Raw genomic sequence first — 55698 nt, 5'->3', positions numbered from 1 at the left:
TAACCTGCGTCAACGAAGATGGCATGGGTCGAAGGGGTCTTCGCGACCTCGGCGAGCATCCGCTGCAGGAGCTCATTCGTACGCTCCAGGCGGGCGCCGATCTCGGGGATGTCTGCGTCGTTCATACGAGCCTCATTCTGCGTGGCCGAGGCTCTACCCGCCAGTAGTTAGGCATCCGAAAAATTTCCTTAGCGTACGGAATATTTGCAGGATGCACCGCGTTGTGGAGCTAAGTACCCAGACGGAGAATTCCGTCTGTCAGCAGTTCTCCTCAGGAGGATCAGACGAAGGGAGAAGCCGTGCGCTTCGAGATCATGCGACTGGACGACGTCGACGGCACCGCCGTGGACAGCACCGTCGTGGACGCCGCCTCCGTCAACCGGATCGTGCAGCAGGCCGCCTCGACCGGCCAGCGCATCTACATCCGGCCCGCCGAAACCACGGCTTCATAGCCCTGACACGTGTGTGCGATGCAAACGCCCCCGTACGGATGGTCCGTACGGGGGCGCGGTGCGTTCCGGGACCGGTCGGCCGCAGTCCGCCCGGTCAGGCGCCCTGGATGACCTGGGTGACGCCGTTGATGATCTGCTGCACGGCGATCGCGGACAGCATCATGCCCGCAAGCCTGGTCACCAGCACCACACCGCCGTCCTTGATCAGGCGGATGATCATCAGCGAGTAGCGCATCGTCAGCCACAGCACGATGTGCATCGCGACAATCGCGACCCACACCGAGATCTGCTGTCCGACGCCCTGCGCGTGCTGCACGGCCAGGATCACCGAGACGATCGCGCCGGGACCGGCCAGCAGGGGCATACCCAGCGGCACCAGCGCGACATTGACGTCTTTGGTCTGCTGCGGCTCGTCGGTCTTGCCGGTCAGCAGGTCGAGCGCGATGAGCAGCAGGAGCAGCCCGCCCGCGATCATCAGCGCGGGGACGGAGACATGCAGATACGCCAGGATCTGCTGGCCGAGGATGCCGAAGACGGTGATCACGCCGAACGCGACCGCCACCGCCTGCCAGGCCATCCGGCGCTGCACCTTGGCGGGGCGCCCGGAGGTCAGGGCGAGGAAGATCGGGGTGATCCCGGGGGGATCCATGATCACGAAAAGGGTGAGGAACAGGGAGCCGAAAACGGCAGCGTCGAACACAGTGAGGGCCTTGCGGGAGAAGGGGTGTAAAAGGGGCGTGGCAGAGTCGCGGGCGGAACTCTTTCCAGAGCTACGCCTGGGAGGTGCCCCCAGCGCCCGGCACCGGGAACGCGCCCGTGGCGCGCCGCGTGATCTCGCCGTAGATCTCCGGGTCGGTGGTGTAATCGCCGAGCCGGCAGGTCTTGCGGCTGCCGTGGTAGTCGCTGGAGCCCGTGGGCAGCAGCCCGAGGTCGCCTGCGAGTCCGCGCAGCCGCGCGCGCACGTCCTCGTCGTGGTCCATGTGGTCGACCTCTATGCCGTCGAGGCCGCAGGCGGCCAGCTCGGCGATCGCGCTCTCGGGCACCGTGCGGCCGCGTTTGACCGCGAGGGGGTGCGCGAAGACGGTGACCCCGCCGGCGGCCTTGACCAGGCGGATCGCCGTGAAGGGGTCGAGCTCGTGCTTCTCGACGTACGCCCGGCCGCCGTCCGCCAGCCAGTCCGGTGTGAAGGCGTCGGAGACGCTGGGCACGACACCGAGCCCGACCAGCGCCTCGGCGATGTGCGGGCGGCCGACCGAGCCGTCGCCCGCGATCCGGGACACCTGTTCCCAGTCGATGGGGACGCCCAGCTCCTGGAGCTTGCCGATCATCGCCCTGGCACGCGGCACCCGGTCGTCCCGTACGAGCTCTCGCTCACGCAGCAGTTCGGGCTCTTCGGGGTCGAAGAGATACGCCAGCAGGTGCAGCCCGATGCCGTCGAGACGGCAGGAGAGCTCGGCGCCGGTGACAAGGGTCAGCCCCTCGGGGACGGCAGCGGTCGCCTCGGCGTACCCGCGGGTAGTGTCGTGGTCGGTGAGGGCGACGACGTCCAGCCCGGCAGCGGCGGCGTTTCGCACCAGCTCGGCAGGGGTGTCCGTACCGTCCGAGGCCGTGGAGTGGGTGTGCAGATCGATGCGCACGACGCGTGACTCCAGGGTTCGGGGCGGACAGGGGGACGGTCAAGGATAACCGCCCCACGCGTCCGCCCGCGGCACGCGCCGGACCACGCCCTGCGCGGGGCACTCCTGTCGTGCTCGCGACGACAGCCACGACGGCCGGAACCAGCGACGCCGGCTCACGTGCCGTCGCCCCGGTCGTCGGAGCCCGCCCCGGTTCGGGGACATCCCGGACAGCGCTCAGGACAACAGACGTGGCGACAGCGCGCCGCACGGCAGCAGTTCGACCTCCGCACCCGCGTCCCGCAGATCGGTCAGCACCAGTTCGTCGTACATCAACAGACCCGACTGCTCGGGCCAGACAACCGCCCACAGCCACAGTCCGCGGGCCTCGCCCGCGAAGACCGCACGGTCGTCCGGGGCACCCGCCACGTGCCACAGCGGTGTCGGGCGGCCGGCGGCCAGCACCTTGGCCTGCGGCGCATGGTCGACGCGGATGTGCCGACCGGGGTCCGGGCCGTCCATCCCCGCGTAGCGGGCGCCCAGCCCGACCCCCAGTTCCTCGGCGATCAACAGCAGTTCACCGATACCGCCGAGCGGTCCGGGACCCGAGCAGGCGACCGCGGTCGCCCGGCCTCCACTGCGGTCGTCGCCGGCGTAGGCGACACCGGTGAAGAGCCAGCCGACGGGCAGGGGCCAGGGCATCCACACCGGGACCTGGGCGCGGTGCACGACGACACCGAGGGCTTCGACACTGGGCGGGATCACCGGCTGCAGCGGATACACAGCACCGTGCACATCGCACTGCCAGGAGTCGGCAAAGAGACCGGGCGCCCTGACCCGGCCACCGCACTTCGGGCAACTGGGTTCGCCCCTCATAGGGGTCAACGGTCCTCCCCGGCCGACGCCGCGTCAAGGACGATCACCCGTCCGGCCAAGGCTCGCGCCGTGACACCGCCCTCACCCGATCGCTCGTTCGAGTGGCCGGGTGGGAACGCGACACCCCTTCGAGGACGCAGACGCCCCATGAGCGGTACGAGGACGAAGCGTGGCCGGCACAGGATCCGCGCCCCCCGTCGGGCCCGCCCCAACCGGGTTGTTCCGGCCGACCGTTGGGGCCGGCCGTCGGGGCCGGTGACCGGCCATGAACGAGGGCCGTTGAACGTTGCCGGCAGCGTCAGCCGAGGTCCACGGACCTTCGCAACGGATCGCGCAGGTCCGTGCCGTGTGCCAACCACCGCTCCTGGAGCTCCTGCCCGCCGTGCACCCGCTTCCAGGCAGCCTCGTTCGCCGTCATCGGCAGCAGGGGAAGGAAATGCACCGGATCCATCGGCTCACCCAGCTCCAGGTCGGCCACGAGCCCACCCGGCTCCGCCACCAGCACCGAGCTGAACGGCGCCGACGGCCAAAGCGGTTCACCCACGTCGAGCGAAGCACCGGGAGCCACGATCACACCCTCGACCTGCGGGGACGCGGCCAGTACGGCGAGCGGGCGCAGCACCTTGTCGGTGTCGGCGAGCCCGGCCCGTACGGTGAACACCAGCTCCGCGCGCGGACCCTTCACCGGGTCGGCAAGGGCCGCGGCGGGGTCGGTCATCGGGTGGGCGGACATGCCGAGGGTGGCGTACCGGACGATGTCCCCGTCACCGTCGCGGTCCGTGAAGCGGAGCACCTCGATGCGGTCCGTGCCGAGGAAGGTCACCGCGGCGCGCGCGTCCGGTTCACCAAGTGCCGTACGCAGCCGGGCCTCGACCAGTGCAAGAACATCTTCCATGTCGCGAGCATAAAGTGCGTAAGCAGCGGGCAAAACAAGGGATTGGCCCTCTGTCGGCTGATAGGCTCGGCCGCTGGTCGGGCCGGCACGCAGAGGGGGCACTGCCCAGCGGTAGCTGCGGGAGTTGCCTCGAGTCCCGACAACACGTCATCCCCCACGGGGGACCGGCCGGAGGAGGTGGGGCTGCGATGGGTCGAAGTCGATCGGGCAGTACCAGCAGCTCTTCCGCGCCGCACCGGTCCTGCTTCCGTTCCTCCCCGGGAACCTGAGGACCTGTGGGCTGAGGCCTCTTGGCACGAGGCCGACGGCATTTCGCACGACGGAAGAGCACTTCGTTTTTTGCCTGTCTGTAGCGAACGCCGTCACCGCGACCCCCGCGGTGCCGCCCGCTTTGCGGACGTATCTCTCACGTCCTCATTCCGGGCTGTGCCACGCCACTCGCCGACGGCCTCTCCGTGAAGGAGCCAGCCATGTCGATGATCCGTGACCTGCGCGCAGTCGTCCGCCCCTCCCTGCGCAAGAGCAGTGCCCCGTACAACAGCTACGACACCACCCGTGACCCCTCCGCCTCGAGCGCGGTCGTCGACTGCGCGGTCTACCGCGACGGGAAGCGGCTGGAGAGCAACGCCTGCCAGACGCCGCGCGAGGCGATGCTGCGGGTACGGGAGGGCGGCGGCTTCGCCTGGATCGGGCTGCACGAGCCGACAGAGGAGGAATTCGCCGGAATCGCCGCCGAGTTCGGACTGCACCCGCTGGCAGTCGAGGACGCGGTCCACGCCCACCAGCGTCCCAAGCTGGAGCGGTACGACGACACCCTGTTCACCGTCTTCAAGACGATCCACTACGTGGAGCACGCCGAGCTGACGGCGACCAGCGAGGTCGTCGAGACCGGCGAGGTGATGTGTTTCACGGGGCGGGACTTCGTCATCACCGTCCGGCATGGCGGCAAGGGCTCGCTCCGGGCTCTGCGGCACGGGCTGCAGAAGGACGCCGAGCTGCTGGCGAAGGGCCCCTCCGCGGTGCTGCACGCCATCGCCGACCATGTCGTCGACGGGTACATCGCGGTGGCGGCGGCCGTGCAGGACGACATCGACGAGGTCGAGATCGATGTGTTCTCGGCGCCCGCCAAGGGAAGCCCGCGCGGCGGTGACGCCGGGCGGATCTACCAGCTCAAGCGCGAGGTGCTGGAGTTCAAGCGAGCGGTCTCGCCGCTGCTGCGCCCCATGCAGCTGCTGAGTGAGCGCCCGATGCGGCTGGTGGACCCGGACATCCAGAAGTACTTCCGCGATGTCGCGGACCACCTCGCCCGGGTGCAGGAGGAGGTCATCGGCTTCGACGAGCTGCTGAACTCGATCCTCCAGGCCAATCTGGCGCAGGCGACGGTCGCGCAGAACGAGGACATGCGCAAGATCACCTCGTGGGCGGCGATCATCGCCGTCCCCACGGCGGTCTGCGGGATCTACGGCATGAACTTCACGTACATGCCGGAGCTCGAGTGGAAGTACGGCTATCCCATGGTGCTCGTCGGCATCCTGGGCGTCTGCTTCGCCATCCACCGCACCCTCAAGCGCAACGGCTGGCTGTAGGGCGGCCCGCTGTCGATAGGCTGCTCGCATGACAGATCAGCTGCTCGGCAAGGCGCTCGTCGAGGAGGCCACCAAGAAGTCCGGCCTCATCTGGGTCCGCGGCGACGGCGCGGCGCGTGCCCTGTGGCACGTATGGCACGAGGGCGCGGCGCACATCGTCGGCGACGGTCCCGGCGAGCAGCCGCTGCCCGGTCTGACGGACGGAGGCACCGCGGAGGTCACCGTCCGCAGCAAGGACAAGGGCGGCCGGCTGGTCTCCTGGACAGCTCGGGTGAGCGAACTCGCCCCGCTCTCACCGGCGTGGGAGTCGGCCGTCGCCGAGCTCAAGGGCAAGCGCCTGAACGCCCCCGACGCGGACGAGCTGACCGAGCGCTGGGCCCGCGAATGCCGGGTCCTGCGGCTGGACCCCGAGGACGTGGTGACGGATCTGCCGGACGGCTCGCTCGCCGCCCCGCCGCTGCCCACGCCCGCGACGACCCGCGGGCCGGTGCCCCCGGCACTGCCGCGCCTGCTGCTGAAGCGCCGAAAGAAGCACTAGCGGCGTGGCGGCCGGTGTCCGCGGGATGCCGTGGGCTGGCCGGATCGCTCCGGGCTTTCCAGCATGGAAGGTGACACGCCGCCCGGGCGAGGAGGCAGCATGGCAACGCTCCATATCGAGCACGCGATCACCGACCTCGACAGCTGGAAAGCCGCGTTCGACCAGTTCGCCGACTTCCGCCGGCACGCGGGCGTGCGCGGGTACCGGATCCTGCAGCCCCTCGACGATCCCCAGTACATCGTCGTCGACCTGGAATTCGACACCGCCGCGGCCGCGGAGAACTTCCGCGACGCCCTCGTGGAGAAGATCTGGCCGTCGCGCGAGGCCGCGCCCGCGCTGGTCGGCACGCCGCAGACCATGATCCTCGAAGTGGTCGAGGAGCGCGGGGCGCGAGGGACCTAACCCTCGGAGGTCCTCGGGAGCTGGCGCCCGTAGTCGAGCGTCTCGTCCTTCGACGGCTCCTCCAGCGCGAAGTCCTCGTCCCAGTCGCCCAGCGTGAGCACACCCGCGCCGCCGGCCCGCGCGAACTGCAGCGGATACGGCTCACCCTCCAGCGACACATCGAGGATGCCGCCCTCGCCGTTGCCGCCGGTCACCTTGATGGTGCGGACTCCGCCCACCTGTGTCCGGTCGCCCTTGGTGAGCTCGCCCTGCATCCCGAGCAGCCCGTCCAGCAGCACGTCCATGTCCGTGAAGCCGCGGAACTGCTTGTACGCGGGATCTCCCTCGGGCACCTTCACGTACTTGTCGTCCAGCTTGTCCGCGACCTCGGCGTCCGTCCTGCTGGGCTCGTCGCCGTCCTTGCCGTCCGAGCGGCTCCAGAAGCCGGCGTCGGCCTTCAGAAAGAGCGTGTCACCCACGCGCAGCAGTTCGAAGGTGTTGCCCTTCGACGTGACCGACCCGGTGCCGCCCTCGTGCTTGAGGCGCATGTTCAGCTTGTAGGTGCCACCCTTGCTCACCAGAGTCCCGGACAGCCGTACCGAGTCCGCGGCGTCCACCGCCTCGCGGGCCTTCGACTCGATCTCGGCCGCGGTGAGTTTGCCGACACCGTTGGTCCCCGCGTCCGGATCCTCGCCGCACGCCGTGAGCACGACGGTCAGCCCGGCGCACAGCGCCACCGGGAGCGCAGCCCGGCGAGCCCAGGAGGCAGGAGGGAGGGGAGTCACAAGCGCACTGCCTCTCATCTGTGGGGGGATGGCAGACCGCAGCGTACCTGTGCCGACCGTCGCTCCCCCCAGGGAGCCGTACGGACGCCAGCCAGGGCGGCCCGGAACGGTACGGGCTAGCCTGAATCCGTCGAATACCGGCACTTGTCGGGCAAAACCTCGCACGGAGGAGGCGCGAGCATGGTCGCAGGCGCGCCTCGGGTCTTCGTCTCGCACCTTGCGGGCGTCCCCGTCTTCGACCCCAACGGTGACCAGGTGGGTCGCGTACGCGACCTGGTGGCGATGCTGCGCGTCGGCCGCCGTCCGCCCCGGCTGCTGGGCCTGGTCGTCGAGGTGATCAGCCGCCGACGGATCTTTCTGCCCATGACCCGGGTGACCGGCGTCGAGTCGGGCCAGGTCGTCACCACGGGCGTGCTGAACATGCGCAGGTTCGAGCAGCGCCCCACCGAACGGCTGGTGCTGGGCGAACTGCTCGACCGGCGGGTGCGGCTGGTGGAGACCGGTGAGGAGGTCACCGTTCTCGATGTGTCGATCCAGCAGCTGCCGGCCCGCCGCGACTGGGAGATCGACAAGGTCTTCGTCCGCAAGGGCAAGGGCGGGGCGCTGCGCCGCAGGGGCGAGACGCTGACCGTGAAGTGGTCGGCCGTCACCGGATTCTCGCTGGAGGAACACGGACAGGGCGCGGAGAGCCTGCTCGCCACCTTCGAGCAGTTGCGCCCGGCCGACCTCGCCAATGTGCTGCACCATCTGTCGCCGAAGCGCCGGGCCGAGGTGGCCGCCGCCCTCGACGACGACCGGCTCGCCGATGTGATGGAGGAGCTGCCGGACGACGACCAGGTGGAGATCCTCGGCAAGCTGAAGGAGGAGCGGGCGGCCGACGTGCTGGAGGCCATGGACCCGGACGACGCCGCCGACCTTCTGTCCGAGCTGCCCGAGGAGGACAAGGAGCGGCTGCTGACGCTGATGCGGCCGGACGAGGCCGCGGATGTGCGGCGGCTGCTGTCGTACGAGGAGCGCACGGCGGGCGGCCTGATGACCACCGAACCGATCGTGCTGCGCCCGGACGCGACGGTCGCCGACGCACTGGCCCGGGTGCGCCAGCAGGACCTGTCCCCCGCGCTCGCCGCGCAGGTGTACGTGTGCCGGCCCCCGGACGAGACGCCGACCGGCAAGTACCTGGGGACGGTGCACTTCCAGCGGCTGCTGCGCGATCCGCCGTTCACCCTGGTCAGCTCGATCGTCGACAACGATCTGCCGCCGCTGGCGCCGAACACCGGACTGGCCGCCGTGACCAGCTATCTCGCCGCCTACAACATGGTCGCGGCGCCGGTCGTCGACGAGAGCGGTTCGCTGCTGGGAGCCGTCACCGTCGACGACGTACTGGACCATCTGCTCCCGGAGGACTGGCGCGAGACGGAGTTCGAGGAGTTCGGCGCGGGCGAGGAGTCCGTCCATGGGTAGTGGCGACCAGGGCCCGCCCGAGCGTGGCGAGGCGAGGGACCGGGTGCCCTCCGGGTCGAGCGCCGCGACGCGGCCGCGGGTGCGCCTGGACGTGCCCCGCACGCCGCGGCGCAGTCTGCTGCCCGAGTACGACCCGGAGGCGTTCGGCCGGCTCTCGGAGAAGATCGCGCGGTTCCTCGGGACCGGACGGTTCATCGTCTGGATGACGGTGACGATCATCGCGTGGGTGGCGTGGAACCTCGGCGCACCGCCTCATCTGCGCTTCGATCAGTATCCGTTCATCTTCCTCACCTTCGCCCTGTCGCTGCAGGCGTCGTACGCGGCGCCGCTGATCCTGCTGGCGCAGAACCGGCAGGACGACCGGGACCGGGTCACCCACGAGCAGGACCGCAAGCAGAACGAGCGGTCGATCGCGGACACCGAGTATCTGACCCGGGAGATCGCGGCCCTGCGGATGGGACTGGGCGAGGTCGCGACAAGAGACTGGATCCGCTCCGAATTCCAGGATCTGATCAAGCAGCTGGAGGATCAGCGCGTTCTATTCCCTCCCGAGGCGTCCCGCACGAGTGATGAAGGCGACCGCTGAGAGGGCTTTCCGCAGGCGGCGGTGAGCGCCGTACCATCGTCGGTATGGCTACGGAAGACGCGGTGCTTGAGGCACTGGCGACGGTGAACGACCCCGAGATCAACCGACCGATCACTGACCTGGGCATGGTGAAGTCGGTGGACATCGGGGACGACGGGACGGTCGCCGTCACGGTGTACCTCACCGTGTCGGGCTGCCCGATGCGCGAGACGATCACCAAGAACGTGACCGAGGCGGTCGCCCGCGTCGACGGCGTCGCACGGGTCGACGTCACCCTCGACGTGATGAGCGACGAGCAGCGGCGCGAGCTGGCGTCCTCGCTGCGCGGCACGACCGCCGAGCGTGAGGTGCCGTTCGCCAAGCCGGGCTCGCTGACCCGCGTGTACGCGGTGGCCTCCGGCAAGGGCGGCGTCGGCAAGTCCTCCGTGACCGTCAACCTGGCCGCGGCCATGGCGGCCGACGGGCTGAAGGTCGGTGTCGTCGACGCGGACATCTACGGGCACAGCGTGCCGCGCATGCTGGGTGCGGACGGCCGTCCCACCCAGGTCGAGAACATGATCATGCCGCCGTCGGCGCACGGCGTGAAGGTGATCTCCATCGGAATGTTCACCCCGGGCAACGCCCCTGTGGTCTGGCGCGGCCCGATGCTGCACCGCGCACTGCAGCAGTTCCTCGCGGACGTGTACTGGGGCGACCTGGACGTCCTGCTCCTCGACCTGCCGCCGGGCACGGGCGACATCGCCATCTCGGTCGCGCAGCTGGTGCCGAACGCCGAGATCCTCGTCGTCACCACCCCGCAGCAGGCCGCGGCCGAGGTCGCCGAGCGCGCCGGGGCGATCGCCGTGCAGACACACCAGAAGATCGTGGGCGTCGTCGAGAACATGGCGGGCCTGCCGTGCCCGCACTGCGACGAGATGGTCGACGTCTTCGGCACCGGCGGCGGCCAGAGGGTCGCCGAGGGGCTGACGAAGACGACCGGCGCGCATGTGCCGGTGCTGGGCTCGATCCCGATCGACGTGCGGCTGCGCGAAGGCGGCGACGAGGGCAAGCCGGTGGTGCTGAGCGACCCGGACTCGCCCGCGGGCTCGGCGCTGCGCGCGATCGCGGGCAAGCTGGGCGGCCGCCAGCGCGGCCTGTCGGGCATGTCACTGGGCATCACCCCGCGCAACAAGTTCTGACGCCCGCCCCCGGTGCGGGCATCCGCACCGGCCGTGCGTGAGCGAAGGGGGCGCTGCTTCGATCGAGCAGCGCCCCCTTCGTCGTACCTGCGCGCAGGTCGTACCTACATGTAGGCGGACAGGTCCTCGACCACCGAGAACCCGAGACCGTACGCGCTCATCCCCCGGCCGTAGGCCCCGATGTGCACGCCGCTGCCCGTCGGGCCCGCCAGCACCCAGCCGAACTCGGACTCGCGGTAGTGGAAGGGCGTCGGCACCCCGTCCACCGGCAGCGAGAGCATCGACCAGGCCGGACCGGTCAGATCGTCGGCGAGGTCGAAGGCCGTCTCGGTCTGCTGGTCGAGCCAGTCGTCACGCAGCGAGTGGTCCAGCTGCGGGGGCCAGGTATGGGCCAGCAGCCCCGAACCGGCCAGCCAGGCCGCGGAGGAGACGGTGGTGGCGTCGAGCACGCCCGTACCGTCCCCGCTGTGTCTGACGGGGCTCGCGGCGATCGTGACGACCACAGCGAAACGCTCCTTCTCGGCGCCTTTCGCCTCCGACCGTATTGCCGGCTCGTCGCCGTGACCCATCGCACCGTACTGGACCGTGCCGTCGGCAGCGGTGCCGACCTGCATCAGCCTGCGGGGGCCCGTGAAGGCCTCGTCCAGGCCGTACCAGGGGAAGGTCGCGCTCAGGTATGCACCGGCCGTACCCTGCGCGGTCACCCGACTCGTCGTCACCATCTGCTCGGCCGCCTCCTCTGTCTTCCAGGCTTGGAGCGGACCCGCCCCCCTCGGGCGTCCTCACTCCCGGACAGATGGAGAGAATAGCCACCCCGCAGCCGGTCGCAGGGACCGACAGGACTCAGGTGGCGTCTGCGTCGAACGGCGGGCGCTCGTCCCGATCAAGGTTTTCGCGCTTCCTGAGCAGGTCGGGGGTGCCGGAGGAGGCGCTTGAGACGGCAGCGGGAACGGAGGTGCCGGGCGCGGCGGCCTGCTCCGTGCCGTTGACGGCGTCCGCGACCTCGTTGATCTCCTTCTTGAGATCGAAGCTGCTGCGCAGGTCCTTGAGATCCTTCAGGTCCTCGTTCTCCGCGAGCTGCTTGCGGATGAACGCCTTGGGGTTGAGGTCCTCGAACTCGAAGTCCTTGAACTCCGGACCCAGCTCGCTGCGGATGTCGTCCTTCGCGCTCTCGGAGAAGGCGCGGATCTTCCGGATGGTGCGCGTGATGTCCTGAATGACCTTCGGCAGCTTCTCCGGGCCGAAGATGAGCACGCCGAGAACCACGAGCGCCACCAGCTCCAGTGCGCCTATGTCGTTGAACACCCTGCTGCTCCTCGTGTTCTCTGCTTCTCTGCTGCCCGCGGGCCGGTCCGGGCCCGATCCACGGTACCCGGCGAAACTGTCCGCGCGGTACCTTCCCGCGGCCGGGCCGATGACCGCCGGATGGCCCCGGCCTGCCGCCGGGGCCGACCGTCGTTCAGGAGCTGTCCGCGGAGCCGAGGGTCAGTGTCAGCGTCCGTTCCTTGCCGCCGCGTTCCAGGGTCAGCTCCAGCCGGTCGCCCGGCCGGTGTGAGCGGATCTTGACGATCAGCTCCTCACCGCTGTGCACCAGTTGGCCGTCCACCTTGGTGATGACGTCGCCGGCCCTGATCCCGGCCTTGTCGGCGGGCCCGCCGGGTGTGACGGCCGCGGCGTCGTCCTTGCCCTTGTCGCCGACGCGCGCTCCGTCGCCGGTGAACTTCATGTCGAGGCTCACGCCGATCACCGGGTGGGTGGCCCTTCCGGTGTTGATCAGCTCCTCGGCGACACGCTTGCCCTGGTTGATGGGAATGGCGAACCCGAGGCCGATGGAGCCGGCCTGGCCCCCCTCGGATCCGGTGCCGCTGTCTGCGGCGCGGATAGCGCTGTTGATGCCGATGACCCGGGCCTTGGTGTCCACCAGCGGGCCGCCGGAGTTGCCGGGGTTTATCGGGGCATCGGTCTGCAGCGCGTCGACGTAGCTGATGTCGCTGCCGTCGCCCTTCTCACCGCCCGCCGTGATGGGGCGCTCCTTGGCGCTGATGATCCCGGAGGTCACGGTGTTCTGGAGGTCGAAGGGCGCACCGATGGCGACGACCGGGTCGCCGACCCGGACGTTGTCGGAGTTGCCGAGCGGGAGCGGCTTGAGGCCGGCGACCCCGGTGACCTTGACGACGGCGAGGTCGTAACCGCTGTCCTTCCCCACCAGGGTGGCGTCGGCCGTCTCGCCTCCGCTGAAGGTGATCGTGATGTCCCCGGAGGCGCCCGCCGGATCGACGACATGGTTGTTGGTGAGGATGTGGCCCTGCCGGTCGAGTACGAAGCCGGTGCCGGTGCCCTGCTCACCTCCGCCGCTGACATGGAGGGTGACCACGCTCGGCAGGGCGCTCGCGGCGATGCCCGCGACGCTCTCGGGCGCCCGGTCGCCGCTCTCGCGCCCGGCCTGCGGCAGCTCGATCCGGGTGATGCCGCCGTTGCGCTCGATGTACGCGCCTATCGCGCCTCCCGTGCCGCCCGCGACCAGGGCCAGCACGACTGCCCCGATCAGCAGCGGGCCGCGTCTGCGCTTCCTGGCGACGGGCTCACCGGGGTGGGTGAGCGGCTGCCCGGGCGCGCTCCACGGGTCGTACTGCAGCCACACCGACGACAGCGGCTGCGGCCGCTCCTGCGGGGGCAGTTGCTCGGCCGTCCCGGGCGCCTGGAGATGGGGCTGGGGTGCCGGCGGCAGGGGCTGCGGCGGGGCCTGATGGGCGGGCGGCAGCGGGGGCGGCGTCCGGAGCGCCGGCTGCGGCGCCGTGTACTGCGGTGGCACATGCGTGCCGTGCGCGGGCGTCGGCACCGGTCGCTGTACGGGGGGTGCGGGCGCCCACGGCCCGGGCCCGCCGTACGGCGGGGTGCTGTACGGGTCGGGCTCGTGCAGCGGCTGGGGGCGGCCCACCGGCTCGGGGGCCGCCGTCGCCAACTCCGTGGGCGCGACCGGCACGTCCTGCGCGGCCGACGCCACGTCTGTGTCCTCGGTTCCCTGTGCGTCCTGGGGTGCGGGCGCCTGCGGTCCGGAGGCGCTTGCGCTTCCCGCGCTGGGGCGGCTCCACCACTTCGCCTTCGCTCCGGTGGGCTTCCCGTCGTCCATGTTCTCCCCGCAACTGCCGGCCACTGCGGTACCCCCACGGGGCACCCCCAGGATTCAACCAGGTTTGCGAATCCGTTCGCAGGGTCCTGGTCAGCGCAGTTGGGAGAGGGAAGGCCGCTTCGGGTGGGCGAGATGCGTCGGGACAGGGCTGGAGCTCGGGGTGGGTCCCGGTGCCCTCGCCGCCTGGAACGCCGATCCCGTGGGCCGTATCAGCGGCGACAGCGAGGCGGTGGGGTTGTTCAGCAGCGAGGCCGCGAAGGGATGGCTCAGCGGCTGCGTGGCCGGCTCACCCGGTACGGCAGCGGAAACCGTCCGGGTCTCCGGTCTGGACACGCCGTTTCCTGCGGTGCGACGGCGCTCGGCGTCCGTGCCCCGCACGACGGCGACCCCGCTCTGGGCGCCGGTGGCCGCGCTCGGACCTGCCGTGCGCAGCGGAGTCACCTTGCCCGCCCCCTGGCCCCTGGCGCTGCTGTCCGCCGACATGTCCAGCGGGATGGTGCCACCCAGGGCGATCGCGGCGAAGGACACCGCGCTGGCCGCCGCGAAGGCGAACCTGCGGCCGAGCCACGGCGAACGCTCAGCCTCCGAACGGCCCACGTCGTGGATCCGGAAGCCGCTGCCGCCGCCGGGCAGGACGGCCGCGTGGGCGCCCTCGGGGACGTAGCCGAACGTCTCCGGGCGGGGTCCGCGCGGATGTCCCGCGGACGGATTCAGCGCTCCGAACACTCCGTCGGCAGGACCCCTTCGGCCGAAGGGTCCTGCTGCCGGGTCGTCGTCATCGCTGCCCGCGGGGCCCGCGGGCAGCGATTGAAGCCGCGCGAGGAGCCCCTCGGAGGGCGGCGGCAGCGCGGCCTGCGCGAACACGCTCTTCAGCCGGCGCTGGGCGTCGGCCTCGGCCTTGCACTTGGGACAGGTGGCCAGATGGGCCAGCACCCGGTCCCGGGCGTCATGGGTGAGCTCACCGTCGACCAGGGCGGCGAGCCGGTCCCCCAAGTGCTGTTCCGCGGGGGTCGGACCTGTGCCACTCACGCCGGCCCGACCTCCCCCGCCAGACCGACCACGCCCGCCAGCGAGCGCTGCTGCTCCGCACGAGCCTGGGGGGAGCGGTGCTGCAGGGCCTTGCGCAGATGGGAGCGGCCACGGTGGATACGGCTGCGGACGGTGCCGAGCTTCACGCCCAGGGTCGCGGCGATCTCCTCGTACGACAGCCCCTCGATGTCACAGAGCACCACGGCGGCACGGAACTCGGGTGCGAGGGTGTCCAGCGCCTGCTGGACGTCGGCGTCGAAGTGGCTGTCGTTGAAGACCTGCTGCGGGGACGGCTCGCGGCTGGGCAGCCGCTCGGCCGCGTCGTCGCCGAGCGCGTCGAACCGGATCCGCTGCTTGCGACGGACCATGTCCAGGAAGAGATTGGTGGTGATCCGGTGCAGCCAGCCCTCGAAGGTGCCGGGCGTGTACGTCGACAGCGATCGGAAGACGCGGACGAAGACCTCCTGGGTGAGGTCCTCCGCGTCGTGCTGGTTTCCGGTCAGACGGTAGGCCAGGCGATAGACCCGGGCACTGTGCGTGCTGACGATCTCCTCCCAGGTGGGAGGAGTCCATGCCTGCGATTCCGCATCCGATGCGAACGTCGCGGTGGCTACGGGTTCGGTCGGCAGAGAACGGTCAGCGGTGTTGGTCACGGATTTCGGCTCACCCGCCGACCTGAGAAGGCGCCGAAGCATTCCTCCTCGATCCACAGGTGCAGCCGCACCTCCCCTGTCGGCTCTGGTGGTGTCCAGCGGAGCCCCTACCATAGCCACCTCGCCCGTTAGCTCCGGATAAGAATCTTTACGCGGATTTGAGTCCAGCTTCTGGCCTTGATCCATGCGCTTCCCCCTGCCTTCCATAACGCCTGGTCCCATCTGCGGGTTCCCGGGCGCAGCGGATACAGTCAGCGTCGCGCCATCTACGGGGACAGGAGAGGGTCATTACCGGCAACCGGCAGACGAGCTGGGCGTTCGCCGACGCCTTTGTCGCCGAGGACGACGCTCTGCGCTGGGCCCGTGAGCGGGCCCGGGAGTCAGGGCTGGCCTCGGTGTCGCCAGGCACCGGCGCAGCGCTGCGACTGCTTGCTGCCTCGGCGGATGCCAAGGCGGTGGCCGAGATCGGGACCGGCACGGGTGTCTCGGGGATCTACCTGCTCCAGGGCATGCGCCCGGACGGCGTGCTGACGACGGTGGACCTCGAGCCGGAGCGCCAGCAGTTCGCCCGGGAGGCCTTCCGTACGGCGGGCTTCGCCGGGAACCGGGCGCGCTTCATCCCCGGCCGCGCGCTGGATGTGCTGCCCCGGCTCGCGGACGGCGGATACGACCTCGTGTTCTGCGACGGGGACCGTACGGAGTCGCTGGACTACCTCGCTGAATCGTTGCGCCTGCTGCGCCCGGGCGGGCTCGTCTGCTTCGAGGGCGTCTTCGCCGAGGGCCGCACGGTCGACTCCGCGGCCCAGCCGGCGGAGGTACTGCGGCTGCGTGAACTGCTGCGGACGGTACGGGAGAGCCATGAGCTGCTGTCCACGCTGCTGCCGGTGGGCGACGGCCTGCTCTGCGCGGTCCGCCGCGGCTGACCTGCCGTAGCGAGCGGGCCCCCGCGGCTGACGTGCCCTGACGCGGGCCGCAGACCGGCTCCCGGGCGTGACCCGGACCGTGCACGCGACGCCGGACCGCCGGGGCCCGTGTCCGGGACTGCTCTCCCGTGACCTGTCCGGCTCACGGCTTACGACCCTCTACGGCCGCACGACCCCTGCGCGTCCCTGCCGTGGGGCGGCGACACCGCTCGAGGCACTCACCCTCCGTCGTCGACCGGTCCGGCCCCCGAAACGGCACTGCCCCGGCACATCACGTGCCGGGGCAGTGCAAACTCAGGGCGCGCGTCTAGCCGACGACCTTCTTCAGAGCGTCACCGAGTGCGTCGGCTTCGTCCGGAGTCAGCTCGACGACAAGCCGACCGCCGCCTTCGAGCGGAACGCGCATGACGATGCCCCGCCCCTCCTTTGTCACCTCGAGCGGGCCGTCGCCCGTCCGCGGCTTCATGGCCGCCATGCTCGTTCCCCTTCCTGAAACCAGCTCATCATCAGCCGACGGTCCCTGGATAGGCACGCGTCACCGGCATCGAACACATTGCTTCCAGGTCATTATCCCGCATGGCGGACCCCAATGACCAACATCGGTCGGCATCGCTTAGACAACGCGCTCACGCAAAACCACCCAATTCGGCGCTCCGCCTGCGATACTTCGCCCCCGCCCACGCCCTCCGCGCCGACCGATGTTTGACGCAGGTCACATGTCCGGCGCGGTTGATCTCCGCCATGCTGGCCTCGACACCGCTGTCCGAACCGCAAAGGGGACCTGACATGGCCGACTCCGTGCTGTACGACGTGAGCGACGGACTTGCAACGATCACGATCAATCGGCCCGAGGCCATGAACGCGATGAACGTGGAAGCCAAGGTCGCGCTGCGCGATGCCGTCCGGGCCGCCGCGGCCGATCCCGCCGTACGCGCCGTTCTGCTCACCGCGTCCGGGCGCGCCTTCTGCGTGGGCCAGGACCTCAAGGAGCATGTGGGGCTGCTGATCGCGGCCCACGAGTCCGGCTCCGGCGAGGTGATGAACACCGTGAAGGAGCACTACAACCCGATCGTCCGGGCCCTGACCGAAATGCCGAAGCCGGTCGTGGCCGGCGTCAACGGCGTCGCCGCCGGTGCCGGGTTCGGCTTCGCGCTCGCCGCCGACTACCGCGTCGTCGCCGACACCGCCAAGTTCAACACCTCGTTCGCGGGCGTGGCGCTGACCGCCGACTCGGGGATGTCGTGGACGCTGCCCCGGCTGATCGGCCACAGCCGCGCCGCCGACCTGCTGCTGTTCCCGCGGTCGATCTCCGCGCAGGAGGCGTACGAGCTGGGCATCGTCAACAAGCTGGTCCCCGCGGACGACCTGGCCGCCGAGGCCCACGCGGTCGCCCGGGCGCTGGCCGACGGTCCGACCGTCTCCTACGCGTCGCTCAAGGAGTCCCTCGCGTACGGCGCCGACCACTCGCTGAGCGAGGCGCTCGACAAGGAGGAAGAGCTCCAGGCGAAGGCGGGCGCGTCCGAGGATCACACGATCGCCGTCCAGGCCTTCCTGGCCAAGGAGCCGCCGAAGTACGTCGGCCGCTAGACCCTGTCCGAGCCGGGCCGGGCCCCGCGGGCGGCGCAGTCGGCGAGGTGGTCGTCGACCAGGCCGCAGGCCTGCATCAGCGCGTAGGCCGTCGTCGGGCCGATGAAGCGCAGGCCCCGCTTCTTGAGCGCCTTCGACAGCGCCGTCGACTCGTCCGTGACGGCAGGCACGTCGGCGAGGGTACGTGGGGCCGAGCGCCGCGCGGCATCGGGGGCGTACGACCAGATCAGCGTGTCGAGCTCGCCGGCGGGCCAGTCGGCGAGCACGCGCGCGTTGGCGAGCGTCGCCTCGATCTTGGCGCGGTTGCGGATGATTCCCTCGTCGGCGAGCAGACGTTCCTTGTCGGCATCGGTGAACGCGGCCACCGAGGTGATCTTGAAACCGTCGAAGGCGCTGCGGAAGCCTTCGCGGCGGCGCAGGATCGTGATCCAGGACAGCCCGGACTGGAAGGCCTCCAGGCAGAGCCGTTCGAACAGGGCGTCGTCGCCGTGGACCGGTCGGCCCCACTCCTCGTCGTGGTAGGCGATGTAGTCGTCGGTGGACAGGCCCCAGGGACAGCGCAGTCTGCCGTCAGGACCGGCCACGGCCCCGCCGGTCACTGTCCGGACTCCTCGCCCGGCTTGGTGAACAGGTCCCGGCGGCCGTCCTGGGTGGCCTGCGCGCCGGCCAGCGCCGACTCGAGCTCCGCGATCCGCGCGTCCCGCTCGGCGAGCTCAGCGCCCAGGCGCAGGAGGACCTCGTCCACGTCCCCCATGCGGTAGCCGCGCAGGCCCACGGGCAGCCGTACGGCGTCGACGTCCGCGCGGGCCAGGGGGCGGCCCGCCGGCAGCGGGTCCACCAGCTGCTCGGGCGCCGACTCGGGCAGAGCCGCGCTGTCGCCGCCGCCGACCACGGCGAGCGTGACCGCGGCGACCACCACGACCATCGCGATCAGCAAGAACAAGAACACGAGCGACCCTCTCCCCGAACACCCCGACCGGAAACCGTCAGGTGCTGATCGTGCCACGGGACGGTGACGGTTAGGGTCGCAGGCGGACGACCTGAGGAGGAAACAGCAGATGCTGCGGCTGGGACGGCGTGAATTCGAGGCGCACGAGCCTGTGATCATGGCAATCGTGAACCGGACGCCGGATTCCTTCTACGACCAGGGGGCGACGTTCCGCGACGAGCCCGCGCTCTCGCGCGTCGAGCAGGTGATCGCCGAGGGCGCCGCGATCGTCGACATCGGCGGTGTGAAGGCGGGCCCCGGTGAAAACGTGACGGCCGAGGAGGAGGCGCGGCGCACGGTCGGTTTCGTGGCAGAGGTCCGCCGGCGCCACCCGGACGTGGTGATCAGCGTGGACACCTGGCGGCACGATGTCGGCGAGGCCGTCTGCGAGGCGGGCGCCGATGTGCTGAACGACGCCTGGGGCGGGGTGGACCCGAAACTGGCGGAGGTCGCCGCGAGGTACGGCGCCGGGCTGGTGTGCACGCACGCGGGCGGCGCCGAGCCGCGCACCCGCCCGCACCGGACCGTGTACGACGACGTGATGGCGGACATTCTGCGGGTGACGCTCGGCCTCGCCGAGCGGGCCGTCGCGCTGGGGGTCCGCCGGGACGCGATCATGATCGACCCCGGTCATGACTTCGGGAAGAACACCCGGCACAGCCTGGAGGCGACCCGCCGCCTCGACGAGATGACGGCGACGGGCTGGCCGGTGCTGGTCTCCCTGTCCAACAAGGACTTCGTCGGCGAGTCCCTCGACAAGCCGGTCAAGGAGCGGGTGATCGGCACGCTGGCGACGACCGCGGTCTCGGCGTGGCTGGGGGCGCAGGTCTACCGGGTCCACGAGGTGGCGGAGACCAGGCAGGTTCTGGACATGGTGGCGTCCATCGCGGGCCACCGTCCCCCGGCGGTCGCGCGCCGGGGGCTGGCCTGACGGTTCGTACGAGGCGGGTTCGGCCGTTCCCGGGGCGGATTCGGCCGTCCACCTGAGCCGGCCCGGCCGTGCTCTTCACCTGAGCCACCGACCACGCCGGGCACCTGGGCCGACCGGACCTTCCATGCGGGCCGGCCGGACCGGGAGCCGTGGAGCAACCGGAGCGGCCGGACCCTGGTCAGTGGCCCGTCTCCTTGGTGACCATCGCCACCGCCTCCTCCACGTCGTCCGTGATGTGGAAGAGCAGCAGGTCACGCTCGGACGCCTTGCCCTGGGCCACCACGGTGTTGCGCAGCCAGTCGACCAGGCCGCTCCAGTACTCCGTCCCGAAGAGCACGATCGGGAAGCGGGTGACCTTGCGGGTCTGGACGAGGGTCAGCGCCTCGAACAGCTCGTCCAGCGTGCCCAGCCCGCCCGGCAGCACCACGAAGCCCTGCGCGTACTTCACGAACATCGTCTTGCGGACGAAGAAGTAGCGGAAGTTCACCCCGATGTCGACATGCGGGTTGAGGCCCTGCTCGAAGGGCAGCTCGATACCGAGGCCGACCGAGATGCCCCGGGCCTCGCGCGCTCCCTTGTTCGCGGCCTCCATCGAGCCGGGACCGCCGCCCGTGATCACCGCGAAACCGGCTTCGACCAGCGCCTTTCCGATGGTCACGCCCGCTTCGTACTCGGGTGATCCGGCGACGGTGCGGGCGGACCCGAAGACGCTGATGGCGCTGGGCAGTTCGGCGAGCGCACCGAAGCCTTCCACGAACTCCGACTGGATGCGCATGACCCGCCAGGGATCGGTGTGCACCCATTCGGAATCGCCCTCGGTGTCCAGCAGCCGCTGGTCGGTGGTGCCCGGCTGCACCTGTTCCCTGCGGCGCAGCACCGGTCCCAGCCGCTGCTCCTCCAGCGCCCGCAATCCCTCGGGGTTGCCCATGGCCTGCTCCCTCCGCCGAACCTCTTTGCTTTGAGTCAGGGTAGGTCGGCCCACGTGACGAATGGTGAAATCCCGGTTTTCAGGCAGTGAGCCAGTTGCGGAGCCGCTCCTCGCAGTGCGTGATCCTGTCGACGGCGACATGCTCGTCCCTCTTGTGGGCGAAGAGCGCATCCCCGGGCCCGTAATTGACCGCGGGCACGCCCAGGGCGCTGAAGCGCGACACGTCCGTCCAGCCGAACTTGGGCTGCGCGCTGCCGCCGACGGCCGCCATGAACGCGGCCGCGGCCGGGTGCGAGAGACCGGGCAGCGCCCCGCCGGTGTGGTCGTCCACCACGAACGAGCTCACCCCGCAGTCCGCGAAGACCTCACGTACATGGGCCTCGGCCTCGGCCATGCTGCGGTCGGGCGCATAGCGGTAGTTGACCACCACAGTGCACTCGTCGGGGATGACATTGGTGGCCACACCGCCCTCGATGCCGACCGCGTTCAGGCCCTCCCGGTACTCCAGCCCGTCGATCACCGGCCGGCGCGGCTCGTACTCCGCGAGCCGGGCCAGGATCGGCGCGGCCGCATGGATGGCGTTGGACCCCATCCAGCTGCGCGCGGAGTGGGCCCGCTCCCCCGTCGTGCGCAGGTGCATCCGCAACGTGCCCTGGCAGCCGCCCTCGACCTGGGCGTCGGACGGCTCCAAAAGGACGGCGAAGTCTCCCTCCAGCCAGTCGGGGTGGGCTTCGGCCACATGCCCCAGCCCGTTGAGGTGTGCGGCGACTTCCTCGTTGTCGTAGAAGACGAAGGTGAGGTCACGGTTGGGCTCGGGGACGGTGGCCGCGATCCGCAGCTGGACGGCGACGCCCGACTTCATGTCACTGGTGCCGCAGCCCCACAGGATGCCGTTCTCGTCCAGGCGCGAGGGCACGTTGTCGGCGATCGGCACGGTGTCGATGTGCCCGGCCAGGAGCACGCGCTCGGCCCGGCCCAGGTGGGTGCGCGCCACGATGTTGTTGCCGTGCCGGTCGACGGTGACATGCGGCAGGTCGCGCAGCGCCCGCTCGATGGCGTCGGCGAGGGGCTTCTCCTGGCCGCTGACCGATCGGAAGTCGACCAGCGCGGCAGTCAGCGCGGGGCCGTCGAGGGTGAGGTCAAGCACGGTTTCGAGCATGGCTGAGACCTTAACGCGGGCTCCAGTACCGTGGGCGTCGTGTCCGAGACCGCCTCTCCCCTCCGGCGCGGCCGCCTGGTGCGCATCGCGGCCGCGTTCGTCATGCTGCTGGCACTGATCGGCTATGTGGTGGTGCAGTACGAGACCGTCGGCGGCGCCCCCCGCTGCACGGTGCGTACCGCGGAGGGCGACGGCCCGTCGTACGAGCTCACCCCCGAGCAGGCCGGGAACGCGGCGACGATCTCGGCCGTCGGCACCTCCCGCGGAATGCCCGAGCGGGCGGTCACCATCGCACTGGCGACGGCTCTGCAGGAGTCGGCGCTGCGCAACATCAGGCACGGCGACCGGGACTCGCTCGGACTGTTCCAGCAGCGTCCGTCCCAGGGGTGGGGCACCCCGCGGCAGATCCTCGACCCCGTTTACGCGTCCGGGAAGTTCTACGAGCACCTCGCACAGGTTCCCGGCTACTCACGGCTGCCGCTGACCGCGGCCGCCCAGATCGTCCAGCGCAGTGGCTTCCCGCAGGCGTACGCGAAGCACGAGCCGGACGCCACGCTGCTTGCGGCGTCCCTGACCGGCCGGGCCTCGGCGACCCTGACCTGTGAGACGCGGCAGAGCGGCGGCCGGGGCACGGGGAGCCCGGCGAAGGTGCGGGCAGAGCTGGTGCGCGCGTTCGGGCCCGAGGTGCTGCCCGACGCCGCGCACGGGGGTGGGACCGGCGGAGGGCGGACCAGCGCTCCCGCTGCGAGTCAGGTGTCGGTCCCGGTCCCCGCGGCGGCCGGAGCGTCGGCCGGCGGGCCGGGGTCCAGGCGCGGCTGGGAGCTGGCGCACTGGGCGGTCGCCCGGGCGGAGGGGCTGCGTATCGAGGAGGTCTCGTACGGGGGCCGGGTGTGGAGTGCGGAGGCTCCCGGGAAGGGCTGGCGTACGGCGGACGCGGGCCATCGGGGCACCGAAATCGTACTGATCCGGGTCGCTCGCTAGTCCAGCCCTTCCCCCGAAGGGGGCACTCCGGTCCGGTCCGGAACAACGGGTTCGCAGATCTTCACAGCCCCTTCCGCCGCATCGCGAAATCCCTTGCACGCCAAGGGAAGTGACGGTTCGCCAGGCGCTTGCGCAATGCAATGTTTGCCCGATTTTATCCGAGACCGATAATGCGATGCATTACCAACTCTTTACCTCGGTCCACCGCAACTTCTCCCGGCCTCCCGGCGGTTGTCAGGACGTCCGTACGCCGGACACCACCAACAGTCCGAACGTCCTTCTCGTCCCAAGGAGCATCATGTCCCTCCCCCTGACCCGTCGGATCGCCCGTGCCGCGCTGCTCATCGCGGCGGGAGCAGCTCCCGTGGTCGGTGCGGCCGGCTCCGCAGGCGCCGCGGAACTGCCGCACAACCTCGGCAGCATGAGCGCCCTCGACACGGACGGTGTCGACAGCACGGACGGCGTCGACGACACAGTCGACGGTGTCTCCAAGGAGACCGCCAAGGTGGCGGGCAAGGCCGGTGGGCAGATGGCCAAGAAGGCCGTCCCGGCCGCGACCAAGGCCGTCGGCAAGGCGGCGAAGACAGCGGCCCCGGTCGCCCGGAAGGCCACCGGCGAGACCGCGAAGCAGGCGGGCGGTGTGATCGGCGGCGCGGCCAAGGGCGGCCTGCCGACCGGCGCCGCCGGCGGTGGCCAGCTGCCCACCGGCTCGCTCGGCGGTCTTCCGGTCGGCCGCTGACCGCACCCACCCCCGGTGATACGGAGGGGCCCCGGGATCAGCGCCCGGGGCCCTCGGTATCCCTGCCACGTTGTCAGCCCAGGCGCTTGACCGCGGCCTCGACCCGCTCGTCGGTCGCCGTGAACGCCACCCGTACGAAGCGCTCGCCGGCCGTCCCGTAGAAGTCGCCCGGCGCGACCAGAATGCCCAGCTCGGCCAGGTGCGCGACCGTGTCCCAGCACGGCTCGTCGCGTGTCGCCCACAGATACAGGCTGGCCTCGCTGTGCTCGATCCTGAACCCGTGCGCCTCGAGCGCCGCACGCAGCGCGGCGCGCCGGGACGCGTACCTGGCCCGCTGTTCACCGACATGCGCGTCGTCGCCGAGCGCCACCACGGTGGCGGCCTGCACCGGCGCCGGCGTCATCATGCCGCCGTGCTTGCGGATCTGGAGCAGCTCGCCGAGCACCGCCGCGTCACCGGCGATGAATGCGGCGCGGTAGCCGGCCAGGTTGGAGCGCTTGGAGAGCGAGTGGACGGCGACGACACCCTCGTACGTACCGCCGCACACGTCCGGGTGCAGGACGGAGACCGGCTCCGCCTCCCAGCCCAGCTCCAGGTAGCACTCGTCGCTGAAGACGAGCACCCCGTGCTCGCGCGCCCAGGCGACGATCCGGGTCAGCTCGTCCTTGGCCAGCACCTTGCCCGTCGGGTTGGACGGGGAGTTGAGCCACAGCAGCTTGAGACCGGCCGGAGCGAGATCGGTGGGGTCGTCGTAGACGACGGCCTCCGCGCGGGCCAGGCGGGCGCCCACCTCGTACGTGGGGTAGGCCAGGCGCGGGTAGGCGACCTTGTCGCCGGGGCCGAGTCCCAGCTGGGTGGGCAGCCAGGCCACCAGCTCCTTGGAGCCGACGACCGGCAACACGTTGGTGTGGGCCACGTTCGCCGCGCCGAGCCGGCGCTCGGCCCACCCGGCGAGCGCGTCGCGCAGCGCGGCCGTGCCCCACACCGTCGGGTAGCCGGGCGAGTCCGCGGCCTCGACGAGAGCCTTCTGGATCAGCTCGGGCACCGGGTCGACGGGCGTGCCGACCGAGAGGTCCACGATGCCGTCCGGGTGGGCCGCGGCCGTCGCCTTGTACGGCTCGAGCTTGTCCCAGGGGAAGACGGGAAGGCGCGAAGAGACTGAGGCCACGACGGCGCTCACTTTCTGGTACGTGGGGCGTCGGACAGCGCGGCCCCGTGCGGGACCGGCGTCAAACGCCTCGGTCCCGTACGGACGACGAACCGTACGGGACCGGGGACATGCGGATCGGATCAGCCGTTCTGCGGCGGCAGAGCGGCGATGAAGGGGTGGTCGCGCTCGATGAGGCCCAGCTTGGAAGCACCACCGGGAGAACCGAGCTCGTCGAAGAACTCGACGTTCGCCTTGTAGTAGTCCTTCCACTCCTCCGGGGTGTCGTCCTCGTAGAAGATCGCCTCGACCGGGCAGACCGGCTCACAAGCACCACAGTCGACGCATTCGTCCGGGTGGATGTACAAGGACCGGGCGCCCTCGTAGATGCAGTCGACGGGGCACTCCTCGATGCACGCCTTGTCCTTCACGTCGACACAAGGCTGCGCGATGACGTAGGTCACGCTGTCGTTCCTCCTCGGTAAGGGCTGGCATTGCGCGGGAGCGCGGCGTCGTCGATGCCCGCCCCTAGTATCTCCGTTCTTGGGGACGATCCGAACAGGAGGGGCACACAGACCTGTGGAATTCACTGCCGGCGGACGGCTCGAGGTCCGTATCACACCTTCTGACGTGGGCAAACGCGTATCAGTGCGGCGCTTGAGCGAGGCTGAGGCAGGTGCCGAGAAGTTCACCGACACGATTGGTGTTCTCACATCCTGGAACGAGGGTGTGCTGGTGATCACACGAAGGTCCGGTGAGAGCGTCCGTATGGCGGAATCCTCGCTGGTCGCGGGAAAGGTGGTGCCCCCGGCGCCGGTCCGCAGAAAGGGCCCCGCGGCGGACTTCGAGGAGCTTGCCCGGGCCGCCGCGCGTGCCTGGCAGCCGGTGGAGAGCGAACGGCTGGGCGAGTGGGAACTGCGGGCATCGGGCGGGTTCACCCGGCGCGCCAACTCGGTGCTGCCGCTCGGGGACCCCGGCGTGCCGCTGGACGAGGCACTGGAGCGGGTGCGCGCCTGGTACGCGGAACGTGATCTGCCCGCGTACCTGCAGACGGCGACCGGCGCGGCCGGGACGCAGGAGCAGCTGTGTGCGGAGCTGGAGGCACGTGGGTGGGTGCGTGAGGTCTCGGCCCAGATGCGGGTGGGGGCGCTCGCGCCGATCGGCGACCTGGGCGCGGAGGTGGCGCGGGTCCGGCTCGCGCGGTCCTTCGACGAGGCGTGGCTGCGGCGCTACAAACGGTTCGGTGTGCCGGGACCCCATGTGCTGCAGGTCCTGGGCAGCGGCCCATCGGTGTGGTTCGCCTCCGTGCCTGGCGAAGAGGGTGCCCCCGCCGCCATCGGCCGGTGTGTGGTCGACGGTCGCTGGGCGGGATTCATGGCGGTCGAGGTGGACCCGGCGTACCGCCGTCAGGGCCACGCGACCGCGGTGATGACCGCGCTGGCGCGCCGCGCCCTGGAGGAGGGCGCATCGGCGGCGTGGCTGCAGGTGGAGTCGGACAATGACGGGGCGCGGGCCCTGTACGAGGGCATGGGCTTTCAGATTCACCACCACTACCATCATTACCGGTCGGCCTAGACGGGGTACGAGTCGCATATGTACGACGCATCCTGGCGGCAGCGGTTCGCGGGCGAGGCCCGCTCCGGGCGGCCCGACCTGGCGCTGATGTGCCTGGTGATCGGCACGGAGGCGGACTCCGCTCTGGACGAGGCCGGCGTGGACGAGGCCCAGATCGAGCTGGACCGCCTGGCCGGGCTGCTCCCGTACGGTCTGAGCACCCCGCACGCCTGGGCGACGGCCGTCGCCGACCTGCTCGGCGCACGCCACGGCTTCCATGGCGTCCCCGCGGACTATCAGCGCCTGGAGTCCTCCCTGCTCCACGAGGTCCTGCGCCGCCGCCGCGGCCTGCCGATCCTCCTCTCGGTCCTGTGGACGGAGGTCGCCCGCCGCGCGGGAGCACCGGTGTACGGGGTGGCCCTGCCGGGCCACTTCGTGGTCGGTTTCGGCGACCCCGATGCGCAGGTGCTGGCCGACCCGTTCGCGGGCGGCCGGGTCCTGACGGGCACGGACGCGGAACTGCTGGTCGCAGGCGCGACGGGAACGCCCCTGATCCCGTCGATGCTGACGCCGGCCCCGCCGCTCGAGGTGGTGCTGCGCATCCTGAACAACATCCGCGCCTGGGCGGCCGCGCGCCCGGAACGCTCCGACGTCGCCCTGTGGGCCCTGGAGCTGTCCCTGCTGCTCCCGGCCCACCCGGCGCGGCTGCGCTACGAACGGGCCCAGCTGCTGGTCCAACGAGGTGAGTTTCTGACGGGGGCAGCGGAGATGGACGCCTACGCGGACGTCGTCTCGGCGGTCGAACCGACGATGGCGGAGACGATCAGGGGACGGGCGCGGGCGGCGCGGGCGATGCTGAACTGAGCCTGCCCGCACAAGGCGGTGGACCTGATCGCCGCCGGCCGGCCATCGACGGCACCGCGCACGACCTGTACTAGCGAAGGGCCTCGGCCTTGAGGGCGGTGACGAATGAGGACCAGGCGGACGGGGCGAACCGGACCGCCGGGCCCGTGGCGTGCTTGCTGTCGCGGACCGGGACCGCCGTCGGGTGGGCGGCGTCGACTTCGAGGCACTCGCCGCTGCTGCCGCCGCTGTAGCTGGACTTGCGCCAAGCCGGAGCGTGCTCACTGCGCTTCATGCTCGTACTCCTCCGCGACGGATCTGATCAGGGCCAAGGACTCGCGATGCGACAGCGCGTCGCCCAGGGCATGATCGTAGACCTCCTGGCACTGCCGCACCACGGACGGCACTTCCCAGACCCGGCCCGACTTCAAGCCTTCCACATAGGCGATGGGCGGGAGGTCGTCGAACCACATCAGGGAGACGAAGCCCTCCAACATGGCGTGCGCCCCAACCGAAAAGGGGAGTACGTGCACGCGGATGCGGCGGCTCTCTCCCAGAGCCAGGATGTGGCGAAGCTGTTCGCACATCACCGCCGAGCCGCCGACGGGGCGTCTCAGAACCGCCTCGTCCAGCATCGTCCACACCACCGGTGAGTCGAAGTTGTCGAGTATGTGGGCCCTTTCCAGGCGCGTGACAAGCAGCCTGTCACGTTCCTCTTCGTTCTTCGGCGGGTGGCCCGAGCCCAGGACCTCCCTGGCGTACGCCTGGGTCTGGAGGATGCCGGGCACCAACTTGGGCGCGTACTCGCGGATCACCGTCGCCTGCTGCTCGAACTCCAGCGCCTCCGCGAAGTGTTCCGCCACCGCCCTGCCGTCCAGCGTCGGCAGGAAGCGCTCGAAGAAGCCGCCCGTCTTCAGGACCTGGTCGAGGCGGCGGGCGTCCGCCACGTCCGGGCGGCGGCGACCCGCCTCGATGTGGGCGATGTGGGTGCGGGACATCACCGCATGCTCGCTCAACTCCTCCTGGGTGAGGTCCGCTGCCTCACGCCGCCGCTTCAGTTCCTCGCCGTACTTCGTACGGGACTGCGGGTTGTCCTCGATCGCCATCGGCAACAACTCCCCCTTGTGACGCTCGCGTTGTCACGTGCAAACCCCTACCGAGCGTAACTCCGACCGCTCCAGACTGTGAGGGATTCGACACAGAGAGCAAGGGGAATGGCGGAACCATGGGTGCGCCACACGCAGTCGGAGCCTTCGTCGCTCACACGGGCACGGACGTCTACGGTCCCGGCAAGGTCATTGGTGTGGACGGAGAACACAGACGCGTCAGGTTTGTGTACTTCGTCGCCACCATCCACGCGTCCGACCTTCGTGCCGCCTCTTCAACCGAAAGCGCGCAGGTCAGGTTATGGCTGCGGCAGAAGCAGGAGCGGTACGGAGGCCGGTGGTGATGACCTTGCGCGTCTCGCGCGACGGTGGGCGGACCTGGGGGCCGGCCGTCTCGTACCGGCCCAAGCCAGGCGGGGCACCGGCCAGTTCGGCCCTCCGATGGCCGCCGTGTGCGTGCCCTCGCTGCACTCACCCGAAGTGACCGTGCGTACACGTATGTTGATGTACGGTGAGCGCAAGACGGCCCCGCGCTGGTTGCACCCGGCGCCCGCCGTGGGGGTGCCGGCGGCCGTACGCGGGGCTGCCGCCGCCCGGGCCGCGCTGCGAGGCGGTGCGTAGCACGTCTCGTGTACCTGGAGTCCGGTCCGACCGGACTCCGCGTACACGACTCTTCGCCGGGTCCCTCTGCGCGGCGCGCGCCTCGAGCACCACCGAGCCGTCTCCCGACGACAGAGCCCCCGCCCGGACGACCGGGCAGGGGCTCCACCGAGGAACGGGATCAGCTGGGGTCGAGCGCGATCACTGCCGTCCGGTCCGCCGGGGTCTTCCCGCGCAGGGCCGGACCCATGGCCTGGGCGACGTCGTCCGCCGAGACCTGGTGCTGCTTGCCGTCGCCCTTGGTGATCGTGATGCCGTCGAAGACGCCGTCGAGGAGTTCGTCGATGGCCTTCTTGTTGTAGACCTCGACCAGCCTGCCGTCGATCGCCTTCATCGAAAGGATCTTCGGAAGGGACTTCGCCGGGCCGAACTGGATCTCCTTGGTGCCCGCCTTGACGGTGATCAGGTCGGACATCGCCGGCTCGGCGAATTCCTTCATCGCCCGGTTCAGCTCCGCCTGCGTGATCGTCGGCTGGCGGGTGGCGACCGGCAGCTGCACGACGTTCGGCTTTCCGGTCTCGACCTGCGCGCGATACGCGTCCTTGACCGTGATCATCGAGCGGCCGACGTCCAGCCCTGCCCCCGACTTGCCGGGTACGGGGACGGCCTTGCCCGGTACGAACTTGATCGTGCCCTCGGTCGCCGTACCCGATGCGCCGCCGAGGTCGGCGAGCGCGACGCTCAGCTTCTCCTCGTCCACGAGGATGACGGGTTCGGCGACACGCTCGCCGCCGAAGAGGGAGCCGATCACCGAGACGGGGTTGTAGTCGCTGCCCGCGGCGCCGCGGACGGTGGCCTGGCTGTCCAGGGACAGTCCGGCCTTGTCCGGGCTGAGCTGCGCCTCCTTGCCCGCCACCGAGAGCTTGAGCGGAGCCGTGGCCCTCTTGCCGAAGGCGGCGTCGAGCTTGTTGACCGCCTCGTCACGGGTTCCGCCGCCGATGTCGACGCCGAGGACCGTCGTGGACTTCGGCACGTCGGAGTGGTTGAGCAGCAGGCCGGCGCCATAGGCGATGCCGATCAGAACGAGTACGCCGACGCCGGCGAGGACCATCTTGGAGCGGCCCTGCCTGGCCGGCGCCGCCGCGGGCCTGGGGGCGGGACGGGCCGAGGGGCCGGGTCCCGGCATGACGGGTCCGCCCGTACTGCCGGGTCCTTCGGGGAACTCCGGTGCGGAGAAGTCCGCGAAGTCCGCTCCTGGGCCCTGCGGGCCGCCCTGGGACAGGATCGGGTTCGGGCCGGTACCGGGGCCGGACTGCAGACCGCCGAGCGATGGAGCGAACGGGGAGCGGTGCTGGTCGGACGACGGGACCACGGGGATGCCGCTGGTGAGCGTGTCGCCGGAGACATGGCCGACGGGGCCCGGCTCGGGCGCGGGAATCTGCGGGGTGAGTACGGCGGTGTCGTCGGACATCCGCGGCGCGCCACCAGGACCGCCGGGGCCACCAGGACGGCCCGGGCCGCCCGCGCCGGGCCCACCGGGGCCGGGAACGGCCGGGCCGCCGGGCCGCGGGCCGAGCGGCATGCTGCCGGTGGCCGGTCCACCCGTCGGACCGGCCGGCCCTTCGGGGCGGTCCGGGGCGCCGGGCGTGCGTACGCCCAGCGGAGGCGTTCCGTGTCCGGTGCCCGGAGCAAAGCCGTTGCCGCCGGGAGGCGGGGTCGCGCCGGGGCGCGGGGCACCCGGTTGGCCGGGGACGCCGCCCTGAGCGGGGCGGCGGGGAAGGTCGGGTCCTGTCCGGGCCGGGCCCGCCGGTGCGCCGGCCTGCTCGGCCAGGGCAGCCAGACCCGATACGCCCGCTCCCGAACCGTTCGTACCGGAACCCGGGCCGCCGCCCGAACCGTCCTGCGCGGGCGGCGCCGAGGCGGCCGGCTTGCGCGGCGCGAACCAGTCGCTGGGCGCAGGCTTCTCCTCCGGCTGCGGCTCGGCAGCCTGGGCGGGAACCTCCGGCCTCGCCGCGGGCCGCGGTGTGCTGCCCGTGCGCTCGCTGTCCTGACTGCCCGCGCCGGCGCCCTTGCCGCCGGTTCCGGCGGCGCCACCAGGGCCCGTTCCGGCTCTGGCGGCCGTGCCGGCGTTGATGTCGCTCATGGGCGTACGCATCACGACGGGCGGGATCGGCCGCGAACCCGGAATGTTGATCCGGATCCGCGTCGTCAGCGTGGTCTCGGTCCTGGGCTCGTCCGGCTGCGGCTCGGGGGCGGCGTCGGCGTCGTCCGGAGCGTCCTGCGTGGGATGCAGCGACGGATACTGCCGGGTTCCGTACGGCGGTGTCCCCGAGGGGTACGCGGCTCCACCGCGCCCCTGGGGGCCGGAGGACGAACTGTCAGTTTCACGACTCAAAGCAGGTTCTCCCGGTTGGCGTCGCCGCCCGTTCTTACTGGACAGCTACTGCTGCGGGCGGCTCGGCGGCGCGCACCACCATACTGTCCGTCGCCGACGGACACCCCGGGACTGCGGGAAGCGACCCGGCGCCGACCGTACGGCCACGGTCAGTTCAACGGTTCCCCACCCGTTGGGGTGACCGTCGGGGCGACCCACCATAGGGGTCGGCCACACCCGCCGCGCGCTGGGGGTCCTTCCACCCGCTAGCGGCCAAGTCCTTCCGGCCCGCCGCCCGGTGGCAGCGACCGCGACATGGTGGCACACATCACAGCCAGCGCCATGCCCCCGAGCAAGAAGACGAGCGGTCCGATACCGGCGGCGAACAGTCCGTCGCCCTCCGGGCGTCCGAGGCTGAGCACGATGATCGCCACCAGCCAGCCGAGGGCCGAGGAGACCACCGCGAGCTGGGTGCCGATCGCCCGCAGTGAGCCGTAGAACAGCGCTGCCGTGGCGAGCAGGGAGAACAGCAACCCGCCCGGGAACCAGGCGCCTTGGACCAGCGTGCCCGCGATGCCGACGGTCGCGCCGAGCACGGCGAGCGCAAGGTAGGCGACGACCCTGCCGGGGTGGGGCGCAGCCGTCGGCCGGGTGAGCCACCCGGCCGGAGAACCCGGAGAACCCGGAGAACCCGAAGCGCCCCGGCCGCCCGAAGAGCCCGAAGTATTCGGGTTTTTCTGAGCGCTCATGCCGCCGTCACCCCTGTCGGTCCTGTCGACCCCTCCAGTCCCGCGAAGAGGTCGTACTCGCGCTCCCCTGGCGGCGCGCCCGCCTCCCCGCTCACCAACTGGTAGTACTCGGTCGCGAAGAGAGGTTGCCCCAGATCGTTGGAGAGTGCGAAGAAGCGCCCTTCCACGGCGATTTGAGTGGCATGGGCACGCATGGCCGCCGTCTTCCGATCCGCGTACCCGGCGCCGTCGATCTCCGTGGTGATCCCGGAATCGTCCACCACACCCGGAATATCCGTGATCTCGGCGATGCCCGGGAAGTCCGCTCCCCCCAGGTCCCGCAGCCGGGCGAAGCCCTCCTCGGCCACCGATCTCGGGACACGGTTCCAGTAGATCTTCGCGATGGTGTGGGCATCGCCCAGGTCGCGGCGGAAGGCGTGCTCGGCGGCCAGCTCCGCCGCCCGCATCGCCACCCGGTGCGCCTGGATGTGGTCCGGATGTCCGTATCCCCCGTCGGGGTCGTACGTCACCATCACCTGGGGGCGCACCGAGCGGATCACCTCGACGAGATACGCGGCCGCCTCGTCCACGTCGGCGTTCCAGAAGGCGCCGTCCCGGTGGTTCTGCTCGAGGCCCATCATCCCGGAGTCCCGGAACCGCCCCTGGCCGCCGAGAAAGCGGTGGTCGCTCACGCCCAGCTCCTTCATCGCGGCGGCCAGTTCGCCGACGCGATGGGGACCCAGCCGGTCCTCCCGGTCGGGTGCGAGATGGGCGAGCTCGGCCGGAATGACCTCGCCCTCCTCGCCGAGGGTGCAGGTCACCAGGGTGACCTGGGCGCCGGTGGCCGCATACCTGGCCATCGTCGCGCCGTTGTTGATCGACTCGTCGTCGGGGTGCGCATGCACCAGGAGCAGACGACGGGCGGGAAGATCCTTCATACAGGACAGCCTAGAACCCACAGCCCGGATGTCGGCCTAGAACTTGATGCCGCCGATCATCCCCGCCACGTTGGTGGTCAGTTCGGTGATGGTGGGAGCCACCGACGAACTCGCGAGGTAGAACCCGAGCAACACGCAGACCACCGCATGCCCGCCCTTCAGTCCGGCTTTCCGGATCAGCAGGAAGACGACGATCGCCAGCAGCACCACCGCCGAAATCGAGAGTGCCACGGCGGTTCACCTCCACAGATATTCGGTCGGGACGGTCAGGTCGCATGTGCCGGAGCAGATGTCAGGGGGTTCATACCCACCTTGCGCTACGGATCATAACTATCCGCACCTTCGCATCGATCGGTGCACGGCAGCACATGGGGGCGCACGACCGCTAGGTTCGGTCGCATGACCTCGAGGCAGCAGCTCTCCTTCCCGCGTCAGTACGCCAGGACCCAGCGCTTCACGCTGGGCGCCCCCCGCGCCTTCACCGTCTCCCCGGACGGTTCGCGCGTGGTGTTCCTGCGATCGGCCTCCGGCACCGACCGGTCCGGCCGGCTGTGGGTGCTCGATCTCGACGGGGACGGCGGCCCGCCGCACGAGCGCGTGGCCGCCGATCCGCAGGAACTGCTGGGCGGGACCGCGGAGAAGCTGTCGGCTCAGGAGCGGGCCCGGCGGGAACGCAGCCGCGAGGGGTCGGCCGGGATCGTCGGCTACGCGGTGGACCGGGCAGTCGAAATGGCCGCTTTCGCACTGTCCGGGCGACTGTTCACAGCGGAGCTGCGGGCCGGGACCGCCCGCGAACTGCCCGCGGCCGGCCCGGTCCTCGATCCGCGGCCGTCCCCGGACGGCCGCCACATCGCGTATCTCGCCCAGGGCGCGCTGCGGGTGACGGGTGCGGAGGGCGAGGCGGACCGTGCCCTTGCCGAGCCGGAGGACGAGCACACGTCCTACGGTCTGGCGGAGTTCATCGCGGCCGAGGAGATGGGCCGCTCCCGTGGCTTCTGGTGGGGGCCGGATTCGGACCGGCTGCTGGTGGCCCGGGTCGATGAGCGCGAGGTGCAGCGCTGGTGGATCTCGGACCCGGCGCACCCGGACCGGGAGCCGGCGCCGGTCGCGTATCCGGCGGCCGGGACGGCCAACGCCGACGTGCGGCTCTCCTTCGTGGCGCTGGAAGGCGGGGAGGAGCGTACGGAGGTGACCTGGGACCGGGCCCGCTATCCGTATCTGGCCAGGGTCCACTGGTCGGGCGACGGCCCTCCGCTGCTGCTGGTGCAGTCGCGCGACCAGCGGATCCAGCTGTATCTGGCGGTCGATCCCGAGTCGGGTGCGACCCGGACGGTGCATGTCGACGAGGATCAGGCGTGGCTGGAACTGTGCCCGGGGGTCCCGGCGTGGGCACCGGGCTCCTCCTCGGCGCGAGGCTTCGGCGGCGGCCGGCTGGTGCGGATCGCGGACGAGGGCGGGGCGCGGGTGCTCGGGGTCGGCGACCGGGTGCTGACCGGGGCGCAGCTGCAGCTGCGGGCGGTGCTGGACATCGGCGAGAACGACATCCTGGTGTCGGCGGCGGCCGGCGAGGAGGCCAAGGACCCGGAAGTCGGCGAGATCCATGTGTACCGGGTCAACGAGCTGGGAACCGAGCGCGTCTCACAGGGCCCCGGGGTGCATGGCGCGGTGCGTTCGGGCGGGGTGACGGTGCTGTCGTCCTCCCGTACGGACCCCGGCGGCGCGGTCGTGCAGGTGCTGCGGGACGGGAAGCGGATCGCGCAGGTGGCCTCGTACGCCGAGCAGCCGGTGCTCACGGCCGGGCCGCGGCTGGTCGAGGCGGGCGGGCGCCGCATTCCGGCCGCGGTGCTGCTGCCCACGGGCTACGCGGACTCCGACGGCGCCCTGCCCGTGCTGCTGGATCCGTACGGCGGGCCGCACGGTCAGCGTGTGCTCGCCGCACACCATCCGTATCTGACCTCGCAGTGGTTCGCGGACCAGGGATTCGCGGTGATCGTCGCGGACGGGCGGGGCGCCCCCGGCCGCTCGCCCGCGTGGGAGAAGGCGGTCAAGGACAACTTCCCGCTCACCCTGGACGACCAGGTCGAGGCGCTGCACGCGCTGGCCGGATCCTTTCCGCTGGACCTGGGTCGGGTGGCGATCCGGGGCTGGTCGTACGGCGGCTATCTGGCGGCCATGGCGGTGCTGCGCCGACCGGATGTGTTCCACGCGGCGGTCGCGGGCGCGCCGGTGACCGATCTGCGGCTGTACGACACGCACTACACCGAGCGCTATCTCGGCGATCCGGCCGAGCGGCCGGAGGTGTACGCGGCCAACTCACTGGTCGGCGACGACGGGTTGACGGTCGCGGAGACTCCCCATCGACCACTGATGATCATCCATGGTCTGGCTGACGACAATGTGGTGATGGCACACACACTGAGGCTGTCGTCGGCGCTGCTGGCCGCGGGCCGTCCGCATGAGGTGCTGCCGTTGAGCGGAGTGACACATATGACGCCGCAGGAGCAGATCGCCGAGAATCTGCTCCTGCTCCAGGTGGACTTCCTGAAGAGGTCGCTGGGGCTGGAGCAGGGCTGAGGCCGCCGGCTACCAGCCGGGCGGCGGGGACGACGGCGGAGGCGGCCCGTGGCTTCCGCCGTTGCCGCCCGGAGGGCCGGACCACGGACCGGGCGGCGGACGGCCGTAACCCGAGCGCCCGGAGAACCCGGCCGGGGGCCGCGGCCCGCCGGTCGCGGGGCCGTACACGCCGTCCGCCGGTGTGCTCCCGCCGCGCCGGGCCATGACCACCAGCAGTACGGCCCCGGCAGCCAGCTCGAACAGCCAGGTGGCGACCAGTAGTTGCTCCTCGAGCTGCAGATCCCCGAAGTTCCTCAGCAGTTCGCGCCTGATCGTGAAGTCGAGGCCGACCGCGCCGTCCGCGACGAGGAAGGCCGCGACCACCGCCCCGAACGGACGCGTGAGGACCGCCCGGCCGAGTGCGCCGACAGCCGTGGTCAGCCCGAGGAGGGCGATCACCGCGGCCAGCCACGCGGACGGGATCTGCAGCAGCTTCAGCGGGGCCCGCTCGCTGCCCGTGAGCAGGTCGAGGTACCCCTCGGTCCCCGCGAGGTACGCCAAGCGGATCTGCCAGGCGACCGTCACCGCCGCCGCGGCCCCGAGCAGGGTGAACACGAGCAGGGACACCCGCCGGGTGGGCCGGTCCGGTGTCCGCCGGTGCCCCGCGGACGGATCGTCGCGCGGCGAGTAGGAGTGCTCGTACGCGTCGGCGCCGGGCGGGCGGCGTCCGGCCACGACGGTGACGATCAGCCCGACGCCCAGGCCCAGGACCGCGAAGGTGCTGTACAGGGCCCGGGTACGCAGGGAGTCGGTGGCCTGGAGGTCCATCCAGGAGGCGGTGAGCACCCACAGGGACGGCAGCCGCAGGGAGAGTGTGATCACAGCGGCGGCCGTGAGTGCCGCGGCCGCGACCGACGAGCGCAACGCGGCGACACCGACGGCGACGTACACCGCGAGCAGTGCCGCGTCGGCGATGGAGGTGGTCAGCGGTGCGAGGGCCGGGCCGCGGACGCCCGTCCAGAACCGCCAGACGTCGAGCGGATCGTCGGCCGTCGCCAGGTCCCGTACGATCCATGCCCCCACGATCAGCGCGAGCACGGCGCACAGCGCCGCTCCGGTGGTCCGGGCCGCCCGCGTAAGAGTCACACCGACGATCGTGCATCGCGCCGGATACGCCAACAAGGGCGCGACGGGCCAACTCCCCGGCAACGGCGGGCGCCGGACAGGCGACCGGCCGGAGCCCCGAGGCGGCGCTCCGGCCGGTCTACGGCACCCGCACGGCCGTACGCGATTCAGCGTGACGCGTTCGTATATCGGAATCGAGACGTCCAAGTTGCCTGCATGTTAAGGAATGTGAGCGGCATTCATCACACTTTGCCCGTTGATTCCCCGGACTCCCCGTACCTCTTGGGCTCCGTGCCCGGCACCACATGCCGCTCCTCGGCGAAGTGGCACGCCGAATCATGACGGACAGACCCCTCCACCGGCCGCAGATGGGCCGGCACCGCGAGCGGCGGCACCTCCAGCTCGCAGCGCTCCCGTGCCTTCCAGCAACGGGTGCGGAACCGGCAGCCGGAGGGGATGTTCGTGGGCGAGGGTACGTCCCCGGTGAGGATGATGCGGTCCCGGTGCTCGCGCGCCTCGGGATCCGGCACCGGCACGGCCGACAGCAGCGCCTGGGTGTACGGGTGCGTGGGGTGGTCGTAGATCTCGGCGTCCTTGCCGATCTCCACGATGCGGCCCAGATACATCACACCGACGCGGTCGGAGATGTGCCGCACGATGGACAGGTCGTGTGCGATGAACACATAGCTGAGCGAGAACTCGCTCTGCAGCTGATCCAGCAGGTTGATGACCTGTGCCTGCACCGAGACGTCCAGCGCGGAGACCGGCTCGTCGGCGACGATGATCTCGGGCTGGAGCGCAAGGCCCCGGGCGATGCCGATGCGCTGGCGCTGACCACCCGAGAACTGGTGCGGATAGCGGTTGATGTACTCCGGGTTGAGCCCGACGACATCGAGCAGATCCTGCACCTTGCGGCGACGCTCGCCCTTGGGCGCGACCTCGGGATGGATCTCGTACGGCTCCCCGATGATGTCTCCGACGGTCATCCGCGGGTTGAGCGAGGTGTACGGGTCCTGGAACACCATCTGGATGTTGCGGCGCACGGCCTTCAGCGCCCGCCCCGACAGTCTGGTGATGTCCTCGCCCTTGTAGCGGATCGCGCCTGCCGTGGGCTGCTCCAGATGGACGAGCATCTTGGCGAGGGTGGACTTGCCGCAGCCCGACTCGCCCACGATGCCCAGCGTTTCGCCCGCGACCAGGTCGAGATCGACGCCGTCCACCGCCCTGACCGCGCCGACCTGCTTCTTGAAGAGAATGCCCCGGGTGAGCGGATAGTGCTTGACCAGGTCGCGTACTTCCAGGATCGCTTCAGCCATTCAGTGTCTCCTCCCAGAAGTGGCAGGCGCTCCCGCGGTCCTCGGACACCTCGTACAGGGGCGGTTCGTCGGTGCGGCACACCTCCTGGGCCATCGGGCAGCGCGGGTGGAAGGCACAGCCGGGCGGGATGCGCATCAGATTGGGCGGCAGGCCCTTGATCGCGTACAGCTCCTGGCCCTTCTGGTCCAGGCGCGGGATCGACTCCAGCAGACCCTTCGTGTACGGGTGGGCGGGTGCCTTGTAGATGTCGTGGACGGGCGCGGACTCCACGATCCGGCCCGCGTACATGACGGAGATTTTGTCCGCGACGTCCGCGACGACGCCGAGGTCATGGGTGATCAGGATCAGCCCCATGTCCAGTTCGCGCTGGAGCTCGGCCAGCAGGTCCATGACCTGGGCCTGGACGGTCACGTCGAGGGCGGTGGTGGGCTCGTCCGCGATGATCAGGTCGGGCTCGAGCGACAGCGCCATCGCGATCATGATGCGCTGGCGCATACCGCCGGAGAACTGGTGCGGATACTGCCCGACGCGTTCCTTGGCCGCGGGGATGCGTACGCGGTCCATCAGCTCGACGGCCCTGGCCTTCGCGTCCTTGCGGGACATACCGCGGTGGACGGTGAACATCTCGCCGAGCTGGTCGCCCACGCTCAGCACCGGATTCAGGGACGAGAGAGCGTCCTGGAAGATCATGGCCATTCCGGCACCGCGGATCTTCCGCCGCTCGTCCTCCTTGAGCCTCAGCACGTCCTGGCCCCGGAAGAGAATCTCACCGCCGGTGATGCGGCCGGGTGGCATGTCCAGGATTCCCATGATCGCCTGCGCGGTGACCGACTTGCCGGACCCGGACTCGCCCAGCACGGCGAGGGTCTGTCCCTCGTCCACCCTGTAGCTGACGCCGTTGACGGCCTTGGCGACCCCGTCGCGGGTACGGAACTCCACGTACAGATCACGCACGTCGAGCAACATGGCGGGCTCCTCAGCGCAGCTTGGGGTCGAGGGCGTCGCGCACCGCGTCGCCGAGCATGATGAACGCGAGCACCGTGATCGCCAGTGCACCGGCCGGCCACAGCACCATGTGCGGGGCATTTCGGATGTACGGGGAGGCCGAGGAGATGTCGATGCCCCAGGACACGGTCGGCGGCTTGAGCCCGACACCGAGGAAGGAGAGCGTCGCCTCCAGCGCGATGTACGTACCGAGCGCGATGGTCGCCACGACGATCACCGGCGCGACGGCATTGGGCGCGATGTGCCGCAGCAGCAGCCGTGAGCTGGACGCGCCGAGTGCCCGCGCCGCCTGGACGTAGTCGTTGTGCTTCGCGGTGATCACCGAGCCGCGGGCGATCCGGGCGACCTGCGGCCAGCCCAGCAGGATCATGAAGCCGATCACCGGCCACACCGTGGAACTGGTCACCACCGACAGGAAGACCAGACCGCCCAGCACCACCGGGATGCCGAAGAAGATGTCGGTGATCCGGGACAGGACCGCGTCCCCCGACCCGCCGAAGAAGCCGGCGAGCCCGCCCAGCACGGAGCCGAGCAGGGCCACTCCGACAGTCGCGCAGACGCCCACCGTCACCGAGGCGCGCGCACCGTAGACGACACGGGTGTAGACGTCGCAGCCCTGGACGTTGAAGCCGAACGGGTGGCCGGGCTGAGAACCCTGTTGTGCCTTGGCGAGGTCGCACTGCAGCGGGTCGCCGCTCGCGATCAGGGAAGGCCAGAGGGAGATGACGACCAGGAAGAGGATCACCAGTGAGGAGATGATGAAGACGGGGTTGCGGTGCAGATCGCGCCAGGCGTCGGTCCACAGACTGCGCGGCTTGTCGGCGGGCCCCTGGTCACCCTCCGGGCTGTCCAGCAGCTTCTCCAGGCTCTCGCCCTCGTCCATCGCCAGATCCATCGTGCCGCCCTCGCCGGTGGGGGCGATGGCATTGTCCCCGGCGCGGTCGGGCTGCTGCGGGTCAGGCATAGCGGATCCTCGGGTCGAGTACGGCGTACAGCAGATCGACGAGCAGATTCGCCAGCAGGAAGACCATGACGAGGACGGTCACGAAGCCGACCACGGTCTGGCTGTTCTGCCGCAGAATGCCCTGGTAGAGGTAGTAACCGACGCCATGGATGTTGAAGATCCGCTCGGTGACGATGGCTCCGCCCATCAGCGCACCGATGTCCGTGCCGATGAAGGTGACCACCGGGATCAGCGAGTTGCGCAGCAGATGCTTCGTCACCACCCGGCGCCGTGGCAGGCCCTTGGCCACCGCCGTACGGACGTAGTCGGCGCGTGCGTTCTCGGCGATCGACGTACGGCTGAGCCGGGTGACGTACGCGAGTGACACCGAGGCGAGCACCAGGCCGGGCACGATCAGCTCGCCGAGCATCACGTCGGAGGAGACCGAGGGGTCGATGACGGCCCATTCGTAGCCGAGCAGCAGCTGCAGCAGCAGACCGGTGACGAAGGTCGGCACGGAGATGACCACCAGGGTCAGCATCAGCACTCCGGTGTCGATCGGGCGGCCGCGCCGCAGTCCGGTGACCACGCCGAGGGTGATGCCGATGACGATCTCGAAGAAGATCGCCACCAGGGTCAGCCGGATGGTGACCGGGAAGGCCTCCCCCATCAGCTCGGTGACCTCCTGGCCGTTGAAGGCCGTGCCGAAGTCCCCGGTGAACACATTGCCCATATAGGTCAGGTACTGCTGCCACCAGGGCTTGTCGAGCCCGAACTCCTGGCGCAGCCGGGCGGCGGTCGCGGGGTCGCACTGCCGGTCGCCGCACAGGCCCGCGACGGGGTCGCCCATGACGTTGACCATCAGGAAGATCAGCAGGGTGGTGCCGATGAAGACCGGGATCATCTGCAGCAGACGCCGGATCACATAACGTCCCATGAAGGGCTCCGGGGGTCGTGGGAAGGGTGACGGCCCGGCGCTGCGGGCCGCCGGGCCGGTGTCCTTCGCCGTCAGTTGACCTTGATCTCTTCGTAGACCGGGACGCTGAAGGGGTTGAGGGCGACATGGGACAGCCGTTCCGAGTAGCCGGCGCTGCCGTTCTGGTACCAGAGGGGGATGGCCGCCATCTCGTCCCGTACGACTTCCTCGGCCTGCTTGAACGTGTCCACCGCCTTGGCCGTGTCGGTCTCGGCGTTGGCCCGGTCGACGAGCCGGTCGAACTCCTTGTTGCTCCACTTGCCGTCGTTGGACGAGGCGTTGGTGTAGTAGAGCGGCTGAAGGAAGTTCTGGATCAGGGGGTAGTCCATCTGCCAGCCCGCCCGGAAGGGGCCGCTCATCTTCGACTCGGTGATCTGGCCGCGGAAGTCGGCGAAGGTGCCGTAGGGGTTGCCGACGCAGGCCTTGTTGTTGCCGAGCGTGTTGTTGATGGAGTTGCAGACGGCGTCGACCCAGTCCTTGTGGGAGCCGGTGTCGGAGTTGTACGAGATCTTCACCTGGCCGCCGGGGAGACCGCCGCCCTCCTTGATCAGCTTCTTCGCCTCGGCAGGGTCGTACTCGCACGCGGCGCCGCACAGGGTGTCGTCGAAGCCGCCGTCCTCGCCGAGTACGGGTGAGGTCCAGTCCTTCGCGGGCGTGCGGGTCTTCTGGAAGATGGTGTCGGTGATCTGCTCACGGTCGATCGCCCGGGACAGACCGGTGCGGACCTTGGCTCCGTCGGGCGTGTTCCAGGCCTTGTCGTAGTACGGGAACGCGAGGGTCTGGAGGATGCCGGCGGGGGTGTTGATGTACCGGTCGCCCAGGTCCGCCTGCACATTCCTGAGCTGCGCCGCCGGTACGTCGTCGACAAGGTCGAGGTCGCCCGCGATCAGACTGGTGTAGGCGGTGTTGTTGTCCGTGTAGACGATGAGGTCGATGCCGCCGTTCTGCGCCTTGTCCGGGCCGTTGTAGCCGTCCCATCGGCGCAGGGCCATCTTCGAGCCCTTGGCGTACGAGTCGACGGAGTACGGGCCGTTGCCGATGGGTTTGGCGAGCCAGCTGTCGTGGCTGTCGAAGAACGCCTTGGGCAGCGGCGCGAAGGCGGCGTAGCCGAGGGTGTCGGGCCAGGTGGAGAACTTCTGGGTGAGCTTGACCGTGAAGTTGAGGTCGTCGACGACCTTGAGCCCGGACAGGGTCTGGGCGGTCGGCTGCCCTTCGTCGGGGTGGACCTGGTCGTATCCCTCGATATAGCCGAAGAAGTAGGCGTTCCTCTGGTTGTTCTTCAGATGGGCGGCGTAGTTCCAGGCGTTCACGAACGACTCCGCGGTGACCTTCTCGCCGTTGCTGAAGGTCCAGCCGTCCTTGATCGCGATCTTGAAGTTGACCGAGTCGGTGGTCTCGATCTTCTCGGCGATCATGTCGGTGGCCGCGCCGGTCTTCGGGTCGTACCGCTTGAGACCGCGGAAGATCATGTCGAGGACCTTGCCGCCCTGCACCTCATTGGTGTTGGCGGGCTCCAGAGGGTTCTGCGGGTCTCCCCAGGAGGACGACACGATGCCGTCGGCGCCACCGGCGCCACCGCCATCGCCTCCGCAGCCTGCCCCTGCCAGGGCTACGGCGACCGCACACGCGGCCCACTTGGCATGCGTGGCTCCACGCATGGGGTGCCTCCTTGGTCCCGAGTGCTTCCCCCAGCTGCCGCTGGGCGGTGCCCCCGGGCCCAATATCACCACAAAGGGAATCTAACTCACTTTCATGACACCCGAGTGGACTCCAGGGCCGCCGGAAGGACCACCTCCCAGGTGTCGACGGCGTAATGCAGTGTCATGCCGTGCGCCTCGTAAAGCCCCAGTGCCCCCGAGGCGTTCCCGGTGTCCACACCGAGCCCGATCGTGTCCCGGCCGCGCGCCGCGTACGTGCCGAAGGCATGGCGCAGCAGATGGCCGCCGACCCCGCGGCCGCGGGCCGCCTTGCGTACCCCGATGGTGCGGATCCAGCCCATGGCTGCGCGGTCGTCGCGGCTCAGCAGCACGGCCACGTCGCCCTCGCCCGCGATCGAGGCGATCCACACCAGCGACCAGTCGATCCGGGCTGCGTCCATGTCCTCCAGCCACTGTTCGTAGCTGCGCTCGTGGTGGTCGAAGTGCTCGGCGAAGGTCTCCTGCGCCAAGGCGTGTGCGATGCGCCGATCGGCCTCGTCGCGGCAGTGACGCAGGGTCAGTCCGGCGGGCGGCCCCGGCACGACGTCGACGTCCGGCGACAGCGGACGGGTCATCACCTGGTAGCGGCGTACCGTCCGCCACCCGCGGCGCTCAAGCAGCGCGGTGTCGAGCGCGGGGCGGGTGTTGAGATGCAGATGGACCACGGCCCGGGCGGCTCCACTCGCCGCCGCCTTCACTGCGGCCCTGGCCTCCATGCACTCCAGAACATCGGCGGCGGCCTCGTCCCGGTCCGGCAGCGCGTACAGGTCGGCGCCGATGTCCTCGCCCTCGGACTCGCTCCACACGATCCCGTACGCCACCGGTCCGTTGTCGTCGCACGCCAGCCAGGAGTCGTGGGCGAGGTCGGTGTCTCCGTGGGCCATGTCGGCCTCGACCGTGTGCAGATCGGTCTCCGGGCGGCCGATCTCGACCACATCGACGGCGTTCATCAGCGCGCAGACGGCGGGCGCGTCCTCGAGGACGGCCGGCCGGACAGTGAGGGACATGCGGCCACTGTCCGGGCGAGATCTCGGCCTCGCAACGGAATTTCCCCCGTCGGGCCGACGCCGTTCCAGGCGCCCCGCGGCTTCCGGCGCACGCCCGGACACGGCGAGGCCCCGTCCACCGATGCGGCGGACGGGGCCTCACTCACGTGCTCAGGGCAGGACTACGCCGCGTGGACGACGTTCTTCTCCTCGGCGAAGTGGCACGCCGACTCGTGCGCGGCCGGGGTGTCCGAGCCCTTGAAGCGCTCGGGCACCGCGAGCAGCGGGACCTCGGTGGCGCACTTGTCCTCGGCCTTCCAGCACCGGGTGCGGAAGCGGCAGCCCGACGGCGGGTTGGCCGGCGAGGGGACGTCTCCGGTGAGGATGATCCGCTCGCGGCCCTCACGGGCGTCGGGGTCCGGAACCGGGACCGCCGACAGCAGCGCCTGGGTGTAGGGGTGCGTCGGGTGGTCGTAGATCTGCTGGTCGGTGCCGATCTCGGCCATCTTGCCGAGGTACATCACGCCGACACGGTCGGAGATGTGCCGGACGATCGACAGGTCGTGCGCGATGAAGAGGTAGGAGAGGTTGAACTCGTCCTGCAGCTTCTCCATCAGGTTGATGACCTGAGCCTGGACCGACACGTCCAGCGCGGAGACCGGTTCGTCGCAGATGATGATCTCGGGGTTGAGCGCGAGACCACGTGCGATGCCGATGCGCTGGCGCTGGCCGCCCGAGAACTGGTGCGGATAGCGGTTGATGTACTCGGGGTTGAGCCCCACCACGTCCAGCAGATCCTGCACCCGGCGGCGGCGGTCGCCCTTCGGAGCCACCTCGGGGTGGATGTCGAAAGGCTCGCCGATGATGTCGCCGACCGTCATGCGCGGGTTCAGCGAGGTGTACGGGTCCTGGAACACCATCTGGATGTTGCGGCGCACGGCCTTCAGCGCGCGGCCCGACAGCCTGGTGATGTCCTGGCCCTTGTAGAAGACCTCGCCGGAGGTCGCCGTCTCCAGCGTCATCAGCAGCTTGGCGACCGTGGACTTGCCACAGCCGGACTCGCCGACGATGCCGAGCGTCTCGCCCTGGTAGAGATCGAAGGAGATCCCGTCCACGGCCTTGACCGCGCCGACCTTCCTCTTGAAGAGGATGCCCTGGGTCAGCGGGAAGTGCTTGACCAGATTGCGCACCTGGAGGATCGGCTCACCCCGCTCGACCTTGGCTTCGAGCGCCGCGACGGCCGCCTCCTCGGTGGGCGCCTCGACGGTCTCCACCTCGGTCACGTTCGGAGTCGCGTCCACGGCGTCGGCGGCGTCCACGGCCTCGTTCGTCTTCTTGAGCTCAGCCATGGATCGTCTCCTTCCAGAAGTGGCACGCGCTGCCGCGGCCGGGCAGCTCGCTGCCGTCCTGCTCGGTCACCGGCGCCAGCGCCGGGATCTCCGTACGGCAGATGTCGTCCGCCTTGGGGCAGCGCGGGTTGAAGGCGCAACCGGTCGGGACCTTCAGCAGGTTGGGCGGCAGACCCTTGATCGCATACAGCTCCTGGCCCTTCTGGTCCAGGCGCGGGATCGACGCCAGCAGGCCCCGCGTGTACGGGTGGGCCGGCCGCTTGTACAGCTCGTGCACCGGCGCGGTCTCGACGATCCGGCCCGCGTACATCACGGCGATCTTGTCCGCGACGTCGGCGACCACGCCGAGGTCGTGGGTGATCAGGATCAGACCCATGTTGTACTCGCGCTGCAGCTCCGCGAGCAGGTCCATGACCTGGGCCTGGACGGTCACGTCGAGGGCGGTGGTCGGCTCGTCCGCGATGATCAGGTCCGGCTCCAGGGCCAGCGCCATGGCGATCATGATGCGCTGGCGCATACCGCCGGAGAACTGGTGCGGGTAGTCGCCCACCCGGGCCTTGGCCGCCGGGATCTTGACCTTGTCCATCAGCTCGATGGACTTGGTCTTGGCGTCCTTCTTGGACAGCCCCTGGTGGACGCGGAACATCTCACCGAGCTGGTAACCCACGGAGAGCACGGGGTTGAGGGAGGACAGCGCGTCCTGGAAGATCATCGCGATCTTCCGGCCGCGGATCTTCCGCCGCTCCTCGTTGCTCATGGTCAGCATGTCCTGGCCACGGAAGAAGATCTGGCCCTGCGGAATCCTGCCGGGCGGCATGTCGAGGATGCCCATGATGGCCTGTGCGGTCACGGACTTGCCGGAACCGGACTCACCCAGCACCGCCAGGGTCTCGCCCGAGTCGACGCTGTAGTTGACGCCGTTGACGGCCTTGGCGACACCGTCACGGGTGTGGAACTCGACGTGCAGGTCGCGCACTTCGAGCAGCGGGCCGGAGCCCTCGCTGCCCGCACGGGGCGCCGGGACGTTTGCGGTTTCTTCGATGATGGTCACGTACGCCCTCCTCAGCGCAGCTTGGGGTCGAGGGCGTTGCGCACTGCATCGCCGAACATAAGGAACGAGAGCACCGTGACCGAGACCATCACCGACGGGATGATCAGGACATGGGGTGCGTTGCGCAGCTGCTCACGTCCACTGGAGACGTCGACACCCCACGAAACGGTCGGCTCGGCGAGTCCGACACCGAGGAAGGACAGCGTGGCCTCGGCCGCGATGTAGCCGCCGAGTGCGATGGTCGCGACGACGATGATCGGCGCGAGCGCGTTGGGCAGGACGTGCTTGGTCAGGATGCGGGTGGTCGAGGCGCCGAGCGCCTTGGCGGCCACCACGTAGTCGGCCTGCTTGATGGTGATCACCGAGCCGCGGGCGACTCGGGCGATCTGGGTCCAGCCGAGGAACGCCAGCGCCAGGATGACGACCCAGACGGACCGCTTCTCGAAGCTGGTGAGGACCACCAGGGCGCCGAGCATGAACGGGATGCCCATGAAGACGTCGGTGATCCGGGACAGCAGGTTGTCGAGCCAGCCGCCGAAGTAGCCGGCGATCATGCCCACGAAGGTGCCGAGGACGGTGACCAGGATGGTCACGCCGACGCCGACGAGGATGGACGCACGCGCACCGTAGAGGACGCGGGCGTAGATCGAGCGGCCCTGACCGTCGTACCCGAGCCAGTCGGCCGCGAAGAAGTGGCTCCAGTTCGGCCCCTGGAGGAAGTGGTTGGCCAGGTCGCCGTCGCGCGGCGACGCGCTGGTGAACAGGCCGGGCCAGGCCGATATGACGATCAGCGCCAGGATCAGGACACCCGAGATCAGGAACAGCGGGTTGCGGCGCAGATCGTGCCAGGCGTCGGACCAGAGGCTGCGCGCCTTCGCCGGAGCCGGGCCTGCCTCGGCCACGAGGGCGGTGTCGGGAGCGCTCGCGGTGATGACCTGCTCGGAGGTCTTCGCGGTCTCTGCGATCTTCTCAGGCATACCGGATCCTCGGGTCCAGGACCGCGTACAGCAGGTCGACGAGCAGGCTGGCGAGCAGGTAGACGAGGACGATCAGCGAGGCGATGCCCACGACCGTGGCACCTTCACGGCGGATCAGCGCCTGGAAGATGGCGTATCCGACGCCCTGCACGTTGAAGATGCCCTCGGTGACGATGGCGCCCGTCATCAGGTTGCCGATGTCGGTGCCGAGGAAAGTGACCACCGGGACAAGGGAGTTGCGCATCAGGTGGACGCCGACGATCCGGCGGCGCGGCAGGCCCTTGGCCACCGCCGTACGCATGTAGTCGGCGCGCAGGTTCTCCGCCATCGACGTACGGGTCAGCCGGGCCACGTACGCGAGGGAGAGCGAGCCGAGGACGATGGCCGGCAGGAACAGATCCCCGAAGCTCTCGGAGTCCTGCACGGTCGGCGTGGTGAGCCCCCACTGGAAGGCGAACAGGTACTGCATCAGGTAACCCAGCACGAAGGAGGGCATCGAGATGAGCACGAGGGTGAGGGTCAGCAGGCCCCGGTCCCGGACGGACTCGGGCTTGAGACCTGCGATGATCCCGAGACCGATGCCGACGATCACCGTGAAGGTGAACGCGAAGAGCGTCAGCCGGATGGTGACCGGGAACGCCTGCGCGATGACGTCGGCGATGGGGCGCTGGCTGGCGATCTCCGTGCCGAAGTCACCGGTCACCAGATTGCCCAGATAGTGCAGATACTGCTGCCAGAGCGGCAGATCGAGACCGAGATCGTGCCTGATGGACGCGACGACGGTCGGGTCGAACGCCTGGTCTCCCATGAGCGCTCTGACGGGGTCGCCGGGCAGCGCGAACATCATGGCAAAGATCAACAAAGTAGACCCGATGAACACCGGGATCATCTGGAGCAGTCGTCGTGCGACGTAGCGCCCCATGGGTGCCTCCGTGAGGGGTTAACAGCGGTACGGAGGCTGCCTGTGACGACAGCCTCCGGACCACCGCCGCCGCCGGATCATGACCGACGGCGGCGGATGACGGCCGAGTGGGGGATGAGGCCCGCAGGCGCTACTTGACGGTGACGCCGGTCAGCTCGAGGTCGCCGTGGAAGTCCACCGCGACGTTGCTGACGGACTTACCGTGGCCACCGTTGATGCGGTAGTACCACAGCGGGATCGCCGGCATCTTCTCGAGCAGCTTCTTCTCGACCTCCTGGTAGGCCTTCACAGACTCTTCCAGGGACGCCGCCTTGTCGCCCTTCGCCATCGCCGCATCGATCTCCTTGTCGGAGAAACGACCGTTGTTGGACTCGGCGCTGGAGTGGTACAGCTCCTTGAGGAAGTTCACGTTGACCGGGTAGTCGGCCACCCAGCCACCGCGGTACATCGACTTCACCTGGTTGTTGTCACGGGCCTCGAGGTCCGTGGGGAAGTCCGGCTTCGGGTCGCCGACGCAGTCGACATCCGTGGCCTTGCGGATGGACTCGCAGACCGCGGTCACCCACTCCTTGTGGCCGCCGTCGCTGTTGTACTGGATGAACAGCTTGTTCTCAGGGACGCCGCCGCCGTCCTTGATCAGCTTCTTGGCCTTCGCCGGGTTGTACGTGAAGACGTCCGTGCCCAGGTCCTGGTTGCCCTTGACCTGCGGCGGCGTGAAGCTCGTCGCGGGGGTACGGGTGTTGTTCAGGACGGTCTTGGTGATCGTGTCACGGTCGATCGCCATGGACAGACCCTGGATGACCTTGGGGTCGATGTCCTTGAACGTCTTGCTGTAGAACGCCGGGACCAGAGACTGGATGGCCGCGTAGGGCTGCTCGATCGCGCCGTCGCCCAGGTCCTGCTTGTACTTCGGCAGGTCCGTCGGGCCGACCTGGCGGATGATGTCCAGGTTGCCGGAGACGACGTCCTGGTACGCGGCCTCGACGGTCGCGTAGTTCTTGAACTGGATGCCCTTGTTCTGCGCCTTGTTGGGGCCCTGGTAGTCAGGGTTGGCCGCAACCTGGATCAGCTTCTTGTGGGTCCACTTCTCGAACTTGTACGGACCGTTGCCGATCGGCTTCTGGCCGAACGCCTTCGGGTCGTCGTAGAAGACCTTCGGCAGCGGCGCGAACGTCGCATAACCGAGCTTGTAGTTGAAGTACGGAACCTTGTCCGTCAGCTCGATCGTGAAGGTGGTGTCGTCCACGACCTTCAGACCGGACATCTTGTCGGCCTTCGGCTCACCCTTCTCGGGGTGCACGTCCGCGTAGCCGGCGATGTCGGAGAACCAGAAGCTGTTCTGCTGGTTGTTCTTGATGTTGGCGTACCAGTTCCAGGCGTCCACGTAGGACTGCGCGGTGACGGCCTCGCCGTTGTGGAACTTCCAGCCCGACTTGAGCTTCACGGTCCAGGTCTTGGAGTCCTTGGTCTCCACCGACTCGGCGTTCGTGTAGACGATGTTGCCCTTGGCGTCGAAGTCCAGCAGCTGGGTGAAGAGCGACTGAATGACGTACGAGCCGAGGCTCTCGTTGGTGTCGGCCGGGATCAGCGGCTTCTGCGGCTCGCCGACATCGATCGAGACGTAACCTGCGGGCTTGCCCGCCGGGTTCTTCTTGCCCTCTTCGCCACCGCCGCTGCCACAGGCAGTGGCCGCCAGGGCGACAACAATCGCACCCGCGACCCACTTGGCGCTCTTGGCACCACGCATGGGTTCCTCCTCATGAGTCCACTTGTCACTACAAGAAGGGCACCGTTCTACGCGCGCTGACACCCCTGACAGCGGGCTCGTCAAGTACCCCGAGTGTGCTCGTGAGTCGGCGCTCCCCACAGCGCTTGACCCATTGACCCGAGCTCAATGGAGCCAACTATTAAGTAGGTCAGGGCTGTAAACCACACTTAAAGGGTCTCGTTTTGACAACATCAGAGCGGCCCTCCAGCCCGAAATCCGGACAAAGCGATCACAGACAGACACCCGCGAAACGGACCGTTAACACATGTTCCGGAGAGCGATGCTCGATATCCGGACACCCGGGCCCCGAAAACAAGTTGACGAACGGCCCGGCCCCCCACAGTGTCTGCGGGGGGCCGGGCCGTCTGGAGAGCCTGTTGTCCGGGCTCTGACGATACGTCAGTTGCGCTTGGCGCGGGAGGCGGTGCGACCGCGCTCCTTCTGGTCCAGAACGACCTTGCGAATGCGGACCGTCTCCGGGGTCACCTCGATGCACTCGTCGTCACGGCAGAACTCCAGGGACTGCTCCAGCGACAGCTTGCGCGGCGGCACCACGTTCTCCGTGGTGTCCGCGGACGCGGCACGCATGTTGGTGAGCTTCTTCTCCTTGGTGATGTTCACGTCCATGTCGTCGGAGCGCGAGTTCTCACCGATGATCATGCCCTCGTAGACCTCGGTGCCGGGCTCGACGAAGATGACGCCCCGCTCCTGGAGGTTGATCATCGCGAACGGCGTCACGGAACCGGAGCGGTCGGCGACGAGCGAGCCGTTGTTACGGGTGCGCAGCTCGCCGAACCACGGCTCGTGGCCCTCGAAGATGGAATGCGCGATACCGGTGCCGCGGGTCTGCGTCAGGAACTCCGTACGGAATCCGATGAGGCCGCGCGACGGCACGATCCACTCCATGCGGATCCAGCCGGAGCCGTGGTTGGTCATCGTCTCCATACGGCCCTTGCGGGTCGCCATCAGCTGCGTGATGGCACCGAGGTGCTCCTCGGGAGAGTCGATGGTCATGCGCTCGATCGGCTCGTGCAGCTTGCCGTCGACCTGCTTGGTGACCACCTCGGGCTTGCCGACCGTCAGCTCGAATCCTTCACGGCGCATCTGCTCGACGAGGATGGCGAGAGCCAGCTCACCGCGGCCCTGCACCTCCCAGGCGTCGGGACGCTCGGTGGGCAGCACGCGCAGCGACACGTTACCGACGAGCTCGCGGTCCAGGCGGTCCTTCACCAGGCGGGCGGTGACCTTGTGGCCCTTGCCGCCCTTACCGACCAGCGGCGAGGTGTTCGTACCGATGGTCATCGAGATCGCGGGCTCGTCCACCGTGATGAGCGGGAGCGCGATCGGGTTCTCGGGGTCGGCGAGGGTCTCGCCGATCATGATCTCCGGGATACCGGCGATGGCGCAGATGTCGCCCGGGCCCGCCTTCTCGGCCGGCCTGCGGGTGAGCGCCTCGGTCATCATCAGCTCGGTGATGCGGACGTTGGAGATCGTGCCGTCACGCTTGATCCACGCGACGGTCTGGCCCTTCTTCAGCTCACCCTGCTCGACACGGCAGAGCGCGATACGGCCGAGGAAGTTGTCGGCGTCCAGGTTGGTGACGTGGGCCTGGAGCGGTGCGGACTCGTCGTACTCGGGGGCCGGGACGTGCGCGAGGATCGTGGAGAAGAACGGCTCCAGGCTGTCGCTGTCCGCCGGGACGGTGCCGTCCTCCGGCTTGGTCAGCGAGGCGACGCCGTCGCGGGCGCACGCGTAGACGATCGGGAACTCGATCTGCTCCTCGGTGGCGTCCAGATCCAGGAAGAGGTCGTACGTCTCGTCGACGACCTCGGCGATGCGGGAGTCGGGACGGTCCGTCTTGTTGATGCACAGGATGACCGGCATCTTGGCCTGGAGGGCCTTGCGGAGCACGAAGCGGGTCTGCGGGAGCGGGCCCTCGGAGGCGTCCACGAGCAGCACGACCGCGTCGACCATCGACAGACCGCGCTCGACCTCGCCACCGAAGTCGGCGTGGCCGGGGGTGTCGATGATGTTGATCGTGATCGGGTCCCCGCCGTCCTTCGGGTGGTACTTCACCGCGGTGTTCTTGGCGAGGATCGTGATGCCCTTCTCACGCTCCAGGTCGTTCGAGTCCATCATCCGGTCGTCGAGGTGCTCGGCGGCGTGCGCGGCGAACGCACCGGCCTGCTTCAGCATGGCGTCGACCAGGGTGGTCTTGCCGTGGTCGACGTGGGCGACGATGGCGACGTTACGGATGTCGTGGCGCGTGGGCATGCTGGCTGGCGCTTCTCTCGATCGTGGGATAAGGCGTCTGACGGTCCGCCCCGCCGGGCTGACACGCCACGGCTAGTCCTATGGTACGGGTCCCGCCGGGTGACCGGCGGCCCGGAACGATGGGGGAAGGGGCGAACGAGGCGCGGATCACGCCGGAGGGCGGCGCCCGGAAAGTGGGGGGACGAGCGGCCGCGGGGTGGACGAGCGGCGGCCGGCGCACGGGCCGAGCGGGGTATGCGCGGGGCCTGCGCGAGGTACGGGGGGCACGCGCCGGCCAGGAGAAGGAGCTGGGTCGAGGGTCGGCACGAGCTTGCCCGCCGGCGATGCCGACGGGCAAGCGACTTGAGCCAGTTCTGAGGTTGTGACCTGCTATTTCTCCTCGGTGATCCGGTTCTGGCCGGCATTGGCCCTGGCCTTCGCCTTTGCCTTCGCCTGGGGCTTCTTGAAGCCGATGTCCTGGTACTGGGGGGTCCCGAAGCCGAAGGCACCGGCATTGACCACCCGGGGCACCGCCGCGACCAGCTCGGGGCGCTGGTAGAGCGGGATGGACCCGGCAGCGGCCCAGATCCGGGCATCGGCCCGGCGTACCAGGTCACGGGCGTCGTCCTCGTCCAGTTCGCCGGCCGCCTGATCGAAGAGCTGGTCGATGTAGTCCGTACCGACCCGGGTGTAGTTCTGCTCGACCAGCAGCGAGCCGTCCGATGCGGGCCGGGGCTTGGCGTAGATCGGCCGGGCGTCCGTCGCCGGGTAGGCGGTGGCGGGCCAGGAGTACAGCGCCAGGTCGTATTCACCGGACGCGATGTGGTCCTTGAAGTAGCTTTCGTCGGCGACATTGGTGATCTCGGTGCGCACGCCGATCCGGTCGAGCATCCGCGCGATCCTGCCGCCGACCGCACGCAGGGTCTGCGAGCCGGGCCCCGACGGGAGCACGAAACGCAGGGACAGCGGCTTGCCGTTCTTGCCGAGCGCCCCGCCGACCGGGGCGGGCTTGGGCGCCGCGCTGCCGGGCGCGGCCGACCTGGGCGTCGCGCTGCCCGGCGAGGCGGACATGAGCCCAGCATCGCCGGGGGCGCCGGGCTGGGGCGCCACGCTGCCGGGCGCGGCAGGCTGGGGCGCAGCATCGCCGGGCACGCCGGGCTGGGGCGCCACGCTGCCGGGAGCGGCAGGCTGGGGCGCAGCGGGCTGGGGAGCACTGCTCCCGGGCGGGACGGACATGGGTGCAGCACTGCCGGGCGCGGCGGGCTGAGGCGCAGCGCTGCCGGGAGGGGCGTACGCACCGGCCATGCCGTCCCGGTGCTCGGGGATCTTGGCGCCCCGCGCCGGGGCCGCGGCGCCGCCGAGCAAGGCGGCCTGACGCTGGACGGCGAGGCTCTGGAAGGCGGCGCCGGGTGCGGCCGCGAGGATGTGCGTACTGCTGGAGTCGCTGCCGCGGCCTTCGGGCTTGTCGTCGCCGACGATGTACAGCCCTTCGTCGGATGCGGTGTCCTCCGGCTTGTCGTCCGCCTTCTCGGCCCCGGCCTCGCCACCCGCCTTGGCGGGCGCGGACTTCTTGAGCGCCCCGACGGGCTTCCAGCCCGCGTCGGCCAGCAGCGCCAGGGCCTCTTTCGTGTTCTGCTCCCCGAGCGCCCCGCTGTTGTCGGCGTACGCATGCTGCCCGGCCAGTGCCAGATGGCTCCCGGGCGGCTCGGCGGGCAGGCCCAGCGGCGCCAGGACGTTCTCGGCCAGCGCCTTGCGGTCCAGCGCCCGGGCCACCGCCCGGCGCACCCGCTCGTCGGCGAGCGGCCCGGACTCGCCGTTCAGCGCGAGCTGGGTGTACGCGGGCTCCAGCGACTTGCGGACCACGAACCTGCGCAGCGCCTTCTGCTCCGTGCCGTATTCCTGCTGTGCCTCCGCGAGCTGCTCGCGGACCTGCCGTGCGGCTTCGGCCGTCAGGGAGCCGTCGGCCAGTGCACGCGACTCGAGCGCCTCGGCCGCTGCCTGGTCCGAACCGGGGCCGTGGGCGGCCGGGCGGCCGCTCGAACCGGCGTCGCGCCGGGCCATGGAGATACGTTCTGCCGCGGACCGGTCGATCTCGGCGAGGTCGAGCTTGCCCTCGGTGAGCGCGGCGAGGCGCTTGTCGCGGGGTACCGCGGTCAGCACCAGGCGTTCCAGCTTGGCCTGCCGGCCCCACCAGCGCGGGTTGCGTACGAGGGTGGTCGTGCCCGCCGCACGGTCGATCGACGACACCCGGAAGGGACCGGCCATCGTCTTGAGCCTGCCGCGGGCTCCGTCGTTGAACGCGGCCGGGCTGCCGGTCACCTCCTTGGGGTAGAGCGGTGTGAACAGGGACTGCCAGTCCGCGTAGGGCCTGGTGAAGGTGACCTTGACCTCAAGGTCGTTGGCGCCGCGTTCGATCTTCGCGATCCGCTCGTAGCCGGCATTGCGCGCCGTCCAGTACGAGGAGTCCTTGCCACTGAGGGCCCGCCACTGCGAGACGAAGTCCGGCGCGCCGATCTCACGGCCGTCGCTCCACACCGCCTGCTGGTTGAGCTTGTAGAGCACGACCTGCTGGGGCTCGCGTTCGACGACCTTCGCCGATTCGAGGAAGTCGGGATTGCGCTGCGGGCGGCCCTGATCGTCGAGTGTGAACAGGGTGGGCAGGACGGCTCCCGCGATGCGGCTCGTGGTGGCGTCGGCATCGGCCTGGAAGGCGTTGAGGGTGACCGGCGTCGTGTCGACCGCCCAGCGCAGCGTGCCGCCGTCGGCGATCATGTCCCGCCCGGTGGCGGCGATGTCCTGGGCCGCGGCCTTGGCATCGCTCCCGTCGTCACCGGTGCTGCAGCCTGCCAGGGCGGGCAGGGCGAGCACTCCGCCGGCGAGCAGTGCGACGGAGCGGAGCGTTCGGGAGCATGTCCTCCCGCGTGGCGCATCGACCTGGGACATGACTCGCACCTCTTTGTCCGTTTTCATCGAATTTGGAGATGATCACACTGATTTCCCTTCACTGAAACGGACCGAATCCGGAAGTCGACGCAGACACGGCGATCCCGGCCGGAAGGTCACCCACGCGGTCCAACCGTGAATCCCGCATACCGCCGACTAACAGGACAAAATGGTGGGTGAAACAAACGACCACGAGGGGCGCACCGACGTCCCATGCGCCGGGAATCCCTGCACATCCCTTCACAAGCGGGGATGTGACGCGCGACACTCGCAGGCGCATGAGCGATGCCACCGCACCCTGCGGAAGTGAGGGCAAGTCATGTCCCAGCAGGAAGATCTGTCGGCGATGCAGCACCGCATCGACGAGCTCGTCCGACGTGTCGGACAGTTGGAGCAGACCGTCGATCAGCTGCGCGGAACCGGCCCGGCCGCCACGCCTGCGCCGAAGCCGCCGGGCCGCCCGGACCTGGTCACCATCCCCGACACCCCGTACGACAACGCGCTGTGGACGGACTCGGACGACGAGGGGCTGGGTGCTCGCGACCGGCACGCGCCCTGACCTGCTCGTACGCAGGCCTCAGCTCGCACCCGATACCACTCCACTCGGAGTCTTCGTTGGCCACAGGCACTGAACCACCACAAATCAATACCGGCGTGCACTCCGTCACGCGCGCCACCGTCGGCCCCCGTCATCTTCGGACGGACCGCTGGTGGCTCGCGCCGGCCCTGACCGCCGCCGGGTTGCTCGCCTTCATCGTCTACTCGACCTGGCGCGCGTTCTCCAACGCCGACTACTACGCGGCCCCGTACGTCTCGCCGTTCTACTCGCCCTGTCTCGCAGAGAACTGCGTGCCGATGCGGGACGGCCCCAACTGGGAGATCTTCGGCACCTGGTGGGGCCTGTCCCCCGCCCTGCTCATCCTGATCTTCCCTCTCGGCTTCCGGCTGACCTGCTACTACTACCGCAAGGCCTACTACCGGGGCTTCTGGGCCTCGCCCCCGGCCTGCGCGGTCGCCGAACCGCACAAGACGTACACCGGTGAGACCCGCTTCCCGCTGATCCTGCAGAACATCCACCGGTACTTCTTCTACGCCGCCCTCCCGGTCGCCGGGATCCTCACGTACGACACGGTGCTCGCCT

Annotated in this window: 55 protein-coding genes (2 of these 55 running past the window's edge); 17 read left to right on the top strand and 38 right to left on the bottom strand. The window is 69.8% G+C overall.

Translation table 11 applies throughout. The annotated features are described in order from the left end of the window. Positions 1 to 125, bottom strand: partial view of an NYN domain-containing protein gene (locus ACFYWI_RS21360; RefSeq protein ID WP_389234661.1) — the 5' portion only. It extends 775 nt beyond the left edge of the window; the window shows 125 of its 900 coding nt (coding positions 1-125); the start codon lies at positions 123 to 125; its stop codon lies off the left edge, out of view. A gap of 174 nt (positions 126 to 299) precedes the next feature. Between ACFYWI_RS21360 and ACFYWI_RS21355 the strand changes: the two genes are divergently transcribed. Then, positions 300 to 452 (top strand): hypothetical protein, encoded by a 153-nt coding sequence (locus tag ACFYWI_RS21355; RefSeq protein ID WP_389234658.1) that lies wholly within the window; start codon positions 300 to 302, stop codon positions 450 to 452. Between the two features lie 94 nt (positions 453 to 546). Here ACFYWI_RS21355 and ACFYWI_RS21350 read toward each other — a convergent pair whose 3' ends face one another. From ACFYWI_RS21350 to ACFYWI_RS21335, 4 genes are all read right to left on the bottom strand, one after another. Next, positions 547 to 1152: a MarC family protein gene (locus tag ACFYWI_RS21350; protein ID WP_389234655.1), complete on the bottom strand. Its 606-nt coding sequence runs from the start codon at positions 1150 to 1152 to the stop codon at positions 547 to 549. A gap of 70 nt (positions 1153 to 1222) precedes the next feature. Then, the gene (locus ACFYWI_RS21345; RefSeq protein ID WP_389234652.1) at positions 1223 to 2089 is read right to left on the bottom strand and encodes a PHP domain-containing protein; all 867 of its coding nucleotides are present in this window, start codon (positions 2087 to 2089) and stop codon (positions 1223 to 1225) included. 216 nt (positions 2090 to 2305) lie between these two features. Next, the gene (locus tag ACFYWI_RS21340; RefSeq protein ID WP_389234649.1) at positions 2306 to 2944 is read right to left on the bottom strand and encodes a DUF6758 family protein; all 639 of its coding nucleotides are present in this window, start codon (positions 2942 to 2944) and stop codon (positions 2306 to 2308) included. Between the two features lie 298 nt (positions 2945 to 3242). Next, positions 3243 to 3839, bottom strand: coding sequence for a suppressor of fused domain protein (locus ACFYWI_RS21335; RefSeq protein WP_389234646.1), 597 nt, complete (start codon positions 3837 to 3839; stop codon positions 3243 to 3245). Between the two features lie 470 nt (positions 3840 to 4309). On the opposite strand from ACFYWI_RS21335, the gene ACFYWI_RS21330 reads away from it, so the two are divergent. The 3 genes from ACFYWI_RS21330 to ACFYWI_RS21320 all read left to right on the top strand — a co-directional run bounded on the left by ACFYWI_RS21330 (position 4310) and on the right by ACFYWI_RS21320 (position 6365). Beyond that, the gene (locus ACFYWI_RS21330) at positions 4310 to 5425 is read left to right on the top strand and encodes a magnesium and cobalt transport protein CorA (protein WP_389234643.1); all 1116 of its coding nucleotides are present in this window, start codon (positions 4310 to 4312) and stop codon (positions 5423 to 5425) included. 28 nt (positions 5426 to 5453) lie between these two features. Further along, positions 5454 to 5963 carry a hypothetical protein gene (locus ACFYWI_RS21325; RefSeq protein ID WP_389234640.1) on the top strand — a complete coding sequence of 170 codons (510 nt, stop codon included), beginning with the start codon at positions 5454 to 5456 and terminating at the stop codon, positions 5961 to 5963. A gap of 99 nt (positions 5964 to 6062) precedes the next feature. Further along, entirely contained in the window at positions 6063 to 6365 is a 303-nt protein-coding gene (locus ACFYWI_RS21320) for a hypothetical protein (protein WP_389234637.1), read from the top strand. Here the strand turns inward: ACFYWI_RS21320 and ACFYWI_RS21315 are convergent. Continuing rightward, entirely contained in the window at positions 6362 to 7129 is a 768-nt protein-coding gene (locus tag ACFYWI_RS21315; RefSeq protein ID WP_389234634.1) for a hypothetical protein, read from the bottom strand. The two genes, ACFYWI_RS21320 and ACFYWI_RS21315, sit on opposite strands and share 4 nt — an antisense overlap. A 180-nt stretch (positions 7130 to 7309) precedes the next feature. Between ACFYWI_RS21315 and ACFYWI_RS21310 the strand changes: the two genes are divergently transcribed. The 3 genes from ACFYWI_RS21310 to ACFYWI_RS21300 are packed head-to-tail and all read left to right on the top strand — an operon-like array spanning position 7310 to position 10354. Continuing rightward, the gene (locus ACFYWI_RS21310; RefSeq protein WP_389234631.1) at positions 7310 to 8590 is read left to right on the top strand and encodes a magnesium transporter MgtE N-terminal domain-containing protein; all 1281 of its coding nucleotides are present in this window, start codon (positions 7310 to 7312) and stop codon (positions 8588 to 8590) included. Continuing rightward, complete coding sequence (locus tag ACFYWI_RS21305) at positions 8583 to 9176, top strand: DUF1003 domain-containing protein (RefSeq protein ID WP_389234628.1); 594 nt, start codon at positions 8583 to 8585, stop codon at positions 9174 to 9176. Before ACFYWI_RS21310 ends, ACFYWI_RS21305 begins: the two co-directional genes overlap by 8 nt. Before the next feature lie 44 nt (positions 9177 to 9220). Then, positions 9221 to 10354, top strand: coding sequence for an Mrp/NBP35 family ATP-binding protein (locus ACFYWI_RS21300; RefSeq protein ID WP_389234625.1), 1134 nt, complete (start codon positions 9221 to 9223; stop codon positions 10352 to 10354). 104 nt (positions 10355 to 10458) lie between these two features. Here ACFYWI_RS21300 and ACFYWI_RS21295 read toward each other — a convergent pair whose 3' ends face one another. The 5 genes from ACFYWI_RS21295 to sigE all read right to left on the bottom strand — a co-directional run bounded on the left by ACFYWI_RS21295 (position 10459) and on the right by sigE (position 15280). Further along, positions 10459 to 11076: a hypothetical protein gene (locus tag ACFYWI_RS21295; RefSeq protein ID WP_389234622.1), complete on the bottom strand. Its 618-nt coding sequence runs from the start codon at positions 11074 to 11076 to the stop codon at positions 10459 to 10461. A 121-nt stretch (positions 11077 to 11197) separates the two neighbouring features. Beyond that, positions 11198 to 11659 carry a sec-independent translocase gene (locus tag ACFYWI_RS21290; RefSeq protein WP_389234619.1) on the bottom strand — a complete coding sequence of 154 codons (462 nt, stop codon included), beginning with the start codon at positions 11657 to 11659 and terminating at the stop codon, positions 11198 to 11200. Between the two features lie 154 nt (positions 11660 to 11813). After that, entirely contained in the window at positions 11814 to 13484 is a 1671-nt protein-coding gene (locus tag ACFYWI_RS21285; RefSeq protein ID WP_389234616.1) for a trypsin-like peptidase domain-containing protein, read from the bottom strand. Positions 13485 to 13574: 90 nt separating this feature from the next. Then, positions 13575 to 14513: an anti-sigma factor family protein gene (locus ACFYWI_RS21280; RefSeq protein ID WP_389234613.1), complete on the bottom strand. Its 939-nt coding sequence runs from the start codon at positions 14511 to 14513 to the stop codon at positions 13575 to 13577. Continuing rightward, positions 14510 to 15280, bottom strand: a complete 771-nt coding sequence (gene sigE / locus ACFYWI_RS21275) for an RNA polymerase sigma factor SigE (RefSeq protein WP_389234610.1) — start codon at positions 15278 to 15280, stop codon at positions 14510 to 14512. The genes ACFYWI_RS21280 and sigE overlap by 4 nt, the downstream gene beginning before the upstream one ends. Before the next feature lie 131 nt (positions 15281 to 15411). Between sigE and ACFYWI_RS21270 the strand changes: the two genes are divergently transcribed. Next, positions 15412 to 16089: an O-methyltransferase gene (locus ACFYWI_RS21270; protein WP_389234847.1), complete on the top strand. Its 678-nt coding sequence runs from the start codon at positions 15412 to 15414 to the stop codon at positions 16087 to 16089. A 307-nt stretch (positions 16090 to 16396) separates the two neighbouring features. Here the strand turns inward: ACFYWI_RS21270 and ACFYWI_RS21265 are convergent, their stop codons facing one another. Then, positions 16397 to 16564, bottom strand: coding sequence for a DUF3117 domain-containing protein (locus tag ACFYWI_RS21265; RefSeq protein ID WP_003966491.1), 168 nt, complete (start codon positions 16562 to 16564; stop codon positions 16397 to 16399). A 311-nt stretch (positions 16565 to 16875) separates the two neighbouring features. On the opposite strand from ACFYWI_RS21265, the gene ACFYWI_RS21260 reads away from it, so the two are divergent. Then, positions 16876 to 17676: an enoyl-CoA hydratase/isomerase family protein gene (locus ACFYWI_RS21260; RefSeq protein ID WP_389234607.1), complete on the top strand. Its 801-nt coding sequence runs from the start codon at positions 16876 to 16878 to the stop codon at positions 17674 to 17676. Here ACFYWI_RS21260 and ACFYWI_RS21255 read toward each other — a convergent pair. After that, entirely contained in the window at positions 17673 to 18275 is a 603-nt protein-coding gene (locus tag ACFYWI_RS21255; protein ID WP_389234604.1) for a DNA-3-methyladenine glycosylase I, read from the bottom strand. The two genes, ACFYWI_RS21260 and ACFYWI_RS21255, sit on opposite strands and share 4 nt — an antisense overlap. Continuing rightward, positions 18272 to 18625 (bottom strand): DivIVA domain-containing protein, encoded by a 354-nt coding sequence (locus ACFYWI_RS21250; RefSeq protein WP_389234601.1) that lies wholly within the window; start codon positions 18623 to 18625, stop codon positions 18272 to 18274. Before ACFYWI_RS21250 ends, ACFYWI_RS21255 begins: the two co-directional genes overlap by 4 nt. Before the next feature lie 109 nt (positions 18626 to 18734). Here ACFYWI_RS21250 and folP point away from each other — a divergent pair, with 109 nt between their 5' ends. Further along, entirely contained in the window at positions 18735 to 19595 is an 861-nt protein-coding gene (folP, locus tag ACFYWI_RS21245) for a dihydropteroate synthase (RefSeq protein ID WP_389234598.1), read from the top strand. 178 nt (positions 19596 to 19773) lie between these two features. On the opposite strand, the gene ACFYWI_RS21240 is transcribed toward folP, so the two are convergent. Both ACFYWI_RS21240 and dapE read right to left on the bottom strand, forming a co-directional pair. Further along, positions 19774 to 20523, bottom strand: a complete 750-nt coding sequence (locus tag ACFYWI_RS21240; RefSeq protein ID WP_389234595.1) for a TIGR00730 family Rossman fold protein — start codon at positions 20521 to 20523, stop codon at positions 19774 to 19776. Positions 20524 to 20602: 79 nt separating this feature from the next. Then, positions 20603 to 21682: a succinyl-diaminopimelate desuccinylase gene (gene dapE / locus ACFYWI_RS21235; RefSeq protein ID WP_389234592.1), complete on the bottom strand. Its 1080-nt coding sequence runs from the start codon at positions 21680 to 21682 to the stop codon at positions 20603 to 20605. Positions 21683 to 21721: 39 nt separating this feature from the next. Here dapE and ACFYWI_RS21230 point away from each other — a divergent pair, with 39 nt between their 5' ends. Further along, positions 21722 to 22663, top strand: coding sequence for a hypothetical protein (locus ACFYWI_RS21230; protein ID WP_389234589.1), 942 nt, complete (start codon positions 21722 to 21724; stop codon positions 22661 to 22663). Between the two features lie 298 nt (positions 22664 to 22961). Continuing rightward, the gene (locus ACFYWI_RS21225) at positions 22962 to 23402 is read left to right on the top strand and encodes an ATP-binding protein (protein WP_389234586.1); all 441 of its coding nucleotides are present in this window, start codon (positions 22962 to 22964) and stop codon (positions 23400 to 23402) included. A 73-nt stretch (positions 23403 to 23475) separates the two neighbouring features. Here the strand turns inward: ACFYWI_RS21225 and ACFYWI_RS21220 are convergent, their stop codons facing one another. Next, entirely contained in the window at positions 23476 to 24570 is a 1095-nt protein-coding gene (locus tag ACFYWI_RS21220; protein WP_389234583.1) for a bifunctional succinyldiaminopimelate transaminase/glutamate-prephenate aminotransferase, read from the bottom strand. Between the two features lie 122 nt (positions 24571 to 24692). Then, positions 24693 to 25013 carry a ferredoxin gene (gene fdxA, locus ACFYWI_RS21215; RefSeq protein WP_386429685.1) on the bottom strand — a complete coding sequence of 107 codons (321 nt, stop codon included), beginning with the start codon at positions 25011 to 25013 and terminating at the stop codon, positions 24693 to 24695. 115 nt (positions 25014 to 25128) lie between these two features. On the opposite strand from fdxA, the gene ACFYWI_RS21210 reads away from it, so the two are divergent. Continuing rightward, on the top strand, positions 25129 to 26124 hold the full coding sequence (locus tag ACFYWI_RS21210) for a GNAT family N-acetyltransferase (RefSeq protein ID WP_389234579.1): 996 nt from the start codon (positions 25129 to 25131) through the stop codon (positions 26122 to 26124). Between the two features lie 18 nt (positions 26125 to 26142). After that, on the top strand, positions 26143 to 26967 hold the full coding sequence (locus ACFYWI_RS21205; RefSeq protein WP_389234576.1) for a transglutaminase-like domain-containing protein: 825 nt from the start codon (positions 26143 to 26145) through the stop codon (positions 26965 to 26967). A gap of 70 nt (positions 26968 to 27037) precedes the next feature. Here the strand turns inward: ACFYWI_RS21205 and ACFYWI_RS21200 are convergent, their stop codons facing one another. The 6 genes from ACFYWI_RS21200 to ACFYWI_RS21175 all read right to left on the bottom strand — a co-directional run bounded on the left by ACFYWI_RS21200 (position 27038) and on the right by ACFYWI_RS21175 (position 32923). Continuing rightward, positions 27038 to 27241, bottom strand: a complete 204-nt coding sequence (locus tag ACFYWI_RS21200) for a DUF397 domain-containing protein (protein WP_389234573.1) — start codon at positions 27239 to 27241, stop codon at positions 27038 to 27040. Beyond that, positions 27228 to 28052 carry a Scr1 family TA system antitoxin-like transcriptional regulator gene (locus ACFYWI_RS21195; RefSeq protein ID WP_389234570.1) on the bottom strand — a complete coding sequence of 275 codons (825 nt, stop codon included), beginning with the start codon at positions 28050 to 28052 and terminating at the stop codon, positions 27228 to 27230. The genes ACFYWI_RS21200 and ACFYWI_RS21195 overlap by 14 nt, the downstream gene beginning before the upstream one ends. A 781-nt stretch (positions 28053 to 28833) precedes the next feature. Continuing rightward, complete coding sequence (locus ACFYWI_RS21190) at positions 28834 to 31047, bottom strand: hypothetical protein (RefSeq protein WP_389234567.1); 2214 nt, start codon at positions 31045 to 31047, stop codon at positions 28834 to 28836. 245 nt (positions 31048 to 31292) lie between these two features. Next, the gene (locus ACFYWI_RS21185) at positions 31293 to 31775 is read right to left on the bottom strand and encodes a DUF6113 family protein (RefSeq protein WP_389234564.1); all 483 of its coding nucleotides are present in this window, start codon (positions 31773 to 31775) and stop codon (positions 31293 to 31295) included. Further along, complete coding sequence (mshB, locus tag ACFYWI_RS21180; RefSeq protein WP_389234561.1) at positions 31772 to 32692, bottom strand: N-acetyl-1-D-myo-inositol-2-amino-2-deoxy-alpha-D-glucopyranoside deacetylase; 921 nt, start codon at positions 32690 to 32692, stop codon at positions 31772 to 31774. The genes ACFYWI_RS21185 and mshB overlap by 4 nt, the downstream gene beginning before the upstream one ends. A 36-nt stretch (positions 32693 to 32728) precedes the next feature. Further along, complete coding sequence (locus ACFYWI_RS21175) at positions 32729 to 32923, bottom strand: hypothetical protein (protein ID WP_389234558.1); 195 nt, start codon at positions 32921 to 32923, stop codon at positions 32729 to 32731. Positions 32924 to 33091: 168 nt separating this feature from the next. On the opposite strand from ACFYWI_RS21175, the gene ACFYWI_RS21170 reads away from it, so the two are divergent. Beyond that, positions 33092 to 35266 carry a prolyl oligopeptidase family serine peptidase gene (locus ACFYWI_RS21170; RefSeq protein WP_389234555.1) on the top strand — a complete coding sequence of 725 codons (2175 nt, stop codon included), beginning with the start codon at positions 33092 to 33094 and terminating at the stop codon, positions 35264 to 35266. 9 nt (positions 35267 to 35275) lie between these two features. Here ACFYWI_RS21170 and ACFYWI_RS21165 read toward each other — a convergent pair whose 3' ends face one another. From ACFYWI_RS21165 to ACFYWI_RS21100, 14 genes are all read right to left on the bottom strand, one after another. Continuing rightward, entirely contained in the window at positions 35276 to 36391 is a 1116-nt protein-coding gene (locus tag ACFYWI_RS21165; protein ID WP_389234552.1) for a hypothetical protein, read from the bottom strand. Positions 36392 to 36612: 221 nt separating this feature from the next. Next, positions 36613 to 37686, bottom strand: coding sequence for an ABC transporter ATP-binding protein (locus tag ACFYWI_RS21160; protein WP_389234549.1), 1074 nt, complete (start codon positions 37684 to 37686; stop codon positions 36613 to 36615). Continuing rightward, the gene (locus tag ACFYWI_RS21155; RefSeq protein WP_389234546.1) at positions 37679 to 38653 is read right to left on the bottom strand and encodes an ABC transporter ATP-binding protein; all 975 of its coding nucleotides are present in this window, start codon (positions 38651 to 38653) and stop codon (positions 37679 to 37681) included. Before ACFYWI_RS21155 ends, ACFYWI_RS21160 begins: the two co-directional genes overlap by 8 nt. 10 nt (positions 38654 to 38663) lie before the next feature. Then, positions 38664 to 39656 (bottom strand): ABC transporter permease, encoded by a 993-nt coding sequence (locus ACFYWI_RS21150; RefSeq protein WP_389234543.1) that lies wholly within the window; start codon positions 39654 to 39656, stop codon positions 38664 to 38666. Next, positions 39649 to 40572 carry an ABC transporter permease gene (locus ACFYWI_RS21145; protein ID WP_389234540.1) on the bottom strand — a complete coding sequence of 308 codons (924 nt, stop codon included), beginning with the start codon at positions 40570 to 40572 and terminating at the stop codon, positions 39649 to 39651. The genes ACFYWI_RS21150 and ACFYWI_RS21145 overlap by 8 nt, the downstream gene beginning before the upstream one ends. 71 nt (positions 40573 to 40643) lie before the next feature. Next, on the bottom strand, positions 40644 to 42269 hold the full coding sequence (locus ACFYWI_RS21140; RefSeq protein ID WP_389234537.1) for an ABC transporter substrate-binding protein: 1626 nt from the start codon (positions 42267 to 42269) through the stop codon (positions 40644 to 40646). 92 nt (positions 42270 to 42361) lie between these two features. Continuing rightward, a complete protein-coding gene (locus tag ACFYWI_RS21135; protein ID WP_389234534.1) occupies positions 42362 to 43315 on the bottom strand; it encodes a GNAT family N-acetyltransferase in 954 nt (317 codons plus the stop codon). A 161-nt stretch (positions 43316 to 43476) separates the two neighbouring features. Continuing rightward, the gene (locus tag ACFYWI_RS21130) at positions 43477 to 44643 is read right to left on the bottom strand and encodes an ABC transporter ATP-binding protein (RefSeq protein WP_389234530.1); all 1167 of its coding nucleotides are present in this window, start codon (positions 44641 to 44643) and stop codon (positions 43477 to 43479) included. Continuing rightward, positions 44636 to 45694, bottom strand: a complete 1059-nt coding sequence (locus ACFYWI_RS21125; protein ID WP_389234526.1) for an ABC transporter ATP-binding protein — start codon at positions 45692 to 45694, stop codon at positions 44636 to 44638. The genes ACFYWI_RS21130 and ACFYWI_RS21125 overlap by 8 nt, the downstream gene beginning before the upstream one ends. Before the next feature lie 11 nt (positions 45695 to 45705). Then, positions 45706 to 46671 carry an ABC transporter permease gene (locus ACFYWI_RS21120; protein ID WP_389234523.1) on the bottom strand — a complete coding sequence of 322 codons (966 nt, stop codon included), beginning with the start codon at positions 46669 to 46671 and terminating at the stop codon, positions 45706 to 45708. Beyond that, positions 46664 to 47593 carry an ABC transporter permease gene (locus tag ACFYWI_RS21115; RefSeq protein WP_389234520.1) on the bottom strand — a complete coding sequence of 310 codons (930 nt, stop codon included), beginning with the start codon at positions 47591 to 47593 and terminating at the stop codon, positions 46664 to 46666. The genes ACFYWI_RS21120 and ACFYWI_RS21115 overlap by 8 nt, the downstream gene beginning before the upstream one ends. Before the next feature lie 130 nt (positions 47594 to 47723). Continuing rightward, positions 47724 to 49340 (bottom strand): ABC transporter substrate-binding protein, encoded by a 1617-nt coding sequence (locus tag ACFYWI_RS21110; protein ID WP_389234517.1) that lies wholly within the window; start codon positions 49338 to 49340, stop codon positions 47724 to 47726. Positions 49341 to 49760: 420 nt separating this feature from the next. Beyond that, positions 49761 to 51635 (bottom strand): translational GTPase TypA, encoded by a 1875-nt coding sequence (gene typA, locus ACFYWI_RS21105; RefSeq protein WP_389234514.1) that lies wholly within the window; start codon positions 51633 to 51635, stop codon positions 49761 to 49763. A gap of 369 nt (positions 51636 to 52004) precedes the next feature. After that, the gene (locus ACFYWI_RS21100; protein WP_389234510.1) at positions 52005 to 54557 is read right to left on the bottom strand and encodes an ABC transporter substrate-binding protein; all 2553 of its coding nucleotides are present in this window, start codon (positions 54555 to 54557) and stop codon (positions 52005 to 52007) included. A gap of 319 nt (positions 54558 to 54876) precedes the next feature. Here ACFYWI_RS21100 and ACFYWI_RS21095 point away from each other — a divergent pair, with 319 nt between their 5' ends. Further along, complete coding sequence (locus tag ACFYWI_RS21095) at positions 54877 to 55116, top strand: hypothetical protein (protein WP_389234507.1); 240 nt, start codon at positions 54877 to 54879, stop codon at positions 55114 to 55116. 56 nt (positions 55117 to 55172) lie between these two features. After that, on the top strand, positions 55173 to 55698 hold the 5' portion of the coding sequence (locus ACFYWI_RS21090) for a hypothetical protein (RefSeq protein WP_389234504.1). Its footprint extends 296 nt past the window's final position; the window shows 526 of its 822 coding nt (coding positions 1-526); its start codon is at positions 55173 to 55175; its stop codon lies beyond the right edge, outside the window.

The organism is Streptomyces sp. NPDC002889 (genome assembly GCF_042888425.1).
In the GTDB taxonomy this organism is placed as follows: Bacteria; Actinomycetota; Actinomycetes; order Streptomycetales; family Streptomycetaceae; genus Streptomyces.
Note: the sequence above shows the minus strand (reverse complement) of the source record. Positions and strands in the feature narration are given on the sequence as shown.

Excerpts from the sequence above, each read along its gene's own strand:
- ACFYWI_RS21135 (WP_389234534.1), bottom strand. The coding sequence starts at position 43,315 with ATGTCCCTCACTGTCCGGCCGGCCGTCCTCGAGGACGCGCCCGCCGTC.
- ACFYWI_RS21265 (WP_003966491.1), bottom strand. The coding sequence starts at position 16,564 with ATGGCGGCCATGAAGCCGCGGACGGGCGACGGCCCGCTCGAGGTGACA.
- ACFYWI_RS21285 (WP_389234616.1), bottom strand. The coding sequence starts at position 13,484 with ATGGACGACGGGAAGCCCACCGGAGCGAAGGCGAAGTGGTGGAGCCGC.
- ACFYWI_RS21335 (WP_389234646.1), bottom strand. The coding sequence starts at position 3,839 with ATGGAAGATGTTCTTGCACTGGTCGAGGCCCGGCTGCGTACGGCACTT.
- ACFYWI_RS21195 (WP_389234570.1), bottom strand. The coding sequence starts at position 28,052 with ATGGCGATCGAGGACAACCCGCAGTCCCGTACGAAGTACGGCGAGGAA.
- ACFYWI_RS21260 (WP_389234607.1), top strand. The coding sequence starts at position 16,876 with ATGGCCGACTCCGTGCTGTACGACGTGAGCGACGGACTTGCAACGATC.
- ACFYWI_RS21160 (WP_389234549.1), bottom strand. The coding sequence starts at position 37,686 with ATGGCTGAAGCGATCCTGGAAGTACGCGACCTGGTCAAGCACTATCCG.
- ACFYWI_RS21305 (WP_389234628.1), top strand. The coding sequence starts at position 8,583 with ATGGGTAGTGGCGACCAGGGCCCGCCCGAGCGTGGCGAGGCGAGGGAC.
- typA (WP_389234514.1), bottom strand. The coding sequence starts at position 51,635 with ATGCCCACGCGCCACGACATCCGTAACGTCGCCATCGTCGCCCACGTC.
- ACFYWI_RS21140 (WP_389234537.1), bottom strand. The coding sequence starts at position 42,269 with ATGCGTGGAGCCACGCATGCCAAGTGGGCCGCGTGTGCGGTCGCCGTA.
- ACFYWI_RS21185 (WP_389234564.1), bottom strand. The coding sequence starts at position 31,775 with ATGAGCGCTCAGAAAAACCCGAATACTTCGGGCTCTTCGGGCGGCCGG.
- ACFYWI_RS21295 (WP_389234622.1), bottom strand. The coding sequence starts at position 11,076 with ATGGTGACGACGAGTCGGGTGACCGCGCAGGGTACGGCCGGTGCATAC.
- sigE (WP_389234610.1), bottom strand. The coding sequence starts at position 15,280 with ATGGTAGGGGCTCCGCTGGACACCACCAGAGCCGACAGGGGAGGTGCG.
- ACFYWI_RS21115 (WP_389234520.1), bottom strand. The coding sequence starts at position 47,593 with ATGGGGCGCTACGTCGCACGACGACTGCTCCAGATGATCCCGGTGTTC.
- folP (WP_389234598.1), top strand. The coding sequence starts at position 18,735 with ATGCTGCGGCTGGGACGGCGTGAATTCGAGGCGCACGAGCCTGTGATC.
- ACFYWI_RS21130 (WP_389234530.1), bottom strand. The coding sequence starts at position 44,643 with ATGGCTGAGCTCAAGAAGACGAACGAGGCCGTGGACGCCGCCGACGCC.
- ACFYWI_RS21155 (WP_389234546.1), bottom strand. The coding sequence starts at position 38,653 with ATGTTGCTCGACGTGCGTGATCTGTACGTGGAGTTCCGTACCCGCGAC.
- ACFYWI_RS21205 (WP_389234576.1), top strand. The coding sequence starts at position 26,143 with ATGTACGACGCATCCTGGCGGCAGCGGTTCGCGGGCGAGGCCCGCTCC.
- ACFYWI_RS21145 (WP_389234540.1), bottom strand. The coding sequence starts at position 40,572 with ATGGGACGTTATGTGATCCGGCGTCTGCTGCAGATGATCCCGGTCTTC.
- ACFYWI_RS21095 (WP_389234507.1), top strand. The coding sequence starts at position 54,877 with ATGTCCCAGCAGGAAGATCTGTCGGCGATGCAGCACCGCATCGACGAG.
- ACFYWI_RS21100 (WP_389234510.1), bottom strand. The coding sequence starts at position 54,557 with ATGTCCCAGGTCGATGCGCCACGCGGGAGGACATGCTCCCGAACGCTC.
- ACFYWI_RS21150 (WP_389234543.1), bottom strand. The coding sequence starts at position 39,656 with ATGCCTGACCCGCAGCAGCCCGACCGCGCCGGGGACAATGCCATCGCC.
- ACFYWI_RS21310 (WP_389234631.1), top strand. The coding sequence starts at position 7,310 with ATGGTCGCAGGCGCGCCTCGGGTCTTCGTCTCGCACCTTGCGGGCGTC.
- ACFYWI_RS21120 (WP_389234523.1), bottom strand. The coding sequence starts at position 46,671 with ATGCCTGAGAAGATCGCAGAGACCGCGAAGACCTCCGAGCAGGTCATC.
- ACFYWI_RS21240 (WP_389234595.1), bottom strand. The coding sequence starts at position 20,523 with ATGGGCAACCCCGAGGGATTGCGGGCGCTGGAGGAGCAGCGGCTGGGA.
- mshB (WP_389234561.1), bottom strand. The coding sequence starts at position 32,692 with ATGAAGGATCTTCCCGCCCGTCGTCTGCTCCTGGTGCATGCGCACCCC.
- ACFYWI_RS21110 (WP_389234517.1), bottom strand. The coding sequence starts at position 49,340 with ATGCGTGGTGCCAAGAGCGCCAAGTGGGTCGCGGGTGCGATTGTTGTC.
- dapE (WP_389234592.1), bottom strand. The coding sequence starts at position 21,682 with ATGCTCGAAACCGTGCTTGACCTCACCCTCGACGGCCCCGCGCTGACT.
- ACFYWI_RS21325 (WP_389234640.1), top strand. The coding sequence starts at position 5,454 with ATGACAGATCAGCTGCTCGGCAAGGCGCTCGTCGAGGAGGCCACCAAG.
- ACFYWI_RS21320 (WP_389234637.1), top strand. The coding sequence starts at position 6,063 with ATGGCAACGCTCCATATCGAGCACGCGATCACCGACCTCGACAGCTGG.
- ACFYWI_RS21170 (WP_389234555.1), top strand. The coding sequence starts at position 33,092 with ATGACCTCGAGGCAGCAGCTCTCCTTCCCGCGTCAGTACGCCAGGACC.
- ACFYWI_RS21340 (WP_389234649.1), bottom strand. The coding sequence starts at position 2,944 with ATGAGGGGCGAACCCAGTTGCCCGAAGTGCGGTGGCCGGGTCAGGGCG.
- ACFYWI_RS21200 (WP_389234573.1), bottom strand. The coding sequence starts at position 27,241 with ATGAAGCGCAGTGAGCACGCTCCGGCTTGGCGCAAGTCCAGCTACAGC.
- ACFYWI_RS21300 (WP_389234625.1), top strand. The coding sequence starts at position 9,221 with ATGGCTACGGAAGACGCGGTGCTTGAGGCACTGGCGACGGTGAACGAC.
- ACFYWI_RS21330 (WP_389234643.1), top strand. The coding sequence starts at position 4,310 with ATGTCGATGATCCGTGACCTGCGCGCAGTCGTCCGCCCCTCCCTGCGC.
- ACFYWI_RS21225 (WP_389234586.1), top strand. The coding sequence starts at position 22,962 with ATGTCCCTCCCCCTGACCCGTCGGATCGCCCGTGCCGCGCTGCTCATC.